The organism is Bartonella tribocorum (assembly GCF_002778015.1).
Lineage (GTDB): Bacteria > Pseudomonadota > Alphaproteobacteria > Rhizobiales > Rhizobiaceae > Bartonella > Bartonella tribocorum_B.
The window spans coordinates 1-46371 of the sequence record NZ_NJPP01000012.1 but is presented as its reverse complement, the minus strand read 5'-3'; the positions used below and the strand labels follow the sequence as shown (position 1 = coordinate 46371).

The 46371-nt window shown below is 39.7% G+C and carries 34 protein-coding genes and 4 pseudogenes; 9 read left to right on the top strand and 29 right to left on the bottom strand.

From position 1 onward, the window contains the following. Window positions 1-58: 58 nt before the first annotated feature. From CEV08_RS04760 to tkt, 5 genes and pseudogenes are all read right to left on the bottom strand, one after another. Window positions 59-644 (bottom strand): annotated as a pseudogene (locus CEV08_RS04760) (class I fructose-bisphosphate aldolase); the annotation flags it as partial. A gap of 77 nt (window positions 645-721) precedes the next feature. Beyond that, the gene (locus CEV08_RS04755) at window positions 722-1753 is read right to left on the bottom strand and encodes a class I fructose-bisphosphate aldolase (protein WP_100130587.1); all 1032 of its coding nucleotides are present in this window, start codon (window positions 1751-1753) and stop codon (window positions 722-724) included. Window positions 1754-1867: 114 nt separating this feature from the next. Beyond that, window positions 1868-3061 (bottom strand): phosphoglycerate kinase, encoded by a 1194-nt coding sequence (locus CEV08_RS04750; protein ID WP_180753555.1) that lies wholly within the window; start codon window positions 3059-3061, stop codon window positions 1868-1870. Between the two features lie 381 nt (window positions 3062-3442). After that, window positions 3443-4450 (bottom strand): type I glyceraldehyde-3-phosphate dehydrogenase, encoded by a 1008-nt coding sequence (gap, locus tag CEV08_RS04745; protein WP_100130585.1) that lies wholly within the window; start codon window positions 4448-4450, stop codon window positions 3443-3445. A gap of 344 nt (window positions 4451-4794) precedes the next feature. Beyond that, window positions 4795-6801 carry a transketolase gene (tkt, locus tag CEV08_RS04740; RefSeq protein WP_100130584.1) on the bottom strand — a complete coding sequence of 669 codons (2007 nt, stop codon included), beginning with the start codon at window positions 6799-6801 and terminating at the stop codon, window positions 4795-4797. Between the two features lie 338 nt (window positions 6802-7139). Here tkt and CEV08_RS04735 point away from each other — a divergent pair, with 338 nt between their 5' ends. Both CEV08_RS04735 and CEV08_RS04730 read left to right on the top strand, forming a co-directional pair. Next, a complete protein-coding gene (locus CEV08_RS04735) occupies window positions 7140-7415 on the top strand; it encodes a DUF4164 domain-containing protein (RefSeq protein WP_039760787.1) in 276 nt (91 codons plus the stop codon). A 19-nt stretch (window positions 7416-7434) separates the two neighbouring features. Beyond that, window positions 7435-7818: a cell division protein ZapA gene (locus CEV08_RS04730; protein ID WP_100130583.1), complete on the top strand. Its 384-nt coding sequence runs from the start codon at window positions 7435-7437 to the stop codon at window positions 7816-7818. Window positions 7819-9335: 1517 nt separating this feature from the next. Here CEV08_RS04730 and CEV08_RS04725 read toward each other — a convergent pair. From CEV08_RS04725 to CEV08_RS04715, 3 genes and pseudogenes are all read right to left on the bottom strand, one after another. Then, window positions 9336-9649: pseudogene (locus CEV08_RS04725) on the bottom strand (pyruvate kinase alpha/beta domain-containing protein); the annotation flags it as partial. 70 nt (window positions 9650-9719) lie between these two features. Beyond that, the gene (gene pyk, locus CEV08_RS04720) at window positions 9720-11156 is read right to left on the bottom strand and encodes a pyruvate kinase (RefSeq protein ID WP_100130582.1); all 1437 of its coding nucleotides are present in this window, start codon (window positions 11154-11156) and stop codon (window positions 9720-9722) included. Beyond that, the gene (locus CEV08_RS04715) at window positions 11153-11680 is read right to left on the bottom strand and encodes a DUF1036 domain-containing protein (RefSeq protein WP_100130581.1); all 528 of its coding nucleotides are present in this window, start codon (window positions 11678-11680) and stop codon (window positions 11153-11155) included. The genes pyk and CEV08_RS04715 overlap by 4 nt, the downstream gene beginning before the upstream one ends. 217 nt (window positions 11681-11897) lie before the next feature. Between CEV08_RS04715 and CEV08_RS04710 the strand changes: the two genes are divergently transcribed. After that, a complete protein-coding gene (locus tag CEV08_RS04710) occupies window positions 11898-12158 on the top strand; it encodes a DUF2312 domain-containing protein (protein ID WP_039760779.1) in 261 nt (86 codons plus the stop codon). A 616-nt stretch (window positions 12159-12774) separates the two neighbouring features. On the opposite strand, the gene rimJ is transcribed toward CEV08_RS04710, so the two are convergent. The 5 genes and pseudogenes from rimJ to CEV08_RS04680 form a co-directional block, all read right to left on the bottom strand. Then, complete coding sequence (rimJ, locus tag CEV08_RS04705; RefSeq protein ID WP_100130580.1) at window positions 12775-13341, bottom strand: ribosomal protein S5-alanine N-acetyltransferase; 567 nt, start codon at window positions 13339-13341, stop codon at window positions 12775-12777. 208 nt (window positions 13342-13549) lie between these two features. Beyond that, window positions 13550-13775 (bottom strand): annotated as a pseudogene (locus CEV08_RS09935) (Arm DNA-binding domain-containing protein); the annotation flags it as partial. A gap of 578 nt (window positions 13776-14353) precedes the next feature. After that, entirely contained in the window at window positions 14354-16219 is a 1866-nt protein-coding gene (locus CEV08_RS04690) for an ABC-F family ATP-binding cassette domain-containing protein (protein WP_100130578.1), read from the bottom strand. Beyond that, window positions 16219-16605, bottom strand: a complete 387-nt coding sequence (locus CEV08_RS04685) for a hypothetical protein (RefSeq protein WP_100130577.1) — start codon at window positions 16603-16605, stop codon at window positions 16219-16221. Before CEV08_RS04685 ends, CEV08_RS04690 begins: the two co-directional genes overlap by 1 nt. A 102-nt stretch (window positions 16606-16707) precedes the next feature. Next, window positions 16708-17343 (bottom strand): thiamine diphosphokinase, encoded by a 636-nt coding sequence (locus CEV08_RS04680; RefSeq protein WP_100130576.1) that lies wholly within the window; start codon window positions 17341-17343, stop codon window positions 16708-16710. A gap of 140 nt (window positions 17344-17483) precedes the next feature. On the opposite strand from CEV08_RS04680, the gene CEV08_RS04675 reads away from it, so the two are divergent. Beyond that, window positions 17484-19058, top strand: coding sequence for a M48 family metalloprotease (locus CEV08_RS04675; protein WP_180753554.1), 1575 nt, complete (start codon window positions 17484-17486; stop codon window positions 19056-19058). A gap of 395 nt (window positions 19059-19453) precedes the next feature. Here CEV08_RS04675 and CEV08_RS04670 read toward each other — a convergent pair whose 3' ends face one another. Further along, a complete protein-coding gene (locus tag CEV08_RS04670; RefSeq protein ID WP_100130574.1) occupies window positions 19454-20365 on the bottom strand; it encodes an RNA polymerase factor sigma-32 in 912 nt (303 codons plus the stop codon). Between the two features lie 587 nt (window positions 20366-20952). Here CEV08_RS04670 and CEV08_RS04665 point away from each other — a divergent pair. The 3 genes from CEV08_RS04665 (at window position 20953) to CEV08_RS04655 (ending at window position 23819) form a co-directional block, all read left to right on the top strand. Next, on the top strand, window positions 20953-22569 hold the full coding sequence (locus tag CEV08_RS04665) for a hypothetical protein (protein ID WP_100130573.1): 1617 nt from the start codon (window positions 20953-20955) through the stop codon (window positions 22567-22569). Window positions 22570-22590: 21 nt separating this feature from the next. Continuing rightward, a complete protein-coding gene (fdxA, locus tag CEV08_RS04660) occupies window positions 22591-22932 on the top strand; it encodes a ferredoxin FdxA (RefSeq protein WP_100130572.1) in 342 nt (113 codons plus the stop codon). Between the two features lie 302 nt (window positions 22933-23234). Beyond that, window positions 23235-23819, top strand: coding sequence for a CarD family transcriptional regulator (locus tag CEV08_RS04655; protein ID WP_100130571.1), 585 nt, complete (start codon window positions 23235-23237; stop codon window positions 23817-23819). A 2903-nt stretch (window positions 23820-26722) separates the two neighbouring features. Here the strand turns inward: CEV08_RS04655 and rpmF are convergent. After that, window positions 26723-26902 carry a 50S ribosomal protein L32 gene (rpmF, locus tag CEV08_RS04645; RefSeq protein WP_005774555.1) on the bottom strand — a complete coding sequence of 60 codons (180 nt, stop codon included), beginning with the start codon at window positions 26900-26902 and terminating at the stop codon, window positions 26723-26725. A 427-nt stretch (window positions 26903-27329) separates the two neighbouring features. Here rpmF and CEV08_RS04640 point away from each other — a divergent pair, with 427 nt between their 5' ends. Continuing rightward, window positions 27330-28235, top strand: coding sequence for a polyprenyl synthetase family protein (locus CEV08_RS04640; protein ID WP_100130569.1), 906 nt, complete (start codon window positions 27330-27332; stop codon window positions 28233-28235). A gap of 184 nt (window positions 28236-28419) precedes the next feature. Here the strand turns inward: CEV08_RS04640 and CEV08_RS04635 are convergent. The 6 genes and pseudogenes from CEV08_RS04635 to ispG form a co-directional block, all read right to left on the bottom strand. Then, window positions 28420-28985 (bottom strand): annotated as a pseudogene (locus CEV08_RS04635) (SMI1/KNR4 family protein). Between the two features lie 2335 nt (window positions 28986-31320). Then, on the bottom strand, window positions 31321-31998 hold the full coding sequence (locus CEV08_RS10275; RefSeq protein WP_245407040.1) for a hypothetical protein: 678 nt from the start codon (window positions 31996-31998) through the stop codon (window positions 31321-31323). Further along, the gene (locus tag CEV08_RS10270; RefSeq protein WP_245407039.1) at window positions 31998-32486 is read right to left on the bottom strand and encodes a hypothetical protein; all 489 of its coding nucleotides are present in this window, start codon (window positions 32484-32486) and stop codon (window positions 31998-32000) included. Before CEV08_RS10270 ends, CEV08_RS10275 begins: the two co-directional genes overlap by 1 nt. Before the next feature lie 61 nt (window positions 32487-32547). After that, complete coding sequence (locus CEV08_RS04615) at window positions 32548-33657, bottom strand: HesA/MoeB/ThiF family protein (protein WP_100130567.1); 1110 nt, start codon at window positions 33655-33657, stop codon at window positions 32548-32550. Between the two features lie 251 nt (window positions 33658-33908). Continuing rightward, a complete protein-coding gene (locus CEV08_RS09920) occupies window positions 33909-34373 on the bottom strand; it encodes an AAA family ATPase (protein ID WP_245407038.1) in 465 nt (154 codons plus the stop codon). Between the two features lie 851 nt (window positions 34374-35224). Further along, window positions 35225-36466, bottom strand: a complete 1242-nt coding sequence (gene ispG, locus CEV08_RS04605; RefSeq protein WP_100130566.1) for a flavodoxin-dependent (E)-4-hydroxy-3-methylbut-2-enyl-diphosphate synthase — start codon at window positions 36464-36466, stop codon at window positions 35225-35227. Between the two features lie 897 nt (window positions 36467-37363). On the opposite strand from ispG, the gene CEV08_RS04600 reads away from it, so the two are divergent. Continuing rightward, window positions 37364-37648 carry a hypothetical protein gene (locus CEV08_RS04600; RefSeq protein ID WP_100130565.1) on the top strand — a complete coding sequence of 95 codons (285 nt, stop codon included), beginning with the start codon at window positions 37364-37366 and terminating at the stop codon, window positions 37646-37648. A gap of 346 nt (window positions 37649-37994) precedes the next feature. On the opposite strand, the gene CEV08_RS04595 is transcribed toward CEV08_RS04600, so the two are convergent. From CEV08_RS04595 to CEV08_RS09525, 8 genes are all read right to left on the bottom strand, one after another. Continuing rightward, entirely contained in the window at window positions 37995-39002 is a 1008-nt protein-coding gene (locus CEV08_RS04595) for an HlyD family secretion protein (RefSeq protein ID WP_100130564.1), read from the bottom strand. 5 nt (window positions 39003-39007) lie between these two features. Continuing rightward, on the bottom strand, window positions 39008-40660 hold the full coding sequence (locus tag CEV08_RS04590) for an MFS transporter (RefSeq protein WP_100130563.1): 1653 nt from the start codon (window positions 40658-40660) through the stop codon (window positions 39008-39010). Between the two features lie 24 nt (window positions 40661-40684). Beyond that, complete coding sequence (gene atpC, locus CEV08_RS04585; protein WP_100130562.1) at window positions 40685-41101, bottom strand: ATP synthase F1 subunit epsilon; 417 nt, start codon at window positions 41099-41101, stop codon at window positions 40685-40687. A 74-nt stretch (window positions 41102-41175) separates the two neighbouring features. Beyond that, window positions 41176-42786: a F0F1 ATP synthase subunit beta gene (gene atpD / locus CEV08_RS04580; protein WP_100130561.1), complete on the bottom strand. Its 1611-nt coding sequence runs from the start codon at window positions 42784-42786 to the stop codon at window positions 41176-41178. 19 nt (window positions 42787-42805) lie between these two features. Beyond that, window positions 42806-43738: a F0F1 ATP synthase subunit gamma gene (locus CEV08_RS04575; protein WP_100130560.1), complete on the bottom strand. Its 933-nt coding sequence runs from the start codon at window positions 43736-43738 to the stop codon at window positions 42806-42808. A gap of 20 nt (window positions 43739-43758) precedes the next feature. After that, window positions 43759-45294, bottom strand: a complete 1536-nt coding sequence (gene atpA, locus CEV08_RS04570) for a F0F1 ATP synthase subunit alpha (protein WP_100130559.1) — start codon at window positions 45292-45294, stop codon at window positions 43759-43761. Continuing rightward, complete coding sequence (gene atpH, locus CEV08_RS04565; RefSeq protein WP_100130558.1) at window positions 45294-45878, bottom strand: ATP synthase F1 subunit delta; 585 nt, start codon at window positions 45876-45878, stop codon at window positions 45294-45296. Before atpH ends, atpA begins: the two co-directional genes overlap by 1 nt. Window positions 45879-46168: 290 nt before the next feature. Beyond that, the coding region (locus CEV08_RS09525; protein WP_180753553.1) for a hypothetical protein at window positions 46169-46371 on the bottom strand (203 nt) is incomplete at its 5' end.

Genomic DNA, 46371 nt, shown 5'->3' with positions numbered 1-46371 from the left:
CTTCTTCAACATTTGCATCTAGGACAATCACCACACACCCTTATGGGAAAATTCAAGTCTATGACAGATTCAAACGCTCACCTTTTCTTGGCTCTTTAGTCCATTGTCCTAAAGCTGCAAGGTGGTTCATCTAAGCCACGATGACAAAATGCCTTTTGTGCAACAACGATATTCTCATCTTTTCCAGCCCATGCTTTTAAAGCAGCCGCTTGCAATGCGCGCCCATAAGAAAAAGTCAATTTCCAAGGCAATGCACCCATAGAATTCATAGCCGATAAATGTGCCGTTGCTTCTTGATCTGATTGCCCGTAAGACAAGAAAAGCAATTCCTGGAACAGCCGAAGGAACGGTTTGTTTAAGCACATGGACGGTCTTTTCAGCCACTTCTTCAACACCAGCCTTGCGCGCATCTTTGCCATCAATCACCATATTGGGCTTTAAAATCATCCCCTCCAAAACAACATGGGCTTCAAACAATTCTTTAAAGACAGCCTGTAAAACAGTGCGTGTCACCTCAAAGCAACGCGCAATGGAATGCCCGCACGACAGTCCATCCATCAGCACTTGCCACCCTCTACAATCGGCACAATATTGAGTTACTGACATAAAGCAGCATAACGCGCAAAAGCTTGTGCATTTTGATTGCCCTTCTTGCTAAGCAAAGCATTTGCATCTAGGATAATCACCACACACCTTTATGGGAGTTCAAGTCTATGACAATTCAAGCGCTCACCTGTTCCTGCTCTTTAGTCCATTGTCCTAAAGCTGCAAGGTGGTTCATCCGAGCACGATGACAAAATGCCTTTTGTGCAACAGCGATATTCTCATCTTTTCCAGCCCATGCTTTTAAAGCAGCCGCTTGCAATGCGCGCCCATAAGAAAAAGTCAATTTCCAAGGCAATGCACCCATAGAATTCATAGCCGATAAATGCGCCGTTGCTTCCTGATCTGATTGCCCTCCAGAAAGAAAAGCAATTCCTGGAACAGCCGAAGGAACGGTTTGTTTAAGCACATGGACGGTCTTTTCAGCCACTTCTTCAACACCAGCCTTGCGCGCATCTTTGCCATCAATCACCATATTGGGCTTTAAAATCATCCCCTCCAAAACAACACGGGCTTCAAACAATTCTTTAAAGACAGCCTGTAAAACAGTGCGTGTCACCTCAAAGCAACGCGCAATGGAATGCCCGCACGACGGTCCATCCATCAGCACTTCCGGCTCTACAATCGGCACAATATTGAGTTCCTGACATAAAGCAGCATAACGCGCAAGAGCTTGTGCATTTTGATTGATGGCGCCTCTTGTTGGCAAAGTATCTGCATTAATGGCAATCACCGCCCGCCATTTAGCAAAACGCGCTCCCAAAGTATAATAGTCTTTCAGCCGTTCACGAAGACCATCCAGCCCTCCAGTAATTGTCTCGTAAGGAAAAGCGGCCAATGGTTTAGCACCCGTATCAACTTTAATGCCTGGTAACGCCCCTGCATCACGAATAAGATCCGTCAACATTTGCCCTGTTGATGCTTTTTGTCGAATGGTTTCATCAAATAAAATAACTCCAGAAATAGCGTTTTCCATCGCTTCTTTTGCACTAAAAAGCATTTCACGGTAAGCACAACGCCTTTCTTCATTGGACTCAACACCAATACTTTCAAAACGCTTTCCAATGGTCGCCGTACTTTCATCTGCTGCCAAAATACCTTTACCGGCATGCACCAAAGCAAGTGCAATATCTTCAAGCCGTTCATTCATAAAACATTCCTTTTTATTTTGTCTTTAAATTTCCAAAAAATGTGCAACATGCTCAATATACCCTACATGAACAACATACAACTTTTCTTTAAAGCTACTTTTCAAATAATCCCTTTAAGCCTGCATAAGGGCAAAAATTCCAGGCAGAACCTTCCCTTCCATCCATTCCAAAAAAGCCCCTCCTGCGGTTGAGAGATAAGTCAAATCATTGGAAACACCAGCATGATTAAGGGCAAAAACCGTATCGCCTCCTCCCGCAATTGAAACCAATTTCCCCTTTTGACTACATTCTGCTGCATGATATGCAACGGCAATTGTTCCCTTATCAAAGGGAGGCATCTCAAAAACACCAAGGGGTCCATTCCACACGAGGGTAGCAGCTTTATCTATCTCGGTATTGATATGAGCAATAGAGCGCGCACCAATATCTAATATCATGCCGTCTTCAGGAATATCACCTATATCATAAAGACGATGTGGAGCATTTTTTTCAAAACGAAACCCAACGACAACATCCACAGGAAGCAGAAGTGTACAGTGACATTCTTGTGCTTTTTTAATGATTTTTTTTACTGTTTCCGTCAATGCATGTTCACACAATGACTTCCCCACACGGATACCTTGCGCGGCTAAAAAACTGTTTGCCATTCCCCCTCCAATCACCAAGGTGTCGACTTTTTCCACCAAATGATTAAGCATAAACAATTTACTGGAAACTTTTGCACCTCCCACAATGGCAACGACAGGATGCTTTGGATTTCCAAGCCCTTTTTCTAGTGCCTGCAACTCAGCTTGCAAAAAGCGCCCCGCATAAGAGGGCAACAAATGTGTTATTCCCTCCACCGAAGCATGGGCACGATGAGAAACCGAAAAAGCATCATTGACATAAAGATCTCCATTATGCGCCAAAGCTTCCGCAAAAGAACAATCATTCTTTTCCTCACCGGCATAAAAACGAACATTTTCGAGCAGTAAAATGCCCCCATTTTGTAATGATTCAACCGCCACCTGCACCGTAGAACCAATACAGTCCGGAACAAAAGAAACCGGTTGATTAATGATCTTTTCCAGCACTCCTACAACAGGACGGAGTGAAAACTCTGGCTCCACCTTTCCTTTAGGACGACCACAATGAGAAAGTAAAATAAGCTTAGCACCACGCTTTTGTAGCTCAACAAGCGTTTCTTTATGGCGTACAAGACGTGTCTCATCACAAACTTCGCCCAGTGCCATAGGAACATTAAAATCCACGCGCACAAGAACACGTTTGCCGAAAACATCAACATCATCAAGTGTACGAAATCCCATCACACTACGTCCTTTTCACATTCCATTGTTACAAACAAATGCATTGGCTCAATTTTCTTTCCACTAATTTCTTTTCACTAAAACGCCTTTTTGCTTTTATGCACAAGAGGTTACGTCCTTTATTTTTTAACGTTTTCTCAAACTTTTTCTCGTTCAGATGTTACTTTTTAAAAGTTTACTCTTTCATGCGACTTTTAGAGGCACACACTCCATCATATTAAAAAAACACCCCTAATCTTTCAACAGTATCTTCTCTCTAACGCATAAAACAACAACTTCTCTTGATTTTTTTAAAAGAATGCGCCTTAATTTGTACAAAAGTGAGGCATTTCCCTATCATCACTATAATGAAAGAGGTCCCTGAGGTCCTCCCTATAATCTTTATATTGTCTTGGCAAAAGCCACAGCCGTATCACTCATTCGGTTAGAAAAGCCCCATTCATTATCATACCAAACCAGAACACGACAAAGCTTACCATCAATCACTTTGGTCTGATCATTGTGGAAAATCGCTGAATGAGGATTATGATTAAAATCACAACTCACAAGCTTTTCTTCCGTAGTGTCTAAAATTCCCTTTAAGGAACCGCGTGCAGCAGCCGCAATCGCTGTATTAATTTCTTCAACCGTTGTGGAACGCTTAGCGTTAAATGTCAAATCCACCACGGAAACATTTGGTGTTGGAACACGGATAGACACCCCATCAAGCAATCCCTTTAATTCTGGCAAAACCAATCCCACAGCTTTTGCCGCTCCTGTTGAGGTAGGAATCATAGAAAGAGCCGCCGCACGCGCCCGATAAAGGTCCCGATGCATGGTATCCAATACCGGTTGATCACCCGTATAAGAATGGATTGTTGTCATAAACCCATTTTCAATGCCGACCGTGTTGTGCAAAACTTGTGCCACAGGAGCTAAGCAATTGGTTGTACAAGAAGCATTTGAAACAACGCGATGCTCTTTATTCAAAGACTGATGATTAACCCCGTATACCACGGTCAGATCTGCCCCTTCAGAAGGCGCAGAAACCAGCACACGCCTTGCCCCAGCATCCAAATGAGCCTTTGCTTTATCACGCGCAGTAAAAATGCCCGTACATTCCAAAGCAATATCGATATCTAAATTTTTCCAAGGCAATTGTGCAGGATCACGCTCTGCGCATACCTTTATTAAACCACCCCCCACATCAATGGCATCCCCCACCACCTTAACGTCCCCAGGAAAACGCCCATGAATTGAATCATAGCGCAACAAATGGGCATTTGTCTCCACCGATCCCAAATCATTAATTGCGACCACTTCAATATCTTTTCGTCCACTTTCCACAAGTGCACGTAAAATATTGCGTCCAATACGACCAAACCCATTAATTGCAACACGAACTGTCATTTCACATGTTTCCTTATCTAATCTTTTAAAGAACAACATTTAAAGCACAACAAATGAGCATTTCACCAATTCAAAATCATGAATTCCAAAGACACCAATATCTTGACCAATCACTCACTGCTCCACAATCCCTACACAGAATATGATACCCTACAACCACTCCCACTCATGACAACATAAACTGTTATTTCACATATTTTCCATCAACCTTTTGCAGCACAAAAAACAAGCATTCCACCAATCAAAAATTATAAATAGCCATCATTTTAATATTTTTCCAATCATTCACTAAACCACAACGCTGCACAGAATATGATACCCTCCCTCCATAATAACATGAACTGTCATTGTGTTTTTTCCCCCTTGATCTTTTCCAGCTTTTTTTCAACGATAGCAACGACATTTTCGCAAGTAATACCAAAATGCGCATAAAGGTCATCAATTGTCCCACTTGCCCCGAAGCCCTCCATGCCAATAAACACACCATCACAGCCAATAAAACGATCCCATCCTTGGGCAACAGCCGCTTCAATGGCGATTTTAATCGGCGCATCTCCAATAAGAGCCCGTTGATAGGAGCAAGATTGTTGAGAAAAGAGCTCAAAACAAGGCACAGAAACCACACGCGTTGGGATACCTTTTTCTTCTAAGGTTTCACGTGCTTTGACCGCAATTTGCAATTCTGAACCGGAAGCAAACAATGTCACTTGTGCCTCATCACTTGCCGTTAACAATTCATATGCCCCAAGCATACAGAGGTTTTCTTCTTCATATTCTTGACGCAGCATCGGTAAATTTTGTCGGCTCAAAGCCAAGGTAGAAGGTGTCCCGCGTGCTTTCAAAGCCAATTGCCAACACTCGATTGTCTCCATAGCATCGGCAGGGCGAAACACAAGATGATTAGGCATAGCGCGCAGGCAAGCCAAATGTTCCACGGGTTGATGGGTCGGACCATCCTCACCAAGCCCAATAGAATCATGGGTCATGACATAAATCACCCGCACCCCCATGAGAGAAGATAAACGCATAGCGGGCCGCATATAATCTGAAAAGCATAAGAACGTTCCTCCATAAGGAATGAAGCCCCCATGAAGAGCGAGCCCATTCATTATAGCGCCCATTGCATGTTCACGAATACCATAATGGAGATAGCGCCCTGAAAAATCATCTGCAGAGATACTTTTCATCTGGCTGCTTTTTGTATTATTAGATCCCGTTAAATCGGCAGAACCACCAATGGTCTCACGAACGATTTCATTGATCACTTCAAGAGCCATTTCCGAAGCTTTACGCGTCGCAACCCCAGGACACTCTTCAACGAGTTTCTGTTTATAAGCATCGACAGCGCCATCAAATCCCCCCAATAGATCACCACGCATCAATCTTTCAAACTCGACCCGTTCTGAGACAGGAAGATCGCTCAATTTTTCTTCCCACTTTTGTCGCTTTTTAGCGGCATTAAGCCCTGCTAAACGCCAACGGTCAAGAATATCGGCTGGAATAACGAAAGGCTCCGCCTCCCACCCTAAGGCGATACGGGTCTCAGCAATTTCCCGCGCTCCTAAAGGAGCTCCATGAACTTTATTGGCTCCAGCTTTATTTGGTGCTCCAAAACCAATTGTTGTTTTACAAGCAATTAAAGTTGGTTTATCACCATTGCGCGCCGTTTGAATAGCTTGGGCAATAGCGGCTTGATTATGCCCATCCACTTTGAGTGTATTCCAACCAGATGCTTTAAAACGCGCACACTGATCTGTACTATCCGCAAGAGAAATTTCTCCATCGATAGAAATATTATTATCATCCCACAAGACAATAAGCTTGTTAAGTTTTAGATGCCCCGCCAAGGAAATTGCTTCTTGAGAAATGCCTTCCATCAGGCATCCATCCCCCACCAACGCATAAGTATAATGGTTGATAAGATCACCAAAACGAGCATTTTGCAAACGTTCGGCAAGAGCCATCCCCACAGCATTCGCCAATCCTTGTCCGAGAGGCCCCGTCGTTGTTTCAATTCCTGCCGCATGCCCATATTCTGGATGCCCAGCAAGCTTTGCCCCTAATTGGCGAAAATTTTTAAGATCCTCAATACAGATATCTTCATAACCAGAAAGATACAGCAGAGCATAAAGCAACATAGATCCATGTCCTGCTGATAAGACAAAACGGTCACGGTCAGACCAACGAGGATTTTTAGGATCATGAGCAAGGAATTGTGTATAAAGAACCGTAGCAATATCGGCTGCCCCCATTGGTAAACCGGGATGACCAGAATTTGCTTTTTCAATCGCATCAATAGCTAGAAAACGGATAGCATTGGCCATCTGATTCTGTTGGTGGGTATTTGTCATGAATGATCGACCATTTCGTTACATACGTTATTCTGTTACTTTTTCTGTATTCTCTTAAAATTCCTCAAGGAATACTCTTTCTAACCATCAGCGTGAGACGTTTTGTCACCCCCTCAATAACAGTAATAACATTCCCCTCACGCATCCTGTATATATATCCATGTCATTTATGCCAATATGCGCAAAAAATCCAGCTTTTAATTTATATCTATCCCCTGCTTTGCTTGCTAAAATATCCTACATACTTAAAAATAAAAGACACATACTATAAAAATGTAAGTGATTCGTTTTTGCATAACGCATTGATAAAGGATACAATTACCCAAAGGACAAAAGCAATGAACCAAGAGACTACGGTTCTCCAAGATGCTCTAGAGCACCTAGAAAAAGCACTTAGAACCTTAGAAATCACCATCATAAACCGCAACGCCGTTATTGATAAAAATAACGAATGGGAAGAAGAGATTCAACGAATGAATGCTGACCGCAGCCACCTTGCCCAAGCGCTTGACAAAGCTGAAGCCCAAATTGAACGCTTAGAATCTGTTAATAAAGAAGTTTCCAAGCGTCTTATTAAAGCAATGGAAACGATTCGTATCGTCATTGATAGATAATAGATAAAGGTCTGAATGTATGGAAACAGTTTCCGTTACCATTGATGGTAAAAATTATCGCATGGCTTGTGATAAAGGACAAGAACGTCATCTTATTGCGCTTGCGGCTCAATTGGATCAATATATCACCCATTTAAAGAAAAATTTTGGTGAAATTGGTGATCATCGTTTATCGGTTATGGCCGGCATAATGATTATTGATGAAATGGAAGAAATAAAACGAGAAAATAAAAAGTTACAAGAAGACTACGATGCTCTTTTACGACTCCACAATGAAAGAGACCGCACCATGGGAAAAATTATGCGTGACACCACACAACGCATTGAAAATCTCACCAACCAATTGCTCAAGGATGATCAAAACAGCACAAACATTCAAGAACAAGAACAGAAAGACTTCTAAACACACATCAGCGCCATAATAGACTTGCGATTTGATTTTTCTCCCTCTCACAGGATAAAAATTCTCAAATGCAAGCCTCGTAAACGATCCGATTTTTTATTGAGGAGATTCCAGCGACTGATCACGCATGGCACGCATGGAATTGACTGAAAGTCCACTCAAAAAGCCCACCCTCGAACATTTTTCTGACATACAACCACTTCATATCTCAAGGAAAAGCAGCCTTATATTACCACGCTTCCAATGAGGGATCTCGCACAACAAACGACCAAAACCAACATTATTGTAAAAAAATCACACCAATGACAACAGCAACAAACAAATAAAGCATCCTCCAAGAAAAAGAGCTGCTATTGTACATAAGCCTGTAGCCATATAATAAAGTGCTTTCCCTTTAAGATGAGAACATGAAATCAAGCAGATTCAATATATATAATTAAAAAAACAACCTTATTTTATGAACCATACAACATCATCATTTGATGCTATAAGCACATGGATTCTCTGCACCTAGAATATCCAGAAAATAAATCCTACCCATCAAAGCCGTTTACAGACCAGCGTAGATTAAGAATTTTTATCCTATGAGAAGGAGCAAAAATAAAGATTATGGTATGATTTCATAGCACTTTAAACATCATAAACAACAATAATAGCGCTTAAAAACATTCCCTACCGCCGCCTTTATTCTGATAACATAACAATCCACCGCTCTTCTCAGCGCTCAAAACCTCCACGCTTCATAAAAGAGCAAACCGGCACCATCACACACCTTGTCAACACCCAATATTATAACAATAACTCTTGAACCTTAAGACGGTTCATAAGAAGCATACCTTTCTTGTACAATTTTTAACCACATGGCCCCTTGCTTGTGACGCACAAAAATAATTATGCTTGACAAAACATGAACAAATTTAAAACGAGAAAATCTTACAGCATTCAAGGTTTTAACTCAATATATTGTGAACGTCCCAACAAAGCACAAAGCCAACTGCTTTTGCATAAAAACAGTGCGCAAAAACATATTTTTAAAACACATTCACCCATCACTTTTTTCATGACATACTCTCATGATTTAGGTGTATAATCTTATTCAATTCTGCTTGCAAAAATCTAAAAATGAGAAAAATTTCAAGGTTCTCATGATCAATAAACGTCTCGCTCATAAGACATCAATATCAATGCTCATAAGACATTAATAAAGCGATCTCCAATATGCCTCAATGAGATAAAAGGGGCCTCCCATTAAATATTCCACCATAAAAGCAACTTTCTCAGAACTAAAAACAAAATCAACAGATCACATCACCACATCTACTCTGCTCTCATCACCAAACCGAATGCCCAAACGAAACGCCGCGCTATCTCTACAATGCGAGACAACGCGGAGATAAAACAATGAATTAAGTCTATTGGGACGTTCACGAGAAGTGCACACACCCCTTTCAAACCTATTTAAGTTGTTCCTACAACCTATTTAAAAGGCGTATGAAACAACACCATGCGTAAAAAAATCAAATCCCCTTCGTGCCATCTTGGAGAGACAAAAGCAATACGTAAGAGATTGTAATACCAAGTGTTCCAAGAGGAACAAGAGATTGTAATACTAGGTGTTCCAAGAGGAACACCGGCGGTCACAAGAAAGCGATCTCCCGCTTGGCAAAAACCTTCTTGAAACGCAATGGCTGCTGCTCTATCAACCATATCCTATAAATTCCATGCATCCTCGCTCACCACACGAATGAAGTCCCCAAACGCTGTGCGGTTTCCAAAATGGGAGATAAAGCAATGAATGAAGTCTATTGGAACGTTCACGAGAAACACACACCCTTCAAACCTATTTAAGTTGTTCCTAAAGTCTGTTCAAAAATGCATAAAAAATACCAAATACAAACCGCTCAAATCCCCTTCGTGCCATCTTGAGAGACAGAAGCAATACGTAAGAGATTTGTAGCACCAGGTGTTCCAAGAGGAACACCGGCGGTTACAAGAAAGCGATCTCCCGCTTGGCAAAAACCTTCTTGAAACGCAATGGCTGCTGCTCTATCAACCATATCCTCTAAATTCCGTGCATCCTCGCTTACCACACAATGAAGTCCCCAAACGAGAGCCAAACGCCGTGCGGTTTCCACAATGGGAGATAAAGCAATAATTGGTCTATTGGGACGTTCACGAGAAGCGCGCACACCCGTTGTTCCTGAAGCCGTATAGGCAACGATAGCTGCTAGTGCAAGTGTTTCAGCAATCTGACGCGCTGCAAGAGAAATCGCATCCGTCCCTGTTGATTCTGGTGCAGGATGTTGCGCTCCAACTTGAGCAGAATACGTGTGGTCTTGTTCAATTTGCCGCGCGATTCGATCCATCATAAGTACGGCTTCTTCCGGATAACAACCAGAAGCAGACTCAGCCGATAACATCACCGCATCTGTTCCAGCATAAACTGCTGTCGCAACATCTGAGACTTCAGCGCGTGTCGGAACAGGAGATGTGATCATTGATTCGAGCATTTGTGTTGCCACCACAACCGGTTTTCCAGTTAAACGACAAGCTTTTATCAACTCCATCTGAAGTGCAGGAATCCTTTCCAGAGGCATTTCCACACCGAGATCACCCCGTGCAATCATAATACCATCACAGATTTCAATAATCTTCTCTATATGCTCCAAGGCTTGAGGCTTTTCGATTTTAGCCATCAAAGACACCTTGCTTTTCGTCAACCGGCGTACCGCTATAATATCTTCTGGACGCTGAATAAAAGAAAGTGCAACCCAATCAACAGGCTGCTGTAACAGAGCCTTAAGATCAGCCTTATCCTTTGAGGTTATCGAATCAAAAGGCAAAATTGTATCAGGAAAACTCACACCTTTTCGATCCGAAATACGGGTTCCAGCAACCACGCGACACTGAACGAAATGATCATCACATACTTCAGCACGCAGTTCCAACCTTCCATCATCAATCAACAATCGATCCCCTGGTTTAATAGACGAAAAGACTTCCTCATGAGGGAAAAACACACGCTGTGCATCACCAGCTACATCGCGATGATCTAATGTAAAACTTTGCCCGACACGCAAATCCTCTTGACCCTTAGTAAAACGACCAACACGCAATTTTGGCCCCTGAAGATCCACCAAAATACCGATGGGCCGTTGAACGGTTTTTTCAACCTCTCGTATAGACTTGACCAAATCCCCCATTGTGTCACGATCCGTATGACTCATATTAATGCGAAAAACATCTGCTCCTGCCCTAAAAAGCTTTTCAATCATTAAACGGGAAAAAGAAGAAGGACCAAGAGTCGCAATAATTTTTACTTTACGAGAACGTTTCACGGTGGAGAATTTCCTGAAAAAGAAGAGGCAACTGAATTGTTGAACAAAGAATCCTCCGTCAACTGTACCATCCAACTGGTTTGATCACCAGTATCGATTTCCTTAAACTCAGCCTTTTGATATCCTCGAGGGAAACAATCATGAACCCCTTGAATGGTAAATTGGCTATCTTGCACACACATGGTCACAGAGCCTGCCCAGTTTCCTTTTTTTTGCGCCCCTTCCGCATAAAAATAATAAAACCGCGAAGCAAGAGGTCCTTCGATTAAGGTTTTACATTCTGTCACAGGAACCACCCACCAGCCTTCGCTCACCCACCCTGAAAATGTACGATATCCAAGAGCAACCCCTACAGACTGTTGAGTTGTATTACACACCCTAAAGTCAGCTTTTGCACAAACAACAAGGGGAAACAAGAGAAAAACGCTCAAGAAAACAACTTTTAATCCTGTTTGAAACGCCAAAAATTGTTTTTTTAAAATCACAAAACTTCCTCTATAATACGCACTCTCAAAACAAATCATACATTTCTTCTTTTAAAAGCTTTATCAAAGCTAAAAAATATATTTTTCTTTTTATAGCCTTTTTATCCATGCATTATCTTAAAAATTTTACAAAATATTTAAAGTCAATTTGTAAAAAAACTGTGGAGCTTGATTTCTTTTTTGTTTTTCAAGCTTTTTCAACATAAATTCGTCATCGAAAAACAACGTAACACATATAACATTGGAGAAAAATACAATGAATGATACAGTAACCGACCAAACACACGCGATATCCGTCAACCAATTACGCTCTTTTATCGAACGAATTGAACGACTAGAAGAAGAGAAAAAAACGATTTCTGACGATATTAAAGACGTGTATACGGAACTTAAAGGCTCTGGTTTTGATAGTAAAGCGGTTCGCAGCATTATACGGTTGCGTAAAAAGGAAGAGCATGAACGAATGGAAGAAGAAGCCATCATTGAGCTTTATAAAAATGCGCTTGGGATGAGTTAACTCTATTGGAAATTTTCTTAAGAAAGTGAAAAATGGACAAAAACGAGTGAATGGATAAAAATTCTGCCAACCGTGAGCAGTCTGTGCAGAATAACGAAGAATTCGTGTAAAAAAAATTTCATGTAACTTGTGACGAAGCTCTTGGGCACAAGATGCATGGGATTGCAACAGCCCTCACATCTAAAAGGTTTCATGCAAGGTGCAAAGATTCACGAAAGGCATTTTTTCTTGTTTTCTCATTATTTTTGTCTATACAAATATTTTTATCCATAAAGGAGTTATCCCCCCCTTATAAACACCCCGCCTTGTAAACCAACTCTCCTTGTAAGCCAGCCCTACTTGTGCGTGCCAGCAAAGCGTTTAGAGTGCTTCACCCTAAAAACAAGCGTGAAATGAGAAAATCTTACGGTATTCAGAACTCTCATTCAAATTGAAAAAATAAAATCAATTCATTATATAAGAAATATAAGAAGCAAAACATTGAAAAGGATCAGCAACTGAAATTCGCTAAATAAAAGTCTGAGCTTTTTACAGAAAAAGAGGTTGATCTTAATCTTTTAGGATAGGGAAGAATTCAGCTTATTGATATATCTGGTAAAAAGACCTTAATAGAGCTTCATTCGAATCTATGGGCAGACTCATAGCGATCATTCCTTCGAGAGGTGAGAATGTGATCTCTCCATTTTCCAGCAATCATCAAATAATCTTTAGCATAGCCTTCTTTTTCAAAATGAAGGCGTTTTAATAAAAGTCCGCTTTTTATGTTCTCATGCATATAATTTGCCATCACTCTATGCAGATGATAAACATGAAAAATATGGTGTATCAAAGCCGATAAACTCTCAAACATGAGGCCTTTGCCTTGTTGTTTTTCATCAAGAGAAAAACCAAGATGACAGGCTTGAAAAACACCACGAACCACGTTTGTAAAGTTCACAACACCAATGATTGTGTTTTCATTTTTTAATCGTACGGCATATCGGTAGGCTTGTCCTTGTGCGCTTTCACAAGAATAAGTATTGGCTCGTGTTTCCCAAGCTGTTAGGCTGTGGTAATCATCAGATCTTGACGGTTCCCACCGACGCAAATGATTCGCATTACGCAAGAAATAAGAATGCAGTTCAACGGCATCTTCTAAACCGATCAATGTGGAAATTGTTCGCTTTGTTTTAATTATCACCATTTTCCCCTCCAAGAAATACTCCAATAACGCGTTAATTTATCCTGACAAATCATTAGGTTAAACTTAAATCATAACGGTAAATACAGGAAGCTTTTCTCACCACAATGCTTAATCACGTTAGAATTAATAAAGATCATTTTCTTTTCCGTCATAAGCAAAATTGATGTATTCTAATAGGGTCACGACCTTCACGTAAAACAGAGTGTCATTGGTTTGCCAATTCACGGGCTTGTTTTAAAGAGACATCTCTCAAAAAGCACCCAAGCCCATTTCACGACGCCGACCATGAACGGTATAAAGATAAAGCCCCCATAAAATAATATAGCATCACCATCTTTACGCTTATAGAAAAGCAAGCTGGCACCATCACACACTTTGCCAGGTAGTGGGTGTCGCAACAGCTGTTGGCACTTGAGAGCATTCATAAGAGGTATTTTAGTCCTTATCTATACAGTTTTTACCCACATGGACCACCCGTTTGTGGTGTGCAAGCAAGTGATTTTAATTGATTCAACATGGAACAGATTTGAAATGAGAGAATCCTACGTTATTCGGGGTTCTAATTCAATATAAATAACGCTAAATTATCTTTATAAATCAATATATTGCCTAGTTCACAAGGTATAAAGACAAGGAAAGACTTCTTAATAAATGCGCTCAAGTGCTAAAAGCTATAGAAACATTGGAGTCTGGGAAAATCTGCGAGGAGACGAGCATGCTTCCATAGATGAAATTGCGACAAAACGCCCCGCACCAATCGTTTTTTCTTTATCAAGAATTGGTGCAAAAAAGCCAAATATAAAAACAGTTAAAGCCCGCTTCAAGCATTTGTTCACCAGCGCCATAATTTTTAGCTACCATCAAAAATGTGGTGTCCAAATCTGCTCTTTTATCAATTGAATAGTATAAACTTCATAGCTCTGTCGTCATTCTTCAAAACACTCAAGTGCTCTCCATAAAGCGATGACATAATATGAATCTCTTAAAATGCTTAGGTATTATATCTGAGATATTAACGTGAACATGCTTCTATTTCTTCACGTAAAATTTCAAGTTCTAGCCATTCTTCTTGCTTTTGTGTGCAAGTATTTTTCTTTTTTTCCAATGCCGTTGATAAGCGTTCAAAGCGTTCTTTATCACGGCGATAAAGAGCTGGATCAGAAAGCTCTTGTTCAATTTTTGTTATTTCATCTTGTAAAGCAGCGATTTCTTCAGGCAATTTTTCCAATGCATAAACCTGCTTATAAGACAATTTTCTCCGTGTGTTTTTCTCTCCCACGCTATCCAAGCTAGGATTTTCTGATGAGGCCTGTTTTGAAAACGCTCCCGCATGAGATGTTGAAGATGCTTTACGACGCGATAATTCTATTTCTTTGCCTTGTAAGCGAAGAGCCTGCTTATTTTGCGCCATCATATCACTATAGCCGCCCGCATATAAAACCCAATGACCATCACCCTGAGGTGCCAACATATGGGTTACAGTACGATCTAAAAAGTCTCTGTCATGGCTAACCAACAACACTGTTCCTGAAAAATCAGCAATAAATTCTTGTAACAAATCCAAAGTTTCCATATCCAAATCATTGGTTGGTTCATCAAGAATCAAAAAGTTTGCAGGACGCGAAAGAAGGCGTGCAAGCATAAGACGCGCTCTTTCTCCCCCCGAAAATTCTTTAAGAGGGGTGCGTGCTTGTTCAGGCAAAAATAAAAAGTCTTTCATATAAGAAACCACATGCCGCTCCTGCCCATTGATCACAAGAGTATCACCCCTTCCCCCCGTTAAATAATGTGCCAAAGTTTCTTCTTCATTGACAATACGTTGCTGATCAAGCAATGCCATGGAAAGGTTATACCCATGCCTCACCGTTCCACTATCCACGGCTTTTTTCCCAATCAATACGGAAAGGAGCGTTGTCTTTCCAATACCATTAGGGCCGACCAATCCAATCCGATCACCCCGTTGAATGCGTAAAGAGAAATCTTTAACAATAAAGCGCTCCCCATAGGATTTTGAAATTTTCTTTGCTTCAAGCACCTGTTGACCAGAGTCATGACTTTTAGCTGCGCTCAAAAGTGCACTTCCCGGCTGTCCCTTATAGGTTTGATGACGCTGTCGTAATTCTTTTAATTCGCCCAAGCGCCGTACATTACGCTTACGCCGTGCGCTCACGCCATAACGCAACCATTGCTCTTCACGAGCAATTTGACGCCCCAATTTATGCTGCTCAATCGCTTCTTCTTCCAGTGCTTTATCACGCCAATTTTCAAACTCCGAAAAACGCTTTTCCAGCCTTTTGGTTGTGCCCCGATCAAGCCATACCGTTGAACGCGTGACATTTTCTAAAAATCGCCGATCATGGGAAATCACCACAATCGCTGAACGCAAAGAAGACAAAACCCCTTCCAACCATTCAATGGTTAGCAAATCAAGATGATTGGTTGGTTCATCTAAGAACAAAATATCGGGCTTTGCTGCAATGGCGCGTAACAATGAAACACGCCTCTTTTCACCCCCTGAAAGCGTTTCTAATTTTTCCGCCCCTGAAAACCCTAAATTTGTACGAAGAGTATTGATCCACTGGACATCAGATGTTTCATCCAGCCCCGCTTCCATATAAGCGTTAATATCTTCAAAACCTGAACAATCCGGATTTTGGGAAACATAACGGAGTGTCACCCGAGGGTGGCGAAAAATTTCACCACCATGAGGCTCTAATATTCCTGCGGCAATCTTTAACAGAGTCGATTTTCCACAACCATTACGACCAACCAACGCAATACGCGCCCCCTGCTCAACCGATAAACATGCTTGGTTGAGCAAAGGCTTTGTCCCAAAAGTTAGGAAAATGCGGTCAAGCCGCAGCAATGGCACCGCCATTAACGAACGCGGCGCGGACAAGGTGCTTGATACATCACCCCTCTTGCATCACGGTAAGTACACAATTGTTGTACTGGAACTCTTTGCGCACAAGGTGCTTGGTAAACATGTCCTCTACGACCACGATACGTGCATAATTGTGATGCTTGTTTTTGCTGTCTTCTTTGATTTGCAGCAGCACCGGTTACTGTTCCAGCCAAAGCACCAAATGCTGCACCGGTAAGCGCTGCTCCAGGCGTACTTCCCGCAATTGCAGTTCCAGCCAATGCACCGATTGCAGCTCCCCCCACACCGTAACGTGCAACGCGTTCATCATTTGTTGTACAAGCTACCGAACTAAAACCAATAGCAGAAACGACGGCCACTTTAAAAATTGATTTTAACATATCAAAACCTTTCCTTGTAAAGATCAATACACAATATATCGTTTATGTCGGTACTTAATCACTAGGCCCCCCCCTGCCTTATTCAAATATATCGGAAGAGCTTTATGAAATAGGCACAGACGCTAACAATATAGCTTTTCCAGAACCTAAATGGCAAGAAAAGGTTCCACAAATACGGTTAGAAAGTGTTAAAGAAGAGCCAAATGACACATTTTTACCACAAAGAGGCCATTTTACTCCTTTAAGCGTTAAGTCTTTTAAATCAGAAAAACCGATAAGACTAAACAAACACCCTTTCGGCAAATCATACGATGTAAGCTCAGGCAACACCGGCCAACCCTCTTCTAAACCACTTGTCAACAACACTGAAATTCCCCTTTCAACCATCATCAACGCTTGTGTCATATGAGAAAGGCTATGGTCACTTCGCTCCCCTCCCAAAGCACCGCACAAAATAAGCTTTTTAGCACCATTTTGTAAGGCTCGCTCACAAGCCAAAGCACTATCTGTCATATCTTTATCAGAGGGAAACACCTCACGCGGAACATGGTTATATTTGTCTATCAAAGTCTGATCAGACGAATCAAAATCCCCTAACCACAACTCAGGCTCCACATTAAGCGCAGCTGCATGGCGCATACCACCATCCGCAGCAATCACCCGACTATTTTGAATTTGATTAAGCAAACGATCAGTGATAAAAAGATCTCCATTTAACAATATCGTAAATGTTGTCATGCCATATTTTGCCTTTCACAAAGTTCTCTTCTCTCGCATCCCTTTATCGATGAGAGTTATTTTTTAATAACCGCGATAGAGCCAAACGAATCCTTATCCCTAAAGCTTTTCTAAAAAAACACACGACACTAAAGATACCCATGAAATTTGCCAAATTACACCGGAAAAATGACCTGCATCGTGATTCGTCACACACCATTTTTCAACGAAATTTTCTTTTTCGCTCTCTCCCTTATAAAGCAACTTTCATCAGTTTGATGCTTCTTCTTTCAGCTTGTCATACACCCCTTTCTCAAAATGATAGGTTTTCTTCCAGTACTTCTAAAGCAATTAAACGTACCAACAATAACAATATCTATGTCACATTAAGCGCTCTGCAACACCCCCGTATTTTGCAAATGTATGGTGGCGCCTATCATGATGCAAAACTTGAACGCTTTTTAGCAAAAATTATCCGTAAACTAATAATTGCATCCCCCCATTCTCATCAAACTTATTCTATAACAATTTTAAACTCAGAAAGTATCAATGCATTTGCGCTCCCCAATGGTTCGATCTACATCACGCGTGGAATGGTAGCACTCGCCAATGATTCTTCAGAAGTTTCCGCAATTTTAGCCCATGAAATAGCACATATCAGAGCCCATCATGGCATTTTACGCCTACAAAAAGAAGCCCAACTGAAGATGACAAATCATATGTCTCCACGTCTTCTTTCTTCTATAGACAAAAAAAAACACCCTCCCCTACAAAACAAGCAACAACTGGCGCAATTTTCCCGCAATCAAGAGCTAGAAGCTGATTCCATTGCCCTCGACATGCTCCAACAAGCAGGCTATGATCCCTTTGCTTCCCCGCGCTTTCTTCAAACAATGGAAGCCTATAGTAATTTTCAGAATATCTCTGGCACCCAAAATGCTTCCTTAGACTTTCTAGCCTCTCACCCAACCACCCCAAAACGCATTCAGCTTGCAATAGAAAAAGCACATAAAATCAGTAAAGAGAATCATAAAACCATCGATCGTAATTCTTTTCTCAAAAGCATTGATGGCATGATTTTTGGAGGAAACTTTTACACAGGGTTTGTACGAGATAACCAATTTATTCACCCCCAATGGCGCATTGCTTTTTCTGTTCCCAACGGTTTTTCAATAGAACATTCAGCCCACACGGTTTGGGCTAGCGGCCCCAATAAAATTGCAATTCGTGTTGATGCTATTCCCCATCCTACTGGAATGTCTGCAAGCGATTATTTAAAAAGTGGGTGGATTATTGGGCTAGACCCATCATCTATCCGCCCCCTCACCATTCAACTTCCAAATCAAGGTCTTCCCAATCAAGAAAATCTCGGTCAAAATTTACTTGGAGCACAAGCCCGTGCGACCCATGAACAATGGCAATTTGATGTGGTTGTTATTCTGTACAATAATCATATTTTTCGTTTTCTAACAGCTGCCCCGCATAATTCTCAAAATTTTGCAGAGATTGCCCAAAAAACGGTACAAAGCTTTCATCCTCTTTCAGCTTCACAATTAAAAAAATTGAAACCCTTAAAAATCAGTGTTATCCGCGTTAAACAAGGAGAAACTGTTGCAAATCTTGCTAATAAAATGCAACATACACCAGACAAAGAAAAACTCTTTCGTATTCTTAATGCCCTCTCACCAACTCAAACTTTACGCGCCGGTACAAAAGTAAAAATTATCACTGAATAAATCCCCTTTTTCCTCTGCGATAGTCTTGATTCTTTTCTGTCTTTAATCACGCTCCCCCAAGCATATTGGCATATTAGCATGATAAAGCTGGAAAACCCTCAAACCAGCTTCATCATGCTCTACCACACCCCCGTACCTATATCCCCTAAAAAGCTTTTCACGGCTTATATGTCGAGAAGATCTTCTAAAATGAACCGTAAGGAGAAGAGAACGCAATTTCTGCACAAACCTTCCTCAAATAAACCTCGCCCTCCAATCTTCTTCTACTCATAGAATACGACTCAAACCACCCCTAAGGAAGCGTATCGCATGATAAAGCTGGAAAACCCTCAAACCAGCCTCATCATGCTCTACCACACCCCCGTACCTATATCCCCTAAAAAGCTTTTCACGGCTTATATGTCGTACGCATCTTCTGAATGAACCGTAAGGAGAGCAGAACGCAATTTCTGCAAAGCCCGTGCTTCAATTTGGCGCACGCGCTCTTTTGAAATTCCTAACTTTTCACCCAAAACTTCTAGCGTAGCGCCCTCTTCATTGAGGCGACGAAAACGAATAATCTCCAACTCCCGTTCATTGAGAATTTGCAACGCATCGTAAAGCCATTGTGTACGCCGTTGCCCATCAATCACTTGCTCAATTAAAACATCAGGAAGAGGACTTTCATCGACCAAAACATCCATCTTCGCAATGGGATTATCACTGTTTTCAGAAACAGAAACGCTCAAGGAATTGTCAGAGCTGGAAAAACGAAAATCCATTGTTTCAACATCTCGAACGGAAACACCGAGTTTTTCAGCGATTGTGCGAAAAATATCCTGTTTTGACAAAGCGCTATCATCTTGCACTAGTTTTGCACGCAAACGCCGCAGATTAAAGAAAAGTGCTTTTTGCGAAGAACTGGTTCCTCCTCGAACGATTGACCAGTTTCGCAAAATATAGTCTTGAATAGAAGCGCGGATCCACCATGTTGCATAGGTCGAAAAACGCACTTCCCGATCAGGTTCAAAACGTGCAGCGGCTTCCAACAGTCCCACATACCCTTCTTGTACCAAATCCCCCAAGGGCATTTTGAAACGTTTAAAGCGGTTCGCAATAGCAATCACCAAACGCATATGAGCCGCTGCAATTTGATGCATGGCATCATCATCGCGTTTATCTTTCCACCGCAGAGCCAAATCATGCTCTTTTTGTCGTTCAAGATAAGGTGCTTTCATAGCAGAACGCATCATATTACGTCCTAAGCTTTTGTCTGCATCGCTATAATTTTTGCTGCTTTTATAAACAGCATTTGAAAGATTACCCATAATAACCCCTTGCGATTAAAATTATCAAATTTGATTTGGCAACGACATTATTGTTCTCTCTCAAAAAGAACTCAAAAGTTGTTAAATTTGTGCCTGCTACTTTAGCGTGTAATTTTATAATCGCAATTGTTTTTTTCATGATCGTGATAAAACTTCTTATCATAAGACATCATTTCACCTGTAAAACACCTCTACAATACGGCTTTTAACCTATGAAATGTTTGAAAAAACTTCCTCTTTACTTTTTATGACCAAACAGCAAAAAAAATAAAATGATCAAATAAAATACATGCTGCTTTTTTGATGAGCGATTCCGTTTCCTTTTAAATTAGAGAATCTATTTATGCCTTCAGCTTTACATTACAACTAATAAGCCTTACATTACAACTAATAAGTGTAATTTACAAATATAAAATATCCCAACTGAATAAAAAATAAGCCTCTAAGTTTTAAAGCCGCAAAAAGAAACATCAGAAAACGACAAGAATGATTGAAGCAAGCATAACAAACGTGTTAAAGAAAGAGCAGCATTATGGAGTTGTCGCAAAAGGCTTTTTACCAATATCGCACTGAGAAAGAAAATAATCATGGATAGCAAGATTGTTCAACAGAATGAGATTCTTCAGGATGATATTCTCATTGAAAAACACGGAGGGGGTAAATTTGAAGGTTTTCGTTTTTATGCCAACAAAAACAAGACTGATCAAACAGCTGAGCAGCAATGTTCAACAGAAAATGAAAATTTGATTCTTGCGTTTTCCAAACGCGCAACGCGTTTTTGTGCTTGCGCAAATAGCGATTTTACCCTTAGTTCTGATGGCATTGTGCGCTGGATTGGTCAACCTGTGGGGCAACTTGTTGCCACGGAAGATTTTTTCAAACCCAAATTGATTGTTTTAGCAGACACACAACTTTCGGGAGAATCCCGCGACAATGTTGTAAAACGATTAGAGCGCTTTGTAACCTTTCATTTTGAAACAGCTTTAAAACCTCTATTTGATTTACGCAATGCTAATAATTTAACAGATTCAACCAACAGCCTTGCCTTACAACTGGTTAACTCCTTAGGGGTCATACCCCGCCGCAAAGTTTTAGACCTTGTCAAAAATCTTGCGCAAGAATCACGTGCTGTGCTTCGGCGTCTAGATGTGCGTTTTGGCGCTTTTCATATCTATGTTGCAGGCATGCTTAAACCCGCTCCGGTTCAAGCCATTACTCTTTTGTGGAATCTCCAAAATATGGGACAAGATCAAACGGGTTTGGGTGAAATTTTTACAGCATTATCTGCTGGTCGAACCTCTTTGAGTGTTAACCCTACCTATAACCGCCAATTTTATCAATTAGCAGGTTACAAAATCTTAGGACAACGTGCCGTACGAATTGACATTTTAGAACGTCTTGCCAATCTCATTCGCCCCGCCCTTCATTGGAAACAAGGAAGTAATCCCAAACCCGATGGTGCCTATGATGGAAAAAGTTTTTTTGTAACCACCACCATGATGTCCATTCTTGGGGCCAATGGAAACGATATGGAAGAAATCCTCAAAGGGCTTGGCTACCAATCATACAGCATAAGCAATACTATTTTTGAACAAAATCTTCTTGCACATCAAGGCTCTTCTTCTGTCACAGCGACAACACAAGGGGCTCATGCAGCAGAATGCGTTGGCAGCCTATGGCAAACAATCGCTACATCAGAAATAACACAAGAAGAAAAAAATACCTCATCCTTGAATACTTTCTCTTCTTGTATTGAAAAACACGCCCATAACACCAATCGTTTACCAGCAGCTGAACCTGTTGGAAATTTTGCCAAAGCCACTTCCCCTACAGCAGAAGATAAGGTTATTTTATTATGGCATTATAGGCCTCAACTTCACCAGCACACACAAAAAAAACGTGATAAATCTGAACATAAGTGGAAAAACAAATCGAAGAGTGCTGTAAAAAAAGGAGGCAATGTGAATAGAAACGCCCCTCAAGAAGCAGCATCACAAACAAAACATTCTCATAAATTCAATAAATCCCAAGAACTCCATAAGTCCCAAGAGTTCCATAAATCCCAAGACAAGCGTGCAAATTATAAACCTTTTCAAAAAGAAAAGCGTTTTAACCCTGATTCACCTTTTGCAAAATTAGCTGCGCTACGCGATCAACTCACCAATCATAAAAACACGCACACACTTTCCTCTAAAAAGCATTAAAATAACGAATGGAGTTTGATCTTGACTCACGTAGTAACCGACAACTGCATTCATTGCAAATATACGGATTGCGTTGAAGTTTGTCCTGTTGATTGTTTTTATGAAGGCGAAAATATGTTGGTCATTCATCCTGATGAATGCATTGATTGCGGTGTTTGTGTACCAGAATGCCCAGCAGAAGCTATTATACCTGACATAGAACCAGGCCTAGAAAAGTGGTTAGAACTTAATCTTCATTATGCAAACAAATGGCCTAATCTTACAACCCGAAAAGATCCTCTTCCTCAAGCAAAAGAAATGGATGGCATTCCAAACAAACTAGAAAAGTATTTTTCAGAAAATCCAGGAAGTAGAGAAGAGTAATAGTACAGTTTACAGCCCCTTCTTTCAACAATGGAAAGACTTCTCTTGTAAAAATAAAAAAATCCTCATGCGAACTGATTGATTCTTTTGAAGTTTGATGTTAGTGTTGTTCTAACATGATCATCTTTCTAAGTATTTTTCTTTGCTTTTTTAGTAAAGCAATGTATTTTTTTTGGTTTAAAAGTATTCAGCTTTTATGCTCACTTAATTGATAGAATATACTGAGTGAAAGAAAACTTAACCCTCAGGCTTATAACCTGTTTTCCGATGCATTTGTTGATCATAAGGGAGTAAACTAAGATATGGCATCCCAACATGGAGCACCCTCAAAGACTAAAGAATTTGCAACCTCTGAATATATCGTCTACCCCACGCACGGAGTAGGACAAATTATAGCGATTGAAGATCAAGAAGTTGCAGGACATAAATTAAAACTTTTTGTCATTCATTTTGCGAAAGATAAAATGGATGTCAAAGTCCCCATTGCAAAAGCCCTTTCCGTTGGAATGCGTAAATTATCTGCTGGTGATTCCGTCGAACGCGCTTTAAAAGTATTACACGGAAAAGCACGCGTTAAACGAACCATGTGGTCACGCCGTGCCCAAGAATATGATGCTAAGATCAACTCAGGAGATCTTATTTGTATCGCTGAAGTGGTCCGTGATCTTTTTCGCTCTAACCTACAGCCTGAACAATCCTACTCTGAACGTCAACTCTATACCGCTGCTCTTGAAAGAATGGCGCGTGAACTTGCAGTTATTAATAGCCTTTCTGAAACAGAAGCGATCAATCTCATAGAGATGCATCTCTCCAATAAGCCGAAACGTGAATTTAAAACTGAAAGAGAAGAAACAATTGAAAACAGCAAAGCTGTCTACGCCGCATAATACGCACTTTCATAACAGCAGGATATTTTTATAAAACCAGCAAAAAGCTGGTTTTATTTTTTGATCAACCTCTGCACTCTCAAGGAGAAAATTTCTTAAAGCACCAGTAAACAATCTAACTTTTCGACAAATTCCACCGGCTTTCTCCTCACGCACTTCATGCCATAGAAAGCTCATTGATGAACAACCCTAATACATCATTTTATATTCAAACATAAGTGTGAATGCAGGAAGCTTCTCTCACATTAAACCATTAAAATAACTTTTTACACGTCTCATGTAATTGAAGATATTGATTGATAAAGATAGTCTATCGTTTTTTTATATTCAATTAAAACGCCGAATATTGTAAGATTCTTCTTCTCCAAGCCTATTCCATGTTGCATCAATTACAAACGCTCACTGACCTGTTACAAATAGCGCTCATGTGAGTAAAACTTTATAAAAAAGATATGCCTTTTATGAACCGTTTTAAGAGAAAAAAGCCGTTAAAACATTGAGAGAACGAGCAAAATATATGACGGTAATAGCTTGCACTTTTATAAATCCTAAAGAGAGGATCAATAAATTTTATATTATTTCATGAGGCCATTATACTCTTCACGAAGCCCCATTACGAAATGGGCTAAAAAGCACATTAAAAGAAGAACTTTTAAAAAACGCGTAGATGTACAACATAAACATATTTATATTCCTATATTCCGTTTGAGACGTGTTATTTTACATGATGGTTATGATTCCATAAAAGAACAATAAAAAAGCATGAAACAAACCGTCATCTCCATTCTTTCAAAAACATTGCCGTCAATACTTTTGAAAGCTGTAAAGCTAAATTAAAAATAAAAGTTGGTTTGCCCCTTTACGGCTTTATATTTTTGCCAAATTAGACTGTCCTCCTATTTTAGAAATTCAACTCTTTGATTTATAATGATAATTTAGCGCTGTATTAAATTAGACCCCCGAATAACGTAAGATTCACTCACTTTAAACCTATTTATATTGAATCAAATTACTTTCTTGCACGTCATAAGCAGGTGGGCCATGTGAGTAAAATTTGTATAATAAAAGACTAAAAATAGCTCTCATGAACGCTCTCAAGTGCCAAGGGTTGGCCCGCACAACACCCACGAACTGGCAAAGTATGTGAAGGTGCCGGCCTTGTTACTTCTTAAGCGTAAAGATGATGGTGCTATATTATTTCATGGGGGCTTTATCGTTTATACCATTCACGAGTGCCACTGTGAAATAGGATTGGGTGCTCTTTGAGAGATATCTCTTTAAAACACAAACAAAAATACACAAAGGACCCCACCCCGAGTTAGCATACAAAAGCTAATATAACAGCATTTATTCGTTTCACTCTTTTTATCACATATGCCACCTTTATCTCACACATGCTACGGTATTAGGGTTGGAGACTGATTGACAAACAACAGAAAAAGCACACGCCCTCTAAGCAAAAAAACGTCATAAGGTTACAACCATACCAGCAATGAATAAGAACAGATATTTCATCTTTTAATCAAGCACTCTGTTAAAAAAACAATGACACAATTGGCTTTGTGTTTACTTCTCGAGACAAGCATTCGTCCACATCCTTTGTATCGTATGCATAAAATCAAATTGATCGTGATATTTAAACGGTTCTTATCTCAAAAATATGAAAAGAAAACGTGATACTATACCCATAAAAAATTTTATGCACCTTTATCATAAAAAGCACAAAAGATGATTGAATAAGTTCCCTTCTGTCCTTGCAATCATTTTTTTCTGCTTATAAGGCATCCGCAACCATTGAGCTCTGAATATTTCAACACCCATTCCATTGAAGAGTCTCTATTATAGGTATTTTTCTTATACAATTTTTACCCATAAGCCATCACCGCTTATAAGAAGAAAATAAGTGTCATTGATTCAGCGTAGAACAGACTTCAAATGAAAAAAATCACAGCCTTTCATTTAAGATGCAAGACAATAAATGATCTTTATAAATCAATGCTGTGTAGATATAAATCACAATACTTTTACTGAGAAAGGCACTTTACACGATAAACTCTATGGGCAAACCATTGGCTATTCATCACAAATTGTCAACAAAAACACCTCATGCTTAAAGTCTTGAGTCAACAACCCTCAATGACGATATTTTACGGTCTAATAGAGCAAGAAATATACACCCCCCTTTAAAGTATCGAATGAAGTGCAATACAGATAGGATATACAGTTTTACATCTTATGACAGCATTGATTATTTTTATTCTTGTTTTTACCTTCCCTAGAAAACAGCTCTTTAAGAATATTTTTAAGAAAAATAGCCTATGACTGAACGAAATTATATCGATATCCAAGCTTTTGGTGAAACCATCATAAAAGACACTACACACAAGCAATTCGATTGCCTCTTAAAAAAAACAAGAAAATTATCTTCCACAATAGAATCATTGTTCTACAGCAAAGTTTTATCCTCTATTCAAGGAAAAGCAGAACACATACACCATGCATACATCGATGAACCAAAGGAAACTTTCTCTCGCAAAAGAGAGATAAAACGCTAAAGTTCCAAACACGAGAACGCAAACGTCCACACTACATTCCCGCTTTCAGATCAACGGCATAAGGGTGACGCAAGGACACCTCAACCGCCACCTCAAAGCGAAAATGCACAGCTTGAAACGTGTATTCAGCGATGAATCAAAGAAACTACCTCAAGGAGAGAGATAAAACACTAAAGTCCCAAACACGAGAACGGACCGACCACGATACATGCCGGTTTTCAAATCAATGTGATGAGGGCGATGCAAGAACACCTCAACCGTCCCACCTCAAAGCGAAAATGCACGGCTTGAAAACGTGCATTCAGCAATGAATCAAAATAAACTACCATATGGAGAGAGATAAAACACTCAGTCCTTAACCACGAGAACGGACCGACCACGATACATGCCGGTTTTCAAATCAATATGATGAGGGCGACGCAATTCACCAGAATTTTTATCCTCGATATAAGTCGGCGCCTTCAGAGCATCAGCCGAACGGCGCATGCCCCTCTTCGCTGGAGAGGTTTTTCGTTTAGGTACAGCCATAAAAAGACACTCCAAATCCACTAAAACAGAAAAAGCAATGCCAAAAATGACAATGCTTTATTTTAAAAAACACCATAAAATTTGAGGGTACTATACACTGATAAAAGAGAAGAGGCAATGTCAAAATGATCATCCTCTTCCCAAAAATGATCTTCTCTTTATCAAAAATGGTACCACAATACCTAAGTGAATATCAAAAGCACCGCAAAGTTTGTAAATTTTATACAGTCATGAAAACATTTTCATAAAACGAATATGTAATTTTATTTGGCTTTACAAGGGATTTACACATACAGTAGAGGAACGCATAATAAAGAGCCGTTGATTTTTAATAAAAGTCTATGTCAATTGACGAAAATAAGAAAAAGCAATAGCCTTTCTCTTTGCACTTCATCATTTTATTTTTATAAAAACAAAGGAAGCAAGAATGCACGAATTTACCACCCTTCTTGCAAAACATGGCCACACCGTTGAAAGTCGGCTTAACACCCTGTTAAGTGATCAAATCCAAAATGGTGAAATTGCACGCCCTGCAAACTTAATCAAAGCCATGCGCTATGGGGTGCTGAATGGTGGAAAACGCCTGCGTCCTTTTCTTGTGATTCAAAGTGCTGCACTTTTTGATATCCCTGTAGAGCACTCCCTTGATGTCGCATGTGCCCTAGAATGTGTTCACTGTTATTCACTCATTCACGATGATCTTCCGTCCATGGATAACGATACACTTCGACGCGGAAAACCCACTGTCCACATAGAATTTGATGAAGCCACAGCAATTCTAGCAGGCAATGCCCTCTTGACATTTGCTTTTGAAATTATTGCCCATAAAGCTCATGCACTGTCTACAGATATGAGAATAAAATTGATCACAGCTCTTGCACAATCCGCTGGGCTTGGTGGTATGCTAGGGGGACAAATGTTGGATCTTGAAGCTGAAAAAAGACCACAAGAGAGTACTGACATCATCACACTACAGCGCATGAAAACAGCAGCCTTAATAAGCTTTGCTTGCCAAGCAGGTGCCATCATTGGCAATGCCTCCAAAGAATTATCGACAAAATTGACAGCTTTTGGGACCTATCTTGGTTTAGCCTTTCAATTAACCGATGATCTTCTTGATGTCACCGCAAACACGCAAACCCTAGGCAAAACCGCAGGAAAAGATGAAACCGCACAAAAGGCAACTTTTGTTCGTATTTATGGCATTGAAGAAACCCAAAAAAAGCGAGATGCGCTCATCCAAAAAGCAGAAACCCTCTTACACCCTTTTGATGATGCCAAAGCACTTCCCCTTCAACAAGCCGCCCGCTTTAGTGCAACACGCAAAAATTAATTTCATCTGCTCGATTACATTCCGCCCTCTTGTACATATCGCACATCATTCTCTTTGTATCCAAGCGTTTTTCTAACCTTACCATTAATCCATATTATAATTCTTTTGCATAAAAACGCATAAAAATTACTTGTGTCATACTGAGTCTCTCTAGAAAAATTATAATATTTCCTCACCCCCAATATCATCTCCCCCATAGTTTTTTCCAAAAACGCTTGTAAAAAGGGATAGGTTGCGGACTAGGAGTGTTCTCAGCCTTTTCAATCGGTTGTTCACCATCAAGTATCTCTTCTCCCACATGTACTATAATTCTTTTGCAAAGGAATTCATAAAAATTACTGGCGTAATATTCGCAGTCTTCAGATGGAAGCCTGACATAAAGTGGACACTCGCCATCCTAAAACTGCGTATAATCAAAATAAAACGTTTCACCAAAATCAGCATCACAAACGATAAGCTGTTCTGGTGTCGTAAAACCACGTTTTCTATCATTTAAGTTTTAGAAAACAATATCACCAGCAGGTGTGCCCACACAATCCCCATAAACGCTATATATTTCCTCACCACAAATTTCCCCTCTACCATAGTTTTTTAAAAACTTTTGTAGGAAGACGTAAACTGCAAACCGAGAGTTTTTTCTGCTTTTTCAATCAGGACACCATCAACTGCTTCATCTGTAGAGCCAAAATCAACTCTATCGCTATATTTATCAACTAGTATAACAACATCATCTAAAGTATAAGCTTTCATAATTTATTCTCCATAAATTATTCCATAAGTTTCTGTTTTTTCTCTTTCCATAAACCGTAGATCATTACTGCCCATGCTTCTCTATTGGTCTCATCATTAAACGCCCGTCATTACAAATCGATATGACAAACCTTAAGAAAGACTTCATTAAAACAAATGCATTCTGCGCCTCCTACTTTGCATAATACTTAAAGAATAAAAGAAAAAACATAAAAATTCATTCAACATATTGATTTATAATATTAATTTGAATCATAACAACACTGAATATTGTAAGATTTTCTCATCACGCACCCCCTCCCCCCTCATATTGAGGCCATACAATTCTTGTCTGTCAACACAAACGAGAGCTGCCTTTGGATAAAAGAAAAGCTGTACAAGAAAGGAGTAAAATACCTCTTATAAACCTTCTTAAGTACCAAGGGCTGTTGCAAAACCATTGGGAAGTGAGGAATGGTGCCAATTTGCTCTTTTGAAAAAAAGGACCCCTTTTACAAAAATATATAATCACTACAGTTTAATAATCATCACTGTAATCCTTCAATTTGTCACGCTCTTGATCACATGTATTCAATGTATTGCATAAAAAAATTAAACAGAACATGATGCTTGCGACAAAAAAAAATAAATCATTATTATTCTATATAATAACGTGATTTACTCTTCTCTCCACATTTAAAAGAGCAATGATTCCCACCAGTGCCAATTTGTAAACAGTATAGATTCTTAAAGTAGGTGCTTACGATTGTTGTATGGTTTACTGATATAAGGCTCAACAAACAAGACTGAAGAATATTCACCATAATACCGAATGTAAAATTTAGATCTCTTCACATCACCACGCCTCAAACGGCAGTATTTTACGGCATAATAGAATGATTATAAGGACTTTTTTCAAGCCAAGAATCAATTTCTTTCTTTAAGTAAAATTTTTTCATAAAGATGAAGAGTATTATGATAACCGAACTTATGCCCATTTCCAAAGCTGGAAAATATGGCCATAATGTAAAAATATGAAACAAAACTAAGAAAATATTGTAACAACCAATCATACTATAACCCTAATCATACCATAATCATTGAATATCCTTCATTGGCTTACTCATTGTCATTTAGAAATTCCTCTTGGGTGCATCATGTCATATATCGTGTGGAGATCTATGAAAAAACGCGCTATTTGTTTCGTGTTTTCATTATTACCGGTTTTCATACTCGACACGAGATCAATCATTTTTACTTTGGGACTCATGCCATTTCCGCTTGAAGAATTAATAAATTTTTTCGCGTAATCAATCATGGGATCCTTAAAATTCATGAGATATATTATACGCCCAGATAAAATCGCTTTCTCTCTAATTATAGTTATTCGGTAAACTGCTTATGACATTAAGTAACATGTCTGCTGATATCCCTTCATTATAATCACCGCGCAAGAAATTAACAAAGCGCCGACATAAAACAATCAGTATGTGACGATGCTGTATAACATCAAATTTGGGTGCTATATTTTGATAGCCATGGCTATATACAAATTTTTCTCTTGTTTTTGCCTTTGAAAATGTTCAAAAGCGCCGTAATTTTACTTATTATATTCGTTGTTTATTGTACTGCTTTAGACTATCGATGCGCATACATCCCAATAATATGGATACAGAAAAAAGGATTATAAATGTTACAAGAGGTGTTATGAACAATAATTTCATTGCTCTAACCTTTTAATAACCATAATTTTTTTAGGCTTCACTGTTTCCTATCAAATATATTAATCTGTCTTGTTTTCTTGTGGTTTATGTGAAGAAAATTTTACACAACAATATTGCCGCACTTGATTTTATTGCTTCTCAAAGAAGAGATATCATTCAAAATCGCCATAAATAGGTTTATTATCTGGATTAAGAATATTTTATGACATCAAACAATACAAAATTATCACCACCACCAAAGATAAAAAATGAGAATGAAAGATGTCGTAATCTCAACAAGATGATTCATATTTTAAAGAAAAGAGTATTCGCTAACGATACAAACAATAAAATCGATCATCAACGCATAATCCGGAACAATCATTTTCTTCGCTTCTTTCCAATCTTGTCAAAAACTCCTGGTGCGGTGTTTATCAGAAGCAACTTGTTTCTTTAATAATTTTACGCCACACCTGCTTGTAACATGCAAAAGGCATGATTTCGATTGATTGAACAGACACAAATTTGTACTAAGAAGAACGAACAATATTCGACTTTCTCATTCAACATGCAAAACAATAATGGTCCTTGATTAAAAACTTGGCGCGCTATAACACGCCATAAAATACACGTATCATAATGAGTTACGATGCTCACTGAACTTTTTTGCGTGTTCCTTCTAAGAAAAATACTGCTAACAAATAAATCAATAAATAAACGGCAAAAATATAAACGAGTGAGAAAAAGCCAAACACATTAACCATAGACGCACTCATGTAAAAAAATACCAATAAGCTCAATCTTCCAACGGTTGACAAGAAAGACTCGTATGTAGCCCTAAAATGATCGCTAATACAATCATGGAGGATAACTTCCACACGAAGATAGGTGTACTTAATGAGATAAAAAATCATACAGACTAAAATGACAGCAATTTCTTTTCTTGGTTCAAAAAAAGCGACTGTAAAAATCATAGAAACTGAAAGAAACAACAATAAAATAAAATTTATCGTCTCGCTTAGTTTGGTAAAGAGAAAACTAGCCAGAAGCTGAGAGAGCAATATCAGTGAAAATGTCACCCCAAGATCAAAATAAGTGACATGAATATTATGATCTTTAAAGATCCACTGCCAATATTGCGAAAATATATTGAAAAAAATCAATGAAAAATAAAAGCATAAAGAGATATAAGGAACTTTAACAAAAATAGATGCCATCTCTTTAGCTTCACAAATGAGAGAATTTTTCTGAAGAGAATTGCCATGACTTGGTTTTCTCTGTCCTTTAAGGTCATCGAGAAAAAACAAACCAAAGAGTGTTGTCATCAACATTAAAAATGCCGCGATATACCATAATATTGGTTTGAATAATCAGCAAAATAGGCACCGATCAAACTAAAGATAAACATACCAATGTAATTATATTGAGAACTCGATCCCAGCACCTTTTTAGTCGATGTCAATTTTGCTTTTGCATATTGCACAAGTAAAGCGTTATAAGCCCCTGCAATCAATGTCAACGACACTGCATTAAAAGATTCAGCCAAAAGAAAACCGTAAAAGCTTGTAGAAATACCCATGAGAAAGAGCCATATAGCAGCAAAAGCCGCCGCCAAGACGATCGATATTTTATAACTTTTTCGATCAGCAAAATATCCCAGAGGAATATCGGTAACCATCATAATAAAAGCCTGAAATGACTTAATGATCCCGATATCAATAAGCGTTAAGCCTTTCTCCAGCATATAAAAGACAATAAAAGCGCCTGTTAAAATTCTTATACCGTTAAATAAAAATCCAAAGGCTAATATACTTGTCATCCATCCCCCCAATAACGCCAAAAAAGGGCACCATATACATCATTTATATAAAGATAAAAACTTACGTTTTACGACAAATAGGGCAATAACCGCTATAAGGATCTTCAGTCCTATCAATTTTATAGCTGGAAAAATTAATAAATAATGTTTTTTCTATAATTTGACATTTGTCAAAATCCGTTAAATATTTTACTGCCTCAAGAGCAGCCAAAGAACCAGCAACCGCATTATACGGATCTATCAAAGTATTCATATAGTTTTGCTTAATAGTCTTAACAAACTCAAACTCATTAACATCCTTCATATGATTCTGATTTACACATGCATAACATCTTGTTTTACCTGGAATAATCAACGGGCCAACAATAGCATTTACCGTAGCCGAAGCAGCATATAACAGCGCGCCACCCATATTAAAAGCAGCTTCGTTCATTAAATGGAAAAAAGCTGGCCTTGGATTATCTGCTGCGCATATAACAAGATTAGCTCTTTCGAATAGACGGCATGCCTTTTCTATATTATCTATTTTTTCATCATAGAATTCATATTGCGTCGAAGGACTAATATACGGAGCTTTATCTCTAGCAACATCAACCTTTTTTTTACCTAAGTCACTATAATTATAGAGTATCTGTCTAGATAAATTTGATTCTTCGACAATATCAAAATCATAGCTTTTAATATGTCCTGCCCCCATAGCAGATAATGTATAAAAAACATAGCTTCCACATCCACCCAAACCAACTATAGTTATCTTAGCATCTTTCAATTTGGAGTTAGCTAAAAGGGCATTGTCAAAACTACCTGATACATGCTTGAATAAGTTAATTTGCCTATCAAATCTATTATACTCGCTCTCACTAAGCCCAGCTTTTCTAATAGAATCCTCCTTTGAAAAAGGGGGTTCTATTATTCTATTATCAAGCATATATTTTGCTAAATACAAAAAATCTTCGCTTTCTGCAGTATCTAGGTTACATTTCAATATTATATCACCTATGGTATTCTCTGCATCAAAACACGCCAAAGCCTTTATAACATTCGGTGACGTACCACTCATATCAAGAGCTATAACATTTTGCAGATCCGCCCCTATCAAAACCTCATCACCTTCTTGCCTCGCTGATATGGTATACGAATAAACATACTTGTTTTTATATAGCAAATTCATTTTCAAATCTCCCCCTAGCAAGCTGGAAATCTACATGACTTAACAAATCATGCAAATCACTTGTGTTATCAAAATTAAAATTATCGAAACAAAATTTACGCCCATGATACTCTTCAAGATATTTTATATGTAGCCTTATAGCATTCATTTTTTCATCTATTGAGAGCTCACCTAAACCTGCGAAAAAATGCTGCATCCCCTTGAATATGTGCTAATTCTGCAGAAGTTGTCGCTATAATTAACTTTAAATTCTATTCTAGCATAAAAGGTTTGAACAAATCCATGGCACCGATACCTCCATCACTTCTGGTATTAGCGATTGAATGCCCTTCATCAATAAAAAGGGCGACATTCTCATATGGAGACACAGTTTCTATTAAAGTTCCGATTTTTCGTTCAAACTCCCCTCGTAATCCCGTATCAGATATCACACTTCCTAAATTAACCTCTAGTATGACATATCCATTCAACATAGGCTTAAACTGATTAAGCCTAAAAGCTAACTCACGCACAAAAGAAGTCTTTCCACATCCAGCAGGACCAGAAATAACAATACTTTTCTTATAAGCGCAAAACAAAGAAACCATCGCTGTTCTTATCATTTCTTCGCGACCAATGTACGGAGATCTCTTTCCTAAACCAAGGACATTCAAATTGACTCTACTTTCTCTCATATCGCGAGCCAATAATAGCGCCTCTTCATTTTGTAAATACATATCACCCCCAACCGTAAATGGAAGGGGTCATACAACCCCTTCCAATATTTTCAATTATGATAATGCAGAATCGCAAATCAAAGATTTTACTTTAGAAGATGTAGAAGAATAAGACTTGATCTTCGTTCCTATTACCACTTTACTATTTGATTCTACTTTCATTTTAACCTCCTCGTTTAAAATAATATTCGGAAGAATGATCTCTCCCTATTTTAATTTTGCATTTATATTAAATTATGCCAATTAATAATTTGGAATAACTTATTCCGTTACAAAATCGCTCAAGCCATGTTCTTTTATAGCGTCTCAAATCTGTAATATTTATTCGAAACAGTCTTTTATTTTTCGCAGATAAGTACCTCCAACCATCTGCGCAGTTTATGATTTTTTGTACTTTTATGAACTTTCACAGGAGGTTGTTATAGCAATACAAAGCTTTTTTTAAGATGTTGAAGTGTTTGAGAAAACAAGTACAGGCCCTCACGACCTGCAAGCAATAAAGCTTTTAAAAAAAATTAAACAATAAAATTTGAAAGGAACTAAAATTACCCTATTCATTGGGAAAAGTTCTAACAGCACTCTTCAGCTTTTCATTAAAACCCATAAAATTGTTTAGAGATAATGTTACGTTTATTTTGCTATTGGATCTGTTTGAAGACCGTATGATCAAGAAAAAATGCTTAAAAACAAWAAAGAACCGCCTCAACTTTATGAACGATGATTTTGTTCTCAACATACCACCATAATAAGGACTGAATATTGATTTACGAGTAGAAACACAGCTTAATAAAGAAAAAATGCCAAAACGATCATGGACAATGTTTTGCAAAAATGAACGCCCAGAATTTATTTCACCCTTGTCCAAAGCGTGTATGGATATAATCACTCAAGAGAGATTCAAATTCTTCAGCAATGTGATCACCCCGCAAAGTTTTGACCTTTTGCCCCTCAATAAAAACAGGTGCTGCCGGACTTTCCCCCACACCAGGCAATGAAATGCCAATATCCGCATGTTTTGATTCCCCTGGTCCATTGACGATACAGCCCATCACAGCCACCTTCAAACTTTCAACCCCAGGGTATTTTTTACGCCAAACGGGCATATTTTTGTGTAAATCCGCTTCAATTTTTTGCGCCAATTGCTGAAACACTGTCGAGGTTGTACGACCACATCCAGGACAAGCAGCAACAACAGGCAAAAATTGTCGAAACCCCATCACTTGCAAAAGTTCTTGCGCCACCTTCACTTCTCGTGTTCGATCACCACTAAGTTCAGGCGTCAATGAAATACGAATAGTATCCCCAATTCCTTGCTGTAATAAAATTCCCAAAGCCGCAGAAGAAGAAACAACCCCTTTTGTTCCCATTCCTGCTTCTGTCAAGCCCAAATGAAGAGCATAATCACAACGCTCTGCCAAACTACTGGAAACAGCAACAAGATGTTGAACATCACTCACTTTAACAGAAAGAATAATTTTATCACGTCCCAAGCCCAACTCTTCTGCTAAAGCAGCCGAAAGCAAAGCCGACTGAATAACAGTTTCTCGCATCACGTCATTCACAGATAAGGGATTCTCCTTTTGCGCATTTTCATTCATAAGCTGTGTTAACAACGCACCATCAAGGGACCCCCAATTCACACCAATGCGAATAGGTTTATGATACCGGCAAGCAATCTCAATAATTTCTGCAAACTGGCGATCTTTTTTTGCACCAAAACCCACATTTCCAGGATTGATGCGATATTTTGCAAGTGCCTCAGCGCACGCCGGATGCTCTGATAAAAGCTTATGACCGATATAATGAAAATCCCCAATCAATGGGATAAAAAATCCTAATCTCTCCAATCGCTCCCGTATTTTAGGAACAGCTGCGGCCGCTTCATCACGATCAACAGTGATCCGAACCAATTCGGAACCAGCTTGCCAAAGAGCCGCAACTTGCGCAACCGTTGCATCAACATCGGCAGTATCGGTATTGGTCATTGACTGAACAACAACTGGATGATGACCACCAACCATTACATTACCAACCGCAACAGCAACAGAGCGACGACGCTCAAGAGGTTTAGATAAAAAATACGCTGTGCTCATCAAGTCCTCAAATTTTTAAAACCTGCACGATCAATCATCATTTACATCGACCTCCTCCGCGCCTCAAAAGACAAAAACGACACCGCCCATAAATTTTAACAGATTGCTTTACGTTTCACCTGTTACCCCCTGATGCAATTCAGCGCATAAGAGAGACTCATTTCACAGATGCCTCGGATAAGTCCTACCAGTCTTGTTCACATTCACACTTTTACACTTGGTTACTTCAAAAAGAAACTGAAATCAAAAAGAGACAAAACTGTGTTTTTAAGTTGCACACCTATACCTTACATCAACGTCATAGAAGAACAATATTTTACAACACAACAGATAACGCTTATCAAAGCACAATTTTAAAAGACACACGGAACATACCATAAAATTAAGTCACGATGTTGATTTATAATATTTTATTTTATAAATTTGACGAAAAACGCAAACATCGTAAGCTTCTCTCATTTCAAATCTGTTCATCATCAATCAAAGCCATACCCCTTACAGATCACCAACAACCATGGAGATAAAAACGAAAAAAGTGAAAATTCTTGGAAGAACTATCTCCAAAAGCGATCACAACACTTTAAAATAAGCACAAGAAAATGAAACGACCAACTTGATAGCTTTTATGAAATAAAGACGAGGATGCGCAACAAGCTTGATAACCTTTACAAGAGATTATTCTTTGCAGGAGATTTTACCTTATATCCCTCACACCCCTCATCATGCAATGAACGCGAGCCCTCTGAGAAATACCTTAATAAACCCAAACTCTTAATTTTCACCTCACCAACACACAGTGCTCTCAATGCAACTTTTCAATTTTCAAGCCGTTATAGCAAAGCCCAAAACACCATGCCAATTTTCTAAAAACAGTACAATACACAAAGGAGTCAAAAAATGTACCTATTTTCAACCCACAAAAAAAATGCTAAAATTAAAAAACGCATTGCACAATTAAAACGTGAACTTGCCCCCGTCAACCAATGGGGGCCTCACAATGAAAGCTTTGAAAATATCTCTGATATACTTGACACATGGAAACAAAAAGGCCGTCATGCGCTTTGCCATCTTAATGAACACGCTACAGAATTGAAGAAAAAAGTGAAAGAGCACCCTAAAACAATCCTCGCCTTAGCTGCCGGATTAGCTTTCGCTGACTTCTTGCTAGTACGCAAAAATTAACCACAAAACCAGCCCCTTTAATGCCCGCTTTTATATCGGGCATTTTTTTATTTTAAAAACCATCACGTTAAAAAACGTGATAAAATAGCATAATCATCTTGATAAAATGCACACAGCACCTGAAGAGATAGGAAAGCCTCTCCCACCACCAATCTTATGACAGAATTCTCTTTCTTGAGCAGATGAAAAAGGTTAGAGCGACGCACTAAAATGTAACATATCAAAATAGTAAAGATAGGCAAGCTTTAAGAGACGTATTATAGAAAACCAAAAGAAATCCTCTAAAGTTAATGTCCACTTGCTAAAAGAAAAAGGTACAAAGATCAAATTCAAAAAACCCAAAATTCTATCCTCCAGAATTGTTGCGCTGCGAAGTATCTACATATGTGACAACAGACATCCCAGGAATGAGCTTTTCAATCCCTTCCTGTCCAGGATCTAATGCAATACGCACTGAAATACGTTGAGCAATTTTAATAAAATTACCAATAGTCGTATCCGTTTTTAACAAAGAAAATTCTGAACCTGTTGCCGGTGCAAATCGGACCACGCGCCCTTTTAATTTCTTATTATCCAATGCGTCAACAGAAAAAATAACGGGCTGTCCAACACGCATTTTCGAAAGCTGCGTTTCCTTATAATTTGCAATAATCCAAATATCATCAGAAATAACGGAGACCAATTGTGCCCCTGGCAAAACATATTGCCCTACCCTAGCACCAACCAAACCAATATAACCCGTGTTAGGAGACAAAATCTTGGTATGATCGAGATTGATTTTAGCCAATTCCACACCAACCTTTGCACTTGCTACTTCTGACTGTAAACTTTGTCGTTCAAGATCTAACTGTTTTTGCAATTGGCGTTTTGTTTCAAGAGCTGCCAACAATTGCGAAAGAGGACGAGAATCCGCACTGGAAACATTACCAAAGCCTAGCTTTTTATTCTCAGACAAAACATTGGAAAATGCTTTTGAGCGCGCTAATTCTGCTTCTGCCGCATTAACTTCTCCCTGTAAAATCTGAGCTTGCAACACAACACTTGCAAGTTTTGCTTTTTTTGAATCAAGAACAGCCTGTGCTCGTGCCAATTGTTGGCGAAACAAGGCATCATCGAGTTCAAACAGCAGCATCCCCTTTTCAACGCGTTGATAATCTTGCACATAAATCCGTGAAATCACGCCTGAGATTTGCGAACTGACCAGAGTAACATTACCCTTAATTGAAGCATTATCGGTTATTTGAATGGTACTAACAAAAGGAGGCAATCTCCAAGCCCACAAAATCAGCAAAATGCCAGTAATACCCGAGAGAAATGCAACAAGCGTTGCTTTTGATCGTAGTGCTTTTATCACTTTTCTCACCCCTCTTTACGAACACGATATTGCTTTTCAAATGTATAAAAAGAACATAACTTTATAAATATTTTGACAAGAAAAACCGCAAACACAACCATCGCAATATAAAAATACAGCCGAAAGACATCACCATAAGCAAAAATATTGGCTGTTAACTTAAACTTTTCAATCAATCCAGATGTGCCTTGCTCATCCGCAAAAAACTGAGAGATAGAAGCATCATAATGAGGAGAAAATAAGGCATTGGTCTCCCTTGAAATAAGTGGATCGGTGACAACAATATTTTGTGTTAAAGCTTCAAAATTTTTATGAGCGAAAAAAAACTGCAAACTGCCAAAAAAAGCCGCCCCGATTAATCCTCCTGTTACTTGTGTCAACAGAAAGACAGCGATAAAACTTAAGACATAACGTGGTCCCCTCTCACCAGATATCACAAACCCTCTGCAAAGAGCAGGGGGTAAAAAAAGTGCATAACTAAAACTCACCAAACCTTGACTAAGCATCATATCTTTAGGCTGCGTTAAATGGTTCACATGACTGTCTAAATATGCCCCAAGTGCCAAACAGCCCAAAGAGATAATATAAAAATAATCCTCACGCCCAACACGTAAAAAAAACACACAAACTGCTCCGCCTAAAATAGTCCCCAACATGATTGCAAAATACATGGGTGCCATCTCACGATTGAGCAAACCAAAAAGATTAAAAAAACTTACTGCTAAAGTAGACCGCTCCAATAAAAAAACGTGAAAGATCAATAAAATGAAAACAGATTGCACCATTTCTTTACTGAAAATCCAACGCAAATCAATCAATGGCATTTCTCTATTAAGTTCAATAATAATAGCAATAGTCAAAGATAAAATAGCAAGGGCCAGTCCCCATCCAATCCATGGCGCTTCATACCACCAATATAATATCCCAACAGACATAATCACTGCATTGAGTCCAAGCCCCAGTGCAATCAAACCATAGCTCAGCCAATCTAATTTCTGAATGACCTTGCTACGCACCACAGGGGTTAGAGGAAGAGCATAGATACACCCCAAACTGATAAGAACCAGCCCCATTTCCATCGCTGAAAGACTTGAAAACCCCCCATTCTCCAACAAATCCGGCGAGATCAACCGTGATAGGGGCGCCGCTAAAGCGGCATTCATATAATTCAAACTCAAAGCAACAGTAAATTTTTTTGCTGGTGCAAAAGCCTCCATCATATAAAGCAATGCCAGTGAAGCCATAGGTGCAGCAGCAATACCAGCAAAAAAGCGAATGATCAAAGCGGAACGCAAATCTGTGACAAAAAGCTGCAAAACACAAACCAAAACGAAGCCAAGGATTGACAACTCAGCAAAAGCACGAAGACCAAACTGGTAGCGAATTTTGATCAGCATAATGGCAACACTCACATTAGGTGCCATATAAGCAGCAACCAACCATGTTGTTTCGGCTAAAGTTGCGTGAAAACCACCGGTAAGATGAACAATGTTAGACTGAACAACATTTGCCCCTAAACCATAAGCCCACTGCAAAATAAACGAAGCAAAAATATACACAAAACATTTTGGCAAAGGTCCTGCGAAAACACGACCAGGATGAGGAAATGGTTTTCCTCCTCTTTTAGCAGACATAACCGTACTCTTTCTGCCGCCCATGTCGCTTTATTCCTATATAACCTTCTACGCCTCTGGAACCCCAAGATCTTCAGCCGTCAATTGATGAAAAAACGCCTCGATCTTATGATTTGTCTCATCACCTGCCCCCTCTGCCAAAGTTGCTTGTACTTGCAAAATTTTCTGCTCCAACACATCAAAAGAAAGCCGTTTCACAGCCACAACATGCTCCACCAAAAGAGAACAACCCGAAAAGGTGATATTAGCAACACCCCCGCAAACAGCAAAGAGTCTTTCCCCTGAGGAAGTATGAATACGAACGCTGCCTAATACAATACTTGCCACCAGCGGTGCATGATGTGCCATAACAGTCAGAGCACCTGACGCTGAAGGAAGAACAACGGAGCTCACCTGCTCTGAAAAGACAATTTTTTCAGGTGACACCAGTTCAAACAAAAAATGCTCTTCTTTATTGTGTTCCACAAAAATCTCCCCGAGGCTCTACTAAGACCTCTGCTGTATTTACGAACAATAAGCATTCATTGACGGATATCTTCTTATGAAGAAGCCTCCGCAATGAGACGCTTTCCCTTTTCAATGGCTTCATCAATCGAGCCAACCATGTAAAAAGCCGCTTCTGGCAAATCATCATAATCACCAGCACAAAGCCCCTTAAAGCCCTTAATTGTTTCTTCTAAAGGAACGAGTTTCCCTGGTGAACCAGTAAAAGCTTCAGCTACATGGAAGGGTTGTGAGAGGAAACGTTCAATTTTACGCGCCCGCCCCACCAACAATTTATCATCTTCAGAAAGTTCATCCATTCCAAGAATAGCAATAATATCCTGCAACGCTCTATAACGTTGTAAAATGGTTTGCACTTGACAAGCAACCGTATAATGTTCTTCCCCCACAATCAATGGATCCAACATACGCGAGAAAGAATCAAGCGGATCAACCGCCGGATAAATTCCCTTTTCCGCAATAGAGCGCGAAAGAACTGTTGTTGCATCCAAGTGAGCAAAAGACGTTGCCGGCGCCGGATCGGTCAAGTCATCGGCAGGAACATAAATTGCCTGAACGGAAGTAATAGAGCCTGTTTTCGTACTGGTAATACGTTCTTGCAAAGCACCCATATCCGTTGCCAAAGTAGGCTGATACCCTACAGCAGAAGGAATACGTCCTAAAAGAGCAGATACCTCCGCCCCTGCTTGTGTGAAACGGAAAATATTATCCACAAAGAAGAGAACATCTTGTCCTTCATCACGGAAGCTTTCTGCAATGGTCAATCCCGAAAGTGCTACGCGCGCACGGGCTCCTGGTGGTTCATTCATTTGCCCATAAACAAGCGCACATTTTGAGCCTTCTGTTGAGCCATTATTGTCTTTTGGATTCACATTCACGCGGCTTTCGATCATTTCGTAATAAAGATCATTTCCCTCACGCGTCCGTTCTCCCACACCAGCAAAGACAGAATAACCACCATGTGCTTTTGCAATGTTGTTGATAAGCTCCATAATAAGCACGGTTTTACCAACCCCAGCACCACCAAACAAGCCAATCTTACCCCCCTTAGAATAAGGTGCTAATAAATCAACAACTTTAATACCCGTGACAAGAATTTCTGAAACGGTTGATTGTTCAACATATTCAGGCGCCTCTTGGTGAATAGAACGCGTTTTAGTTGAAGTGATTGGTCCCACATTATCCACGGGTTCCCCAATCACATTCATAATACGTCCAAGCGTTGCCTCACCAACAGGCACACTGATCTGTGTTCCTGTATCCACAACCTTTTGGCCTCTCATTAGACCATCGGTCGTATCCATCGCAATGGTACGCACGGTATTTTCACCCAAATGCTGTGCAACTTCTAACACCAAGCGATTACCTAAATTCTCTGTTTCCAAAGCATTGAGAATATTTGGCAATGCCCCTTCAAATTGCACATCAACAACAGCACCAATAACCTGCTTAATTTCACCAACAGCGCCTTTTGCAGGCTCTTCTTTTTTCACCGGTGTATTTTTAGCGGCACTACGCGCAGGCGCAGATGCAGTCTTCACATCTCCTTGAGATTTCGAAGCGCCTTTTTTCACACTGGAACGAGCAGCTGATTTCTTTTTTTCACTCTTTTCTGCTCCTTTACTTGAAGTTACTGCTTTTGCCATCAATCCTTACCTTTTCCATTTAAAGCGCTTCAGCGCCCGCAATAATTTCGATCAACTCTGTCGTAATTTGTGCCTGCCGTTGACGATTATAAGCCACCGTCAATTTATTAATCATTTCACCCGCATTGCGCGATGCATTGTCCATAGCTGTCATCTTTGCGCCCATTTCACCAGCAACATTTTCAAGTAAAGCGCGAAAGATTTGCACTGAAAGATTACGTGGCACAAGTGCCTCTAAAAGAGAGGCAGCATCAGGTTCATACTCATAAACAATCGCCTCACAAACCGCCGATTGTGAACCTTTGCTTTTCTCTTTTTGCTCCTCAACATCTATATCCATTGCCTCAACAGCTGCCTTTTGGGGCCCCATTGGGATCAAGCCAAAAGCTGTTGGACGCTGATTAATCACGGAAACAAATTCAGAATAAAACAACGTACAAACATCGAAAGCGCCTTCATTGAACAAATCAACAATGCGTTGACTAATCATCATCGCCTCTGCAAAACCAATTCGCTTTACCGCATGTAAATCAATGTGATCAATCATTAAGCTTTTGTAGTCGCGCAATAAAATATCCGCACCCTTTTTGCCCACAGTGATAATTTTCACAATTTTACCGGCTGCCAACAGCACTTTAATCTGCTCACGAGCACGACGAGCGATTTGCACATTAAAAGCCCCACATAAACCGCGCTCAGCCGTACACACCACCAAGAGATGCACATCATCGCGCCCCGTACCACGCATAAGAGCCGGTGCATCAACACCATCAACATCAGCAGCAACACTGGTTAAAATATCAGCCATCTTCTTTGCATAAGGACGAGCCGATTGCGCTGCCTCTTGGGCGCGATGCAACCTTGCTGCCGCAACCATCTGCATAGCTTTGGTAATTTTCTGTGTTGCTTTAACCGAAGCGATACGGTCTCTAAGATCCTTTAGTGAAGCCATTCAAGCATTCCATCAATTCATCACGAAAAATTTTTCGCATAAGTGTTAAGGACAGTTATCAACTTATCTTTCAGCTCATCTGTTATCTGCTTTTGCTCAGCAATTGCCTTTAAGAGATCTTGATAATCACTCCGCAAAAGCACCAAAAGCCCCTGCTCAAACCGTGCAACATCAGAAACCGCTAGAGAATCAAGATAGCCATTCACACCCGCGAAAATAACCACCACCTGCTCTTCTGTTTTGAGGGGAGAAAATTGCGGCTGTTTCAAAATCTCTGTTAAGCGTGCTCCCCGATTCAAAAGACGCTGGGTTGATGCATCCAAATCAGAGCCAAACTGCGCAAAAGCTGCCATTTCACGATATTGTGCCAATTCACCTTTGATTGAACCAGCCACTTGCTTCATGGCTTTAATTTGCGCTGCTGAACCAACACGCGACACAGAAAGACCAACATTTACAGCAGGACGGATCCCCTGATAAAACAAATTTGTCTCCAAGAAAATCTGCCCATCCGTAATGGAAATCACATTTGTAGGAATATAAGCAGACACATCATTTGCTTGTGTTTCAATGACCGGCAAAGCTGTCAACGACCCCGATCCATTTTCCGCATTCAGCTTTGCAGCCCGCTCTAAAAGACGCGAATGCAAATAGAAAACATCACCCGGATAAGCTTCACGCCCTGGTGGACGACGCAACAAAAGAGACATTTGACGATACGCCACCGCTTGCTTTGATAAATCATCATAACCAATCAAAGCATGTTGCCCATTATCACGGAAATATTCGCCCATAGCACATCCAGCAAGAGGTGCAATAAATTGCAAGGGAGCAGGATCAGAAGCGGTCGCCGCAACAATAATAGAATATTCAAGGGCTCCACGTTCTTCTAAAACTTTAACAAATTGTGCTACTGTTGAACGTTTTTGACCAATCGCCACATAAATACAATAAACTTTATCTTGCTCTCGTCCAGCCCCTTTTTCATGGAAAGGTTTTTGGTTTAAAAATGTATCAAGCAAAATCGCTGTTTTTCCTGTTTGGCGATCACCGATTACCAACTCACGCTGCCCCCGTCCAATGGGAATAAGAGCATCAATAGCTTTCAATCCGGTTGACATAGGTTCATGCACAGACTGACGCGGAATAATTCCTGGTGCCTTCACATCAACACGACGACGTTCAGTTTCCTTAAGAGGTCCCTTACCATCTATAGGATTTCCAAGTGCATCAACCACACGCCCCAGCAAAGCGGGTCCCACAGGGACATCCACAATAGCGCCCAATCGCTTTACACAATCCCCCTCACGAATATCGCGATCTGAGCCGAAAATGACGACACCGACATTATCGACTTCCAAATTGAGCGCCATACCGCGCACACCATTTGAAAAAGCAACCATTTCCCCAGCTTGAACATTATCCAAACCATAAACGCGAGCGATACCATCTCCCACAGAGAGAACCCAACCAATTTCTGAAACCTCAGCCTTTTGGTCAAAGTTTTTGATTTGCTCTTTTAGAATTTTTGAAATTTCAGATGGTCTAATATCCATCAGCTGACCTCTTTTTTCAATGCAAACTTAAGCGAAGACAATTTTGTTAAAAGAGACGTATCAATTTGAGACGCCCCGACACGAACGATTAATCCACCAAGAATTGTTGGATCCACAATGATATGTAGCAAAACTTTTCCCCCAACGACACCTTCCAAAGCCTCACACAACTCTTGTTTTTGTTGAGAACTTAAGGGGCGCGCAGAAACAATCTGTGCCGTAATTTGCTTACGAGCGCGTGCAACGCAACGCTGAAAAGCATGAAGAATACCAAATACAGCATTAAGCCTACGGTTTGCTGCGATAACACGTAAAAAATTACGAACAATCTGCCCCGCTTCTTTATCAGTAAATTTGATCTTTTCACAAACAGATTGCATCACCTTAATTTGCTCTTTGACTGAAAAGAATGGACTGAGCACGAAGTGTTTTAAATCTTCATTTTGCTCTAAGACAAGCAAAAAATCTTCCACTGCCTTTTCAACCTTTTCAACGTTTCCTGCTTCTTGAACGCAATTAAAAAGCGCTTGCGCATAGCGTTGATCTACCAACGGCAGCGGTATAAGAGAAAATGAATCCGACACGAAATACCGCCTCTTTCCCTTGAGCGACTCTCTGATAATTATCAGATGATAATGAAACAGATATTCTAGGTTTTAAGAATCTTCTTCTTAAAACCTAGAACAAAAACCATTCGGTTTCTAGCATAGACATAGCCGACTCGCAACACTCCAAATCGCTGCTTTTTAAAAATTTTAGATAAAATATTCAAAATATTTTTGAAAAGGATTTTTTTAGATCCCCAAGATAGCATCACAGGTTTTTTTATGCCTCTTTTTGAGATTCTGTGAAAATAATTTTCTCTCTTGAAATTTCACTTCAAGCGCTCTTTGCCATCACAAAAACGGTTTTTCTTCAAAGAATGCTCTTCTTTTCCCCACAAAAGCTTTAGCGAGAAGCGACTGCGACTGCGACTGCGACTGCGACTGCGACTGCGACTGCGACTGCGACTGCGACTGCGACTGCGACTGCGACTGCGACTGCGACTGCGACTGCGACTGCGACTGCGACTGCGAC

What these genes read in the sequence shown, in the direction of transcription:
- CEV08_RS04755 (WP_100130587.1), bottom strand. Translation starts at nt 1,753, where the DNA reads ATGAATGAACGGCTTGAAGATATTGCACTTGCTTTGGTGCATGCCGGT.
- CEV08_RS04750 (WP_180753555.1), bottom strand. Translation starts at nt 3,061, where the DNA reads ATGGGATTTCGTACACTTGATGATGTTGATGTTTTCGGCAAACGTGTT.
- gap (WP_100130585.1), bottom strand. Translation starts at nt 4,450, where the DNA reads ATGACAGTTCGTGTTGCAATTAATGGGTTTGGTCGTATTGGACGCAAT.
- tkt (WP_100130584.1), bottom strand. Translation starts at nt 6,801, where the DNA reads ATGACAAATACCCACCAACAGAATCAGATGGCCAATGCTATCCGTTTT.
- CEV08_RS04735 (WP_039760787.1), top strand. Translation starts at nt 7,140, where the DNA reads ATGAACCAAGAGACTACGGTTCTCCAAGATGCTCTAGAGCACCTAGAA.
- CEV08_RS04730 (WP_100130583.1), top strand. Translation starts at nt 7,435, where the DNA reads ATGGAAACAGTTTCCGTTACCATTGATGGTAAAAATTATCGCATGGCT.
- CEV08_RS04715 (WP_100130581.1), bottom strand. Translation starts at nt 11,680, where the DNA reads ATGATTTGTTTTGAGAGTGCGTATTATAGAGGAAGTTTTGTGATTTTA.
- CEV08_RS04710 (WP_039760779.1), top strand. Translation starts at nt 11,898, where the DNA reads ATGAATGATACAGTAACCGACCAAACACACGCGATATCCGTCAACCAA.
- rimJ (WP_100130580.1), bottom strand. Translation starts at nt 13,341, where the DNA reads ATGGTGATAATTAAAACAAAGCGAACAATTTCCACATTGATCGGTTTA.
- CEV08_RS04690 (WP_100130578.1), bottom strand. Translation starts at nt 16,219, where the DNA reads ATGGCGGTGCCATTGCTGCGGCTTGACCGCATTTTCCTAACTTTTGGG.
- CEV08_RS04685 (WP_100130577.1), bottom strand. Translation starts at nt 16,605, where the DNA reads ATGTTAAAATCAATTTTTAAAGTGGCCGTCGTTTCTGCTATTGGTTTT.
- CEV08_RS04680 (WP_100130576.1), bottom strand. Translation starts at nt 17,343, where the DNA reads ATGACAACATTTACGATATTGTTAAATGGAGATCTTTTTATCACTGAT.
- CEV08_RS04675 (WP_180753554.1), top strand. Translation starts at nt 17,484, where the DNA reads ATGAAATTTGCCAAATTACACCGGAAAAATGACCTGCATCGTGATTCG.
- CEV08_RS04670 (WP_100130574.1), bottom strand. Translation starts at nt 20,365, where the DNA reads ATGGGTAATCTTTCAAATGCTGTTTATAAAAGCAGCAAAAATTATAGC.
- CEV08_RS04665 (WP_100130573.1), top strand. Translation starts at nt 20,953, where the DNA reads ATGGATAGCAAGATTGTTCAACAGAATGAGATTCTTCAGGATGATATT.
- CEV08_RS04655 (WP_100130571.1), top strand. Translation starts at nt 23,235, where the DNA reads ATGGCATCCCAACATGGAGCACCCTCAAAGACTAAAGAATTTGCAACC.
- rpmF (WP_005774555.1), bottom strand. Translation starts at nt 26,902, where the DNA reads ATGGCTGTACCTAAACGAAAAACCTCTCCAGCGAAGAGGGGCATGCGC.
- CEV08_RS04640 (WP_100130569.1), top strand. Translation starts at nt 27,330, where the DNA reads ATGCACGAATTTACCACCCTTCTTGCAAAACATGGCCACACCGTTGAA.
- CEV08_RS10275 (WP_245407040.1), bottom strand. Translation starts at nt 31,998, where the DNA reads ATGTTGATGACAACACTCTTTGGTTTGTTTTTTCTCGATGACCTTAAA.
- CEV08_RS10270 (WP_245407039.1), bottom strand. Translation starts at nt 32,486, where the DNA reads ATGACAAGTATATTAGCCTTTGGATTTTTATTTAACGGTATAAGAATT.
- CEV08_RS04615 (WP_100130567.1), bottom strand. Translation starts at nt 33,657, where the DNA reads ATGAATTTGCTATATAAAAACAAGTATGTTTATTCGTATACCATATCA.
- CEV08_RS09920 (WP_245407038.1), bottom strand. Translation starts at nt 34,373, where the DNA reads ATGTATTTACAAAATGAAGAGGCGCTATTATTGGCTCGCGATATGAGA.
- ispG (WP_100130566.1), bottom strand. Translation starts at nt 36,466, where the DNA reads ATGAGCACAGCGTATTTTTTATCTAAACCTCTTGAGCGTCGTCGCTCT.
- CEV08_RS04600 (WP_100130565.1), top strand. Translation starts at nt 37,364, where the DNA reads ATGTACCTATTTTCAACCCACAAAAAAAATGCTAAAATTAAAAAACGC.
- CEV08_RS04590 (WP_100130563.1), bottom strand. Translation starts at nt 40,660, where the DNA reads ATGGGCGGCAGAAAGAGTACGGTTATGTCTGCTAAAAGAGGAGGAAAA.
- atpD (WP_100130561.1), bottom strand. Translation starts at nt 42,786, where the DNA reads ATGGCAAAAGCAGTAACTTCAAGTAAAGGAGCAGAAAAGAGTGAAAAA.
- CEV08_RS04575 (WP_100130560.1), bottom strand. Translation starts at nt 43,738, where the DNA reads ATGGCTTCACTAAAGGATCTTAGAGACCGTATCGCTTCGGTTAAAGCA.
- atpA (WP_100130559.1), bottom strand. Translation starts at nt 45,294, where the DNA reads ATGGATATTAGACCATCTGAAATTTCAAAAATTCTAAAAGAGCAAATC.